Origin of the sequence: Guptibacillus algicola (assembly GCF_020171805.1) — a bacterium.
In the GTDB taxonomy this organism is placed as follows: Bacteria; Bacillota; Bacilli; order Bacillales; family Guptibacillaceae; genus Guptibacillus; species Guptibacillus algicola.
Genome location: NZ_JAIVAF010000003.1, coordinates 1,095,761 through 1,153,431 on the forward strand (window position 1 = coordinate 1,095,761; position 57,671 = coordinate 1,153,431).

The window sequence follows — 57,671 nt, forward strand, 5'->3', positions numbered from 1 at the left end:
GTTTATTGATTGGGTTAGAAGTCGAAGATGCAGGCCCATTTCTTGCAAAGTTCAGAGAGAAAGATGTCCTCATCTTAACAGCTGGGCCAAATGTGCTCAGAATATTGCCGCCGTTAATTGTAAGTCGTGAGGAAGTCAATCAATTTACCACTGTATTAAAAGAATTATTGCAATAGTAAGGGGGAGGATCATCTATGAAGAAAGGGTATCTCATCTTAGAAAACGGAGCGGTTTTTGAAGGGGAACTAATGAATGATGAATGTGAAGCTTTTGGTGAAGTTGTCTTCAATACGAGTATGACGGGTTACCAAGAAATCGTTTCGGACCCTTCCTATGCAGGCCAAATCATCGTTTTTTGCTATCCTCAGATTGGAAATTATGGGATGAATGATCTCGATAATGAATGTGATCAACTTTTCTTGCATGGTGTCGTAACAGGAGAGCAGTGTGAAAGTCCGAATCACTACTTATCAAAAAACTCATTTTCAGAAGGATTACAAGAGAAAAAGATTCCATCGTTGTCAGGTGTCGATACCAGAGCCTTAGTTAAACTTTTAAGAGGCCATGGAACTATGAAAGGTAGAGTAACAGCACACTCACCGTACGAAGTTGTTAGCGACTTTGCATGTGAGAAAGAGTATGTCCCGGTAGTTTCAACAAAAGAAATAACTACCTATCGAGCAAACGGTCCGCGCATCATTTTGATCGACTATGGTTACAAGAAATCTATATTAACTTCCTTACAGAAGCTAGGATGTGAAGTGACGGTGGTTCCATTCGACACAAGTTTTGAAAGTATAGCTGAGCTTAATCCAGCAGGTGTCGTGTTGAGTAATGGACCAGGAGACCCACAACATCTATCCTCTCACTTCCAGACGATTCGAAGAATAAGTGAAACGTATCCTGTATTTGGAATTTGCCTTGGTCATCAGCTTTTAGCCCTTGCTCATGGAGCTACAACACGTAAGCTGCTATTCGGGCATAGAGGATCTAATCATCCTGTGAAACATACCGAGACTGGGAAGGTATATATTACATCGCAGAACCATGGCTATGAAGTCGTTAAGGAGAGTCTTGAACAAACGAATTTCAGTGTCACTTTTACTAATATAAACGACAATACAGTCGAAGGGTTAAAACATAACGAGTACATCATTGAATCCGTTCAATTCCACCCAGAAGCTCACGCAGGTCCTTCAGATACTGGATTTTTGTTTGAGTCTTTTATACAGCAAATCTTACAAACAGGAGAACAGCATTATGCCTTTACGTAAAGAATTGAAAAAAGTCGTTATTCTTGGCTCAGGACCGATCGTGATCGGGCAAGCAGCAGAATTTGATTATGCAGGGACCCAGGCGTGTCTTGCTCTAAAAGAAGAAGGAATCGAAGTAGTTTTGATCAACAGTAACCCAGCTACCATTATGACAGATCGTTCAATTGCTGATCGGGTCTACATGGAGCCGATGACGCTTGAGTACGTGGAAGAAATACTAAGAAAAGAGCAACCAGATGGATTAATAGGAACACTAGGCGGCCAAACTGGCTTGAACCTTACTGTGAACCTTTATGAGAAAGGAATTCTAGAAAAACATAACGTCGAACTACTTGGTACTTCTGTAGAGTCAATACAAAACGGGGAAGACCGAGAGAAATTCAGACAGAAGATGATTGATATCGGTGAGTCAGTTCCAGAATCAAAGATTGCACTTACAATCCAAGAAGCCTTGATGTTTGCAACGGAAATCGGATATCCGATAATGGTTCGACCAGCCTATACTCTCGGAGGAGAAGGCGGCGGATTTGCTGCGAATCATAAGGAACTGATTGATATTGTAGAAAGAGGGTTATCATTAAGTCCGATCAATCAGGTGTTGATTGAAAAAAGTATGCTCGGATGGAAAGAAATCGAATATGAGGTCATGCGTGATAAGAACGATACTTGTATGATCGTGTGTAATATGGAAAACATGGATCCGGTTGGCATTCATACTGGGGATTCGATTGTAGTTGCCCCCTCACAAACCTTAAATGATTACCAATACCAAATGCTTCGAGACGTTTCATTGAAAGTGATAAGAGCACTCGATGTCATCGGTGGGTGTAATATTCAAATCGGACTGAATCCAGAATCAAATGATTATTATATTATCGAGGTGAATCCAAGAGTGAGTCGTTCGTCTGCACTCGCTTCCAAAGCAACCGGTTATCCAATCGCACGCATGGCAGCGAAATGTGCGATCGGCTACACGCTTGATGAATTGCCAAATCCTATTACAGGCACTACCTATGCTGCTTTTGAACCTGCACTCGATTACCTCGTAGTTAAACTACCTAGATTTCCTTTTGATAAGTTTCCAGAAGGAGATCGAGTTTTAGGTACACAAATGAAAGCGACAGGAGAAGTAATGGCGATCGATCGCAGTTTTGAAGGTGCACTGAATAAAGCAGTACGATCACTCGAAATCGGTCGATACGCACTAACTGGTGATTCATACACTGATCTAAACGATAAAGTACTCCTGCAAAAGCTGACGATTCCAACCGATGAACGATTGTTTTTCATTGGTGAAGCGTTTAAACGAGGATATACGATTGAAACTGTCCAAAAGCATACGTCGATTGACACTTGGTTTCTCGTGAAGATAAAAAAAATCATTGATTGTGAACTTGAATTGAAGAATAGAAGTGACCTTTCTTCTGAAATACTCATCAACTCAAAAAAACTAAATATTAGTGACTCATTTATTGCAAATGTAACTGGAATAAGTATCGACGACATTCAAAGACAATGTAAAAAGGTAGGAATAGAGCGAGGAATGAAGCAGGTCGATACGTGTGCTGGAGAGTTTGAAGCGATAACACCATATTTCTACTCAACTTTCCTTGGAAAAGATGAAGCCGAAGATCAGCGAGAACCATCCATTCTCATTCTTGGATCAGGTCCGATAAGAATCGGTCAAGGCGTCGAGTTTGATTATTGTTCCGTACATGCAACACTCGCTGTTAAGAAATTCGGATTCCGTTCCGTTGTAATGAACAATAATCCAGAAACCGTTAGTACTGATTACTCGATCGCTGACCGCTTATACTTCGAACCTCTTGCGATTGAGGATGTTCTAGCGGTTATTGAGAAGGAAAACATTTCAGGTGTTGTTGTTCAATTCGGCGGTCAAACAGCTATTAATCTTGCAGAAGAATTGCATGAAAGAGGCATTCCAGTACTTGGTACGCCTGTTGAAAACATAAATAAAGTAGAAGATCGAGACCAGTTTTATCAACTATTAGATTCTTTGCGAATTCCTTACATCGAAGGCAGAATTGCTTTTAAACCTGAAGAAATGGAGAGGTTAGCAGAGGAATTAACGTTCCCAATCATCGTTAGACCTTCATACGTTATCGGTGGGCAGAATATGTTTATTTTTAGAAACATGGATGAACTGAAACGATATGCAAAAAAGCTAGGTTCAAGTTCAAAGAAGATGTGGCCTTTTCTTTTAGATCGATTTGTTGAAGGAACAGAATGTGAAGTAGATGTGATTTGTAATGGGAACGAAATAGCAATCCCTGGTATTATGGAGCATCTCGAAAGAGCGGGAGTCCATTCTGGAGATAGTACGGCTATCTACCCACCAGTATCACTAACTGATGAACAGAAAAGAACGATTACATCATACTGTGAAAAACTATCCATCGCACTCGATTGTAGAGGGCTGATGAATATTCAATTCGTAATTAGTGAAGGCATTATTTATGTTTTAGAAATTAATCCACGAGCATCGAGAACAGTTCCTTTGATGAGTAAAGTAACGAATGTTCCAATCGTTGAATGGGCGATCGAGGCACAGCTAAATAAACGTAGTTCACTACCACAGAAAGGTCTTTTGAAAGAACAGCCATATTTCACTGTTAAATTTCCAATCTTTTCAAATGGTAAGTTGAAGAACGTAGACCATGTATTAGGTCCTGAAATGAAATCGACAGGTGAAGTACTCGCTATTGCGAATACGATTGATGAAGCATTGAGTAAAGCCATTCTTCCTACAGTAGAATCAAGCCTTCCAAAAGCAATATTATGCTCAGTTAGTAACGAAGCGAAAAAAGCATCTCTTCCATTACTTGATGAGTTAACTAAAAAAGGCATCAAAGTGTTTGCAACACCTGGAACTTATCACTTTTTGGACGATAATAGTATTCCTTCAAACAAGGTTGGAAAGAACACTTCTGAAATAGAAGAGCTATTAAATGGAGAAATCGAAGCGATTATTTCCATACCAACAATTGGACGTGAGAAAGATCGATTCGGCTTCAAGATCAGAGCGCTCGGCACTCGATACAAAATTCCGTGTTTTACACACCTAGACACGTTACAACTAATTAATATGAGTGTTCCAAAGACTACATCTGTAACATCAATACAAGAATGGCATGCGTTTTCACAGGTACACGCACATTAGAAGGGATGATAAGATGATGCAATCATTGCAATTCAAAGAGAAAAACATAAAAGCTAATTTAAAAGGGAAGGATTTTTTAACGATAAATGACTTATCTTCAGATGAGATTATGTATCTATTAACAGTTGCTGAGGAATTAAAACAGTTACAAAAGCAGGGGATACCTCATGAAGAACTAAAGGGGAAAGTCCTAGGTATGATATTTGAAAAATCTTCTACAAGAACTCGTGTCTCTTTTGAAGTGGCGATGTTACAGCTTGGGGGGCATGCACTTTTTCTAAGTTCTAAAGACATTCAGTTAGGGCGTGGAGAGACAGTGGAAGATACTGCAAACGTTCTTTCAGGGTATCTCGATGGTGTTATGATCCGTACATTCGGCCATGACACTATTGAACGTTTCGCAAACGCATCTTCAATACCAGTCATCAACGGACTAACCGACCTTCATCATCCAGCACAAATCCTAGCTGATCTTCTAACGATCTTAGAACATAAAGGCTACTTAAAGGGTCTAAAAGCAGCTTACTTTGGGGATGGGAACAATGTTGCACACTCTTTAATCGAAGGAGCCGCAAAAGTCGGGATGCATTTTTCGATTGCTTGTCCTGAAGGGTATGAACCAGATGAATCAATCTTAACGAAAGCGAAAGAAATCGCTAAAGAAACGGGCTCTATCATCGAAGTGACTACTAATCCAGTGATTGCTGTAAACGAAGCAGATGTCATTATTACAGATGTATGGGCAAGTATGGGGCAAGAAGAAGAACAAGAAGAACGTAAAGGCGTATTTGAACCATACCAAGTCAATGAAGAGCTATGCATAAAAGCGAATGAAAAATACATCTTTATGCATTGCTTGCCAGCTCACCGTGGCGAAGAGGTTACAACAGGCATTATAGACGGTCCACATTCAGTTGTTTACCAGGAAGCAGAAAATCGCCTACACGCACAAAAAGCACTTTTAAAAATTTTGTTAAAAAGTTGATTTTTTTTGATGCAATTTGAATAAATATACGTTAGTATATATATTAATACAAAGATAGGGAGTGGATCACATGAGTAAAGAGAAACTGATTCTTGCTTATTCTGGAGGACTAGATACGTCAATCTCTATAAAATGGCTTCAAGAAAAATATAATTATGAAGTCATCGCACTTGGACTTGATGTTGGAGAAGGGAAAGATCTAGAAACCATTAAAGATAAAGCGCTGAAAGTTGGCGCTTCGAAAGCATATATGATCGAAGGTAAAGAATTACTTGCTGAAGAGTACCTCTTACCCGCATTAAAAGCCAATGCACTTTATGAAGGAAAGTATCCACTTTCATCAGCACTATCACGTCCATTGATTTCTAAGCTTCTTGTAGAAGCAGCAGAAAAAGAAGGCGCAACAGCAGTTGCTCATGGGTGTACAGGAAAAGGAAATGATCAAGTACGATTTGAAGTTTCCATTCAAGCATTAAATCCTGATTTGAAAGTCATTGCTCCCGTCCGTGAATGGGGAATGACTCGTGACGAACAGATTGCGTATGCAGAAGAAAAAGGGATACCGATTCCAGTAAAATTAGATAATCCATTTTCAATCGATGCGAATATATGGGGGCGTGCTTGTGAAGCTGGTGTGCTTGAAGACCCATGGGCGGAAGCACCTGAAGCTGCATTTGATTGGACGGCACCGATTGAAATGACTCCAGACATCCCGGAATATATTGAAGTGGACTTTGAAGAAGGACGTCCAGTAGCTTTAAATGGAGAAGCGTTAGGCCTCGTTGATTTGATTGAGAAGCTTAACGATATCGGAGGAAAACATGGGATTGGTCGTATCGATCACATTGAAAATCGTCTTGTTGGCATTAAATCAAGAGAAGTTTATGAAAACCCAGGAGCTCTAATCTTAATCAACGCTCATAAAGAACTTGAGTTTCTAACTCATACACGTGAAGTATCACAGTTTAAAACTACCATTGACCAACAAATGTCTAAACTCATTTATGATGGTTTATGGTATTCACCACTTCGTCAAGCTCTTGAAGGATTTATTAATGAAACGCAGAAAGTGGTTAACGGGAAGATCCGTATTAAACTTCATAAAGGCACAAGCACAGTAGTTGGACGTCAATCAGAGAATTCCCTCTACAATGAACAACTAGCGACATACCTAAAAGGAGATCTATTCGATCATGAGGCTGCTGTTGGATTCATCAAACTTTGGGGCTTGCCAACAAAAGTAAATGCGGAGGTTCATAAAAAGACAAGTGCGGATAGCATTATAAAGCATAAAGTTCATCAATAAGGAGAGGTTAGTGTGTCTAAGTTATGGGGAGGACGCTTTACAAAACAAACCAATAAGCTCGTTGAAGAATATACAGCATCCATTCAATTTGATAAAGAATTAGCAGAAGAAGATATTGAGGGTAGTCTCGCCCATGTTCAAATGTTGTCTGAGTGTGGTGTGATCACAAAAAATGACAAGGAGGAGATCAAACGAGGTCTGAATGTCGTTTTAGAAAAAATCCAATCTGGTGAGTTTGAATACGATGTATCTCATGAAGATATTCACATGAACATCGAAAAGGCACTTATTGAAGAAATTGGACCTGTAGGTGGTAAGCTTCACACAGGTAGAAGCAGAAATGACCAAGTTGCTACAGACATGCATATGTATCTTGTGAAAAAAGTGAAGCAATTCATCGCTCATATAGAATTAGTCCAAGAGGCAATTCTTACACAAGCTGAAGAACACTTAGAAACTGTTTTACCGGGATACACACACTTACAGAGAGCCCAGCCAGTTTCATTCGCTCATCATATCCTTGCATATTTCTGGATGTTCGAACGTGACAAAGAAAGATTTCAAGATAGTTTAAAACGTTCGAACATGATGCCGCTTGGAGCAGGTGCTCTTGCTGGAACAACATTTCCTATCGACAGACATCGTTCTGCTGAGCTACTAGGGTTTGACAGTGTGTATCCTAACAGTATGGACGCTGTTAGCGATCGTGATTTTATTCTTGAATTCTTATCAAATGCCTCTATGCTGATGATGCACATGTCTCGATTATCTGAAGAGTTAGTGATCTGGAGCAGCCAGGAGTTTCAGTTCATCGAACTAGATGATTCCTTCTGTACAGGATCTAGCATAATGCCACAGAAGAAAAATCCTGATGTACCTGAGTTATTAAGAGCGAAAACGGGGCGAGTGTATGGAAATCTCTTTAGTTTACTTACTGTCTTAAAAGGATTGCCGCTTGCTTATAACAAAGATATGCAAGAAGACAAAGAAGGGATGTTCGACACGGCTAAAACGCTCGATGGAGCGTTGCAGCTTCTTGCTCCGATGATTGCAACGATGACCGTTAAGAAAGAAAACATGAAGCAAGCTGTAAATGAAGACTATTCGAATGCTACAGATATAGCAGACTATCTTGTGAACAAAGGGATGACGTTTAGAGAATCACATGAAATGATAGGGAAAATCGTTCTCCATTGTATCCAACAAAATAAGTATTTACTGGACCTTAGTCTAGATGAATACAAACAATTTAGTACATTATTTGAGGAAGACGTTTTTGAGATTCTAAAACCATATAATGTGATGAATGCAAGAAAAAGTTATGGTGGAACATCACCGGAACAAATTCAAAACCAGCTCGACTTAGCTAAAAAGCATCTTAAGCTTGTGGAAAAGATTACATGAAGAAAGGGCCCTACCCTTATGGATAAGACCCTCTTGAAGAAGGAAGGCTAGCTTTTGCTAATAAAGCGATGGGGTAAAACGGTAATTGTCTTTTGGAGACACCTCTTTCTAATGAAAGTTGTTAGAGCCTTGTTTTCCCAACAGAGTTGTTCAACGCGACCATCTCCCTAGATAACTTATCCGTAATTCCTTTTGCACTTTTAACTTCCCTCTTCAAAATATATGATGCTCACATTTCACAAAGATTATTCAGTTCTTTTCAACTTTTTCAAGGAATTCTTTCAGAATAGCGTTAGTCACCTGAGAGATACTATTCTTGAGAATAGGAAAGGAGGAGATGTCTTTTGGGAAGAGGGAAAGCATTCGACCATAAGAAGAAGGGGATGGAACGAAAACGTCCTCAGCACGCAGATCAAACAGCATTTCCAAACGAGGCCTCAACTGGTCATAAAACAGTTAAAAACGAAGAACGTGAAGAATAAATCCTGCCCTGCGGCAGGATTTTCAGTTTGTAGAGAAACTTGATTAATGTGTTCCCTATGCCGTAGGAGTTTGAATACCACAAGATTCCTGTGGACGAACGCCTGAGCCTTCTCGCGGACAAAATGCCGTCCACTCCGAGTCTAAAACGCCCGTTTTCCAAGGGAGTCGAGTGGTATTCACTCCTACTAGGTTGCAATCAATCAAAGGAAACTTTCCGACTGATTATTATGAAGTAGTCCTCTGCTTTATATCCTTAAAAGTAATTAAATTTGCTTTTCTTGTTTTCAAAACCACATATCCATGTTGATTGGAGCGGAAGGATGCTTAACTCCTGCGGGACGTGCGGGACAGGTGAGACCCCACAGGAGCGTTTTGTAAAGCGACGAGGAGACTCACCGCCCGCGCCGCGGAAAGCGAGCATCCTGGAGCGAAAATCACCTCACTATCCGTGTAGATGGTCTTTAAGACTTTCTCAACAATCTGAAAATCCTGCCGTTATCTTTACGCACCTTGAGGTACAAAGTCTAATCCCTTACACTAAAAGTAAGAAAAAAATGTAAAAAAGGGGGATCATTTGTGCATTCGATCGGACTAGTTTTAGAAGGTGGCGGTATGAGGGGAGTATATACTGCCGGAGTACTTGAATATTTTATGGAACATGACCTTTATTTTCCCTATGTGATTGGAGTTTCTGCAGGAGCATGTAACGCAGCATCTTATCTGTCTAGACAGAAAGGTAGAAATAGAAAAGTAACGATCGATTATGTAAATCATCCTGAATATTTGTCCTACAAAAATCTAATTAGAAAGAAACAGCTTTTTGGCATGGATTTAATCTTTAGTGACATACCGACGAAACATGTGCCCTTTGACTTTGAATCTTTTGCATCCACTACAGAACAGTTTATTGTAGGCACGACAGACACAATTACAGGTGAACCTGTTTATTTTCAAAACGAGAAAACCCCTGAGCAGCTTCTATCGATTCTGAGAGCATCTAGCTCATTACCTTTTATGGCTCCACCAGTGAAAGTGCAGGATAAACTCCTTTTAGATGGAGGAATTGCAGACCCAATTCCAGTTTTTAAATCAGAGCAGGATGGTAATTCTCTAAATGTTGTTGTATTAACGAGAAATGCCGGGTATCGAAAGAAAAGGTCGAAGTTTTCCTGGTTTATCAAACGTTTATATAAGAAGAACCCACCCCTTGCATCAGCAATCAACTCTAGATATGAACGATACAATAGGACACTCGAGCATATTGAATCTAATCCTAAGCAATATTATGTGATTCAACCATCAAAACCTTTAGAAGTCGATCGAATTGAACGGTCGAAAGAAAGGTTATCAGCCCTTTATGATCAAGGGTACGAAGATACGAAGCGCCATCATGAACATCTACAGAAGTGGATTGAGACTAGCCAACTACGGTCAGATGAGATGGTGAAATAAACTTCTCCTAAACAGTTAATATGTTTTGAATTGTTTTTTCCTGGGAATACATCCTTCATCAACACGTAGGAGGTATTCAATTGAAACGTTATCAACTATATATAAACGGTGAATTTACAAATAGTAACAGTGAAGAAACGCTCGATGTGATCAATCCAGCTACTGAACAACCAATTTCACAAATACAATTAGGTGATGAAAAGGATATTGAGCGAGCGATTTCTGCTGCAAAAGCTTCACAATCTGATTGGGAAGCCAAAACATCAATAGAACGTGCAGATTACTTATACAAGATTGCAGATAACATAGAAGAGAAAAAGCAGTCTTTTATTTCTATGCTTACTGAGGAAAATGGGAAAACGGTTGATGCTTCAAAAGCTGAAGTAGAGCTAACAATCGATTATTTTAGATACATGGCAGGATGGGCAAGACGTTATGAGGGCGAAGTTCTTCCTAGCGATCGTCCTAACGAAAACATCATGGTATTCAAAAAACCGATCGGTGTTGTTGGTGGAATTGTACCTTGGAATTTCCCAATGTTTATATTCGCAAGAAAAGTAGCTCCTGCGTTTGTAACAGGATGTCCAATCATTATTAAACCAAGTCAGTATACGCCGAACACGGCATGTGAACTTGCTTCGATCATTCACCAAGCCCGCGTACCTAAAGGTGTATTCAACCTTGTAACTGGTAAAGGTTCTGATATTGGTAATCCATTAGCATCATCCCCTGATGTAGCGATGATTAGCTTGACAGGAAGTCATCCAGCAGGCTCTAAGGTAATGGAAGCTGCAGCCAAAAACATTACTAAAGTTAACCTTGAGCTTGGAGGTAAGGCTCCAGCAATCGTTACGAAACATGCGAATGTAGACCTTGCAGTAGAGAAGATTACAACATCGAGAATAACGAATAACGGGCAAGCTTGTACAAATGCAGAAAGAGTGTATGTCCATGAAGACATCGCAGAGGAATTCATTCAGAAAATCACTCAATCCTTCCAAGATACGAAAGTTGGAGATTCGTTGAATGAAGAAGGATGCGATATTGGACCACTTGTAAATAAAGAACAGCTTGAATCAGTTGAAGAGATGGTAAACAACGCCATTGAAGCTGGCGCTGTAGTTAAAACAGGTGGCAAACGAATCGAACGTGACAAAGGATTTTATTTTGAACCAACTGTCTTAACTGATGTATCTCAAGATATGGAGATTATACAAGAAGAAATCTTTGGTCCAGTTCTTCCAATCGTTACTTACAGTGACTTCGATAAAGTATTGGAAGCAGCGAACGACACTCGTTATGGTCTTTCATCTTCGATCTTCAGTGATAACATTCATGAAGTAATGAGAGCATCAAATGAACTTAAGTACGGTGAAACATATGTGAACCGAGAGAATTTTGAAGCTGTTCAAGGCTTCCATGCAGGCATGGGTCAATCAGGTATTGGTGGCGCTGATGGTAAGCACGGCTTGAACGAATACCTGAAAACACATGTTATTTACATGGAATACGACCAGAATATTAAGTAACTACAAACCGGAGGTCAACTCCGGTTTTCTTCTGTTTTCTTAAATCATTTGAAGGATGGACGAGCCAGAGCTTATAATGAAGAAGTAAAGTCAATTATGAAAAGAGGTAGAATATGATAGATTCTCGAATTAAGAAGTTAGCAGAAAATCTTGTTCACTATTCAACAAGAATTGAAAAAGGTGAACATGTACTGATCGAAGCATTTAATGTTGACAACTCACTCGTTAGAAGTCTGATAAAAGAGGTACATAAAGTAGGGGGTTTCCCACATGTGAACCTTCGTGATAATCAAGTTATCCGAGACTTATTGCTTGAAGCAACTGAAGAGCAAATCGAAGCTTGGACTGAAAATGACCTTCGCCAGATGGAACGTATGGATGCATATATAGGCATACGTGGTGCAGAAAACATCAATGAATTTGCTGATGTACCAGAAGCGAAATTGGCGTTGTTCAATCAGATCTATAAAACGAAAGTCCACAGTAACCAGCGTGTGAAGCATACGAAATGGGTCGTGATGAGGTATCCTAATCCTGCTATGGCACAACTTTCAAGTATGAGTACCGAAGCTTTTGAAGATTATTATTTCGACGTATGCACGATGGATTACGCGAAAATGAATGAAGCGATGGATGCACTTGTAGATAGAATGAACCGTGCAGATGCTGTTAGAATCGTTTCTCCCGACACAAACTTGAGCTTTTCGATCAAGGATATCCCTGCAGTTAAATGTGCAGGTGAATTAAATATTCCTGATGGAGAAGTCTTTACAGCTCCTGTTGTTGATAGCGTGGATGGTGTGATTACTTACAATACACCTTCACCTTATAATGGCTTTGTCTTTGAGAATGTTCAGCTTACATTCGAAAATGGAAAAATCATCGATGCCACTGCGAATGATACAGAGCGCTTGAATAGTGTACTTGATACGGACGAAGGGGCAAGATTTATTGGAGAATTTGCAATTGGCGTTAACCCATATATAAGGGAACCAATGAAAGATATCTTGTTCGATGAAAAAATCGATGGATCGTTCCATTTCACTCCAGGTCAATCTTACGACGAAGCACCTAATGGTAATAATTCAGCTGTTCACTGGGACATGGTATTGATCCAAAGACCAGAGTACGGCGGAGGAGAAATTTGGTTCGATGACGAGTTGATTCGAAAAGATGGAAGGTTTGTACCGGAGTATCTTGAAGGTTTAAATCCTGAGAATTTAAAATAATTAAAAGGGGCGCATCTACGGATGCGCTTTTTTACGTACAAATGACCAATCACATTCCTCGAGGTTTGAATATAAATAAAGAAAACTACTTAAGAGGAAGTGCCTTTCATGGAAATACATTGTGATGGATGTACAAAGGAGATGAGGGACTGGGAAACCATTCATATGGTGAAATTCGACAAGTGGTATGTTGGTCATTTTAATTGCTTGTTGAATTTGAAGAAGAAACTTAATTTAAACAGACCTATTAAATGGGATAAATTAGAAGGTACCAAAGATAATCAAAAAGGAACGGATGGCAAAACGCAATCGTAATCATTGCGTTGATCCTAGAATAAACAAAAATCTAACCAATTTTGTATAAACAATTACGGCATGCGAACAAATTTATTATGAAACCTAATACGTTATGAAGCTGTCGGTGAATTTCGACAGCTTCATTTTGTAGCGGGTACATTAATCACTTTTTTTAGCTAAAAATTCATTTGCTTTCTCTGCATGTATAGCGAATATTAGCGGATTTTTCTTTATGTAACCAGCTTTCTTCAATTCTCCTATCGTAGCACTAACCGTCTCTCTTGTAGAACCGATCATTGTTGCAATGTCATAATGCGTCACCTTTATTTCGATCGTTTGCCATTCGTTCTTTCGTTTCCCAAATTTCTCACTCAGTTTTAATAGTAACGAGAGCACACGATACTTTACACTTCTAAGCGCAATATGTTCACTCATCTCATATACTTCCCTTAAGCGAGCAGATAGAATTTCAATAAACTTAATGGCAAGCTTAGGATTCTCTGACAGTAGTGTTTCAAATTGTTCTTTTCCGATAATACATAAATAAACATCAGACATTGCCTCAACATAAACCGAATCATCACTCAGCGAGAAGCTTGTGGTTTCTCCAAAGATGTTTCCGTCACCAAGAATATCAACAGTTAACTGTTTCCCACTATCATTTGAGCGATATAAGCGCACATTTCCTTGTTTTAAAAGAAATAAAGCTTTCATTGGTTTAGTTGGACCAACTATGATCGTCCCTTTTTTTACGGGCTTCATATCGCTTACTCGATCAATTTGCATTAAATCATTCATTTCCAGCTCATCAAATAAATTTATTTGGGAGAGCATCGTCATTTTGTCCATTCAATCACCTTCTATTCTTTGGAAATCACGTATATCTCCTCCTGTAAGATAGCTTACATTATACTCATAATCAAATCCGTTATACTAAAGATGTTAGGAGGTAACTAGTCTAACATGGAACATATTCGATTATACACGATTACCAGTTGTATGGAATGTGAAAAAGCCAAGCGATTGTTACAGCAGGAAGGTATTGATTTCTACGAAATAAATGTGTTTGTACATCCAGAAAGACAAGAAGATCTCTTTAAATATGCTGGTGAATTTCTCGTCCCACTCCTCGTTTATAACGATAAAGTTTGTCCAAAAGAGAGCATCTTAAATGCCAATTAATTCGGCTATGAACTTTTCTTTCATGCGATGAATATAGTAAATCATCCTTTGGATTGAGGTGATGATTTGTCGCATACTATGCATACTTATTCAGCTATCGGAGATTCTCTTACGTTAGGCACAGGGACGATTCTTTTTTCACCTACATTTCCAGATTATTATCGTACGGGTATTGAGCAAACAGTGGGGAAGAGAGTTAACTTACAGAAATATGCAAGAAACGGTGCCACTACAGGTGACGTTAGAAGTTGGCTAGAACAGTCACTCCCCATAGCATTAGGTGATATTATTACGATTACAGCAGGTGGAAATGATTTAATAGACGCAGCGGAAGAGTTCGCATTAACCAATAATGAAGCTGCCCTACAAGAGGCATTAATGTCATCCTGTAGTAATATGAAGTGGATTGTAGAATATTTAGTAAAAATAGCGAACGAAAAACCTCAGATGATTCGTTTCGTAAACTTGTATAATCCTTATCCGGACCTTCATTTTGCAGAAGAATGGATAAAAAAATTCAACAAAAATCTCATATCTTGTACGAAAAATGAGGACGTTGAAGTAGCGGATGTTTTTAATTTATTTAAGGGGAGAGAAGGGTGTCTATTATCGTTCGATGGGATCCACCCTAACGAATGCGGTCAGTTCTTGATTGCGGAAGCTTTGATTAAAACTGGGGTTTGTTTATAAACAAAATCATAAATCAAGCAATCTCAAATACAGACAATGCTTTTAAAGTAAGATATACTAACTCCATAGTAATAAGTAAAGGGGAAGATTTTTGTGAAACAGATAGAATCAAAACAAACGTACGATTCATTAATTAATGACTCTCAAGTAACAATATTAAAATATGAAGCCAATTGGTGCCCTGATTGTAAACGTCTTGATTTATTCATTGAAGATATTATGAATGAACATAGCGATAAAAATTGGGCGCAAATCGATATCGAACAATTTCCTGAAATTACAGAGGAAAACGAAGTAATGGGAATCCCTAGTTTGCTCGTCTACAAAAACGGCGAAAAAGTGGGTCACCTTCACAGTGCCAACACAAAGAATCCAGATCAAGTGAAAGAATATCTTTCTGACTTTTAAAAGCTTTTAATCGTAACTAGTCTGCCAGGATGAATGATGGCAGACTAGTTTTAGTTTTTCGTTAATATATACTCTATCGTCCCATCAGTTAGTGAATGAACATGGGAAATCTTATAGCCGATACTTAAGTATGTCGATAACGTCTCACTACATAATTGATTTACAGGCTCAGTTGGTGCGTTAAGACTTGAATAAAAACCTACGACTTGGTTAGTGGGGTTACACCTTAACAATATGACATGAGTACCTTGCCAGGCAGAACCGATTTGATTTCTTTCCACGGCTTTTCCTCCTTGATCACACGAGTTCGGGCAAAATTCTACATGATTAGTTTATGATATGAGGAATAAAACGTTAGAGATTCTATAAAATATTTTGAATTTTTACTAAAATATAGTATAATTGGTTAAACTATTAAAATTTCTCATCATTTAGTCCCGGTTACTTATGTTTAGCAGTGTGGTTTTGTATCATTTTGGTATGTGTCTGTTCATACTCTCCAGAAAAAGGCAAACCATTCTAAAGGATGGGACGCAAAGACACAGGTCTAATGTTGACAATGTTCAACGATGACGGCTGGTTCTCCTGGAAATATCCAAAGGAGGAGAGGGTGGCCATGATAAAAACAAGGCCAGAACAAACACTTGATCAAGAGTGGGTAATACTGATCAATATTGCAAGAGAGATGGGGCTGAATAAAGAAGAAATTCGGGCATTTCTCGAACTTAAAAAAACCATTACACCTATGAGTAAACTTAAACGAGGAGCTATCGACTGATAGCTCTTTTATTCTTATTTATTGTTAAATAGTAACCTTTTGAGTAAACGATCAAAAAAAAGGTTATGATAGGAAAGGATGATACTAGAGTTTGTGCTTGACTTTCAGTAAAACTTTTTTGTATCATATGTGATATCAATTACATATATAAGCTAACAACTGTGAAGGACAGATAGTAGCTAGAGTACCCTTTATATAGAGATTCGGGGATGGTGGAAGCCCGAAAAAGGTCTAGTGAAACGGCGGTCTGGAGTTGATACCGTAAAGTGGATGTGCTTTTCTGCATCAACTGGGGTGGAACCGCGGGTGCATACGCTCTCGTCCCCGGACAATTCGTTGTCCGAGGGCGGGGGCTTTTTATGTTGTTAGAGAATTTTAAAAGGAGAGATACAAATGAGTATTTCAATGGATCAAATTGTTGCAATTTCAAAGCACAGAGGTTTTATTTTCGCTGGTTCTGATATTTACGGTGGCCTTGCGAACACGTGGGATTACGGTCCTCTTGGTGTAGAACTGAAGAATAATATCAAAGCAGCATGGTGGAAGAAATTTGTTCAGGAGTCTCCTCATAATAGCGGTCTTGATGCTGCAATTTTGATGAATCCAAAGACATGGGTAGCTTCTGGTCACCTTGGTAACTTCAATGATCCTTTAATCGATTGTAAAAGCTGTAAGACACGTCATCGTGCTGATAAGCTAATTGAAGATGCACTTTCAGAAGAAGGCAACGAAATGATTGCTGATGGTCTCTCATTCGAAGAAATGGAGCGTTTAATCGAAAATCACAATATTAAATGTCCAGAGTGTGATAGTCAGGACTTTACGGAGATCCGTCAATTTGATCTTATGTTTAAAACGCAACAAGGTGTAACAACATCAAGTACAAGTGATATTTACCTTCGTCCTGAAACAGCACAAGGTATTTTCGTTAACTTTAAAAATGTTCAGCGTTCTATGCGTAAAAAAGTACCTTTTGGTATCGCTCAAGTCGGAAAAAGTTTCCGAAATGAAATTACACCAGGTAACTTTACGTTCCGTACACGTGAATTTGAACAGATGGAATTGGAATTCTTCTGTAAACCAGGTGACGAGCTTGAATGGCATCAGTATTGGAAAGACTTCTGTAAGAACTGGCTATTGAACCTCGGGGTTGATCAAGACAGTATCCGTCTTCGTGAGCATGCTGAAGATGAGCTATCTCATTATAGTAATGCTACGACAGATATCGAATACAAATTCCCGTTTGGTTGGGGTGAGCTATGGGGAGTTGCATCTAGAACAGATTATGACCTTAAGAAGCATATGGAACATTCGAATGAAGACTTTACGTACCATGATCAACAAACTGGAGAACGCTACGTGCCTTATTGCATTGAACCTTCTCTTGGAGCGGATCGTGTGACGCTAGCATTCTTAATCGAAGCTTATGAAGAGCAAGAGCTAGAAGACGGTTCATCAAGAAGCGTGATGCACTTCCATCCAGCTCTAGCACCATTTAAAGCAGCAGTACTTCCTCTTTCAAAGAAATTATCTGATGAAGCTAGAGAAGTGCACGCTGAACTTTCGAAATACTTCATGGTTGATTATGATGAAGCAGGTTCAATCGGAAAACGTTACCGCAGAAATGACGAAATCGGAACACCTTTCGCGATTACATTCGATTTTGATTCTCTAGAAGATAAGCAGGTAACTGTTCGAGATCGTGATACGATGGAACAACAAAGAATGCCAATTTCAGAACTTAAGAATTTCTTGGAAGAAAAAACACAGTTTTAAAGAGATAGCCGCTCGAACGAGCGGCTTTTATTTAGGAATAAAGAGGTGGAATAATGAGAATATTATGGGACTTTGACGGGACGCTATTCGATACGTATCCAGCTTTTATCAAAGTTATGAAACATTTTGTTCCGGATCATATAACTGACGAGGAGATCCTTGCAGCATTAAAAGTATCATTTCGACATGCGACAAAGGTATTTGGGTTAACAATGAGCCAAGTTGAAGAGTTTAGGCGACTAGATAATGAACTTTCCCCTGACATGAAGCCCCCTTTTAATGGAGTCAAAGATATTCTCGAGAAATCTGATCTCAATGTGATCATGACACACAAGCCTCGTGAAGAAGTGATGACAATTCTTCGTTATTTTGATATGGAACATTACTTTACTGATCTTGTGGCTGGGGATGACGGATATCCTAGAAAGCCAGATGCGACATCCTACCGATACTTGCATAATAAGCACCATTTAGACCTTGCAGTTGGGGATCGATTACTAGATATTATTCCAGCGAAAGAAGTTGGAATGAAAACGTGTCTCTTTCAAAACAAGTCACATGGAGCAGATCTGTATGTGCAACATTATCCACAGCTCAAGAATTTACTTTGGTCCAATTAGTGTAATATCAAATACGGTTTGAGGGAGTTTTCCATAGTGAGCAAGCAACAGCGTTTTCTCCTTATAACATTCCTACTCGGAGTATTTTTAGGTGCATTAGATTCAGGCGTTATCTCACCTGCTTTAACAACGTTGGTCAAGGAGCTTGATATCGAACTGAAGTTCACTATTTGGGTAGTAACGATCTATACGTTAGTTTATGCAGTCAGCATGCCCATTACGGGGAAACTTGCTGATTTATATGGAAGGAAAAATATTTTTCTTGCGGGGATTTTCCTATTAGCTCTTGGTTCTCTTGTTGCTGGTTTGAGCGGCTCTCTTCCGTCTTTATTAGTAGGAAGGGCAATCCAAGCTGCTGGGGCAGGAGGAATCATTCCGATTGCAAATGCTGTTATTGGAAGTAGTTTTCCTAAAGAGAAAAGAGGGATGGCACTCGGCTTAATTGGGGCTATGTTCGGTATTGCTTCAATCCTAGGACCTGCAGTTGGGGGATTCTTGGTCGCTCAGGTTAGCTGGAGATGGATATTTATCATGAATATCCCAATCGCCTTTATTATCTTTCTGATGGCGTTGAAACTACCAGTTGAAGAGAATAGACCGAAACGTACCATCCTCGATTGGAAAGGTGCACTGTTACTTTCAGTTGCCATTATTTCTTTATTACTAGGATTAACGAATTTAGATACACAGGACCTTATTCGTTCCATTACAACCTTATCGGTTTGGCCTTTACTCTTATTAAGTGTCGGTATACTCGTACCACTTGTGAAGATAGAGGCAAAGAGTGAAGACCCAATCATTAACATCTCATATTTTAGGAATAGAAATATCGTCCTTGCATTGCTTATTTCAACCATCACTGGAATAGGCATCATTAGTATGATTTTCATACCTTCTTTTTCTGAACTCTTATTAGATCTTGCAACAGGAAGAGGAGGATATGTCATGGTTATACTTGCTCTCGCATCTGGGTTTGCTGCACCTATTGGAGGTGTTTTGCTCGATCGATGGGGAGCGAAACCAGTCGTATTAACAGGATTTAGTTTAAGTTTGATAGGTGCACTCATCTTTAGTTTCATAGCTGACGGCTGGGTATTCCTCATTATCGGCATGATCTTCTCTGGGGTCGGCATAGGATTTACAATGGGCACGCCTCTAAACTATCTTATGTTCGAACTGACTCCTCAAAAAGAAGCAGGATCCAGTCAATCTCTCGTTAGTTTATTTCGATCGATTGGCACTTCGCTCGGACCTGTCATATTAGCAGGTTTTATCGTAACGTCAACAGTCGATGAACAAACCATGACTACCTTAGAGAAAAGCTTAATTATAGTAGGATACGAGCGTATGTACCTTGCAAGCTCTGTCATATTTTTGATAGGTATCATCCTAGCATTATTCTTAAGGCTTCCATATAAGAAATAAGGGGGTACATCGCTTTGTAAGGGTATAAAGCGAAAGATGTGAAAATAGTTGAACCAGCAGGGATTGTAAGACGAGGATGAAACATTATTGACGTTTTACTGATCTTTACGGTTACTACTCTGCTTGGGACAATTTTCGGCAGTCAGGATTCTCTAGCTTTTGATCTATTCGAATTTTTGTATTATACCTTAGTACCTGTTCTGTGGGTGGGGTATACAGTAGGCAAGAAGCTAGTAGGGGCACAAATCAATCGGGTGGATGAAAAAAGGTATCTATTTGGACGATGTTAAAACGCCATCTTATCGCTACGATTGCTTTAGCGTCCCCGAACTAATCGGAGCATTACTTCTCATCATGACCACGGATATTCCATTTAGCATGTTGATACAGTCAGGAGCTATAAGTGATGAGGAATTACGTGTATTAAAACACATGAGGCAACGATCATTACTTATGTAACCATATTTGGAATAGCTACAATTCTATTAAGTCTAATCAATATATTCATGGTGGGTTTAAGGAAGGATTATAGAGGGATTTACGATTTTATTGCGGGAACGTATGTAAAAATCACAAAAGCATAACAAAATGGGGATGAGACCTTCAGTCTCATCCCTTTTATATAGAAAGGATTTATGTATCTCTAGTCCTATTTATTGACCAAAGCGGTTAAGAACTTCATAAAAATGGGTAAGAAATTCAAAAAACTTCCTTTCAGATGGTGCAAGATCTCTTCCAACAGGGACAATGACGCCTACAGTTCTTGTTACGTTAGGCTCTGAAAGCTCGATTTTCACTGTTTCAGGCGGTAACTGCTCTGAAAGTGTGATTTCTGGTAATAAACTCACTCCAAGACCAGCGGCAACTAGCCCTTTAATCGTATCGATATCTTCCCCTTCAAATGCGATGCGAGGTTTAAAGCCAACTTGTTGACAAGCTGATGTAACGAGGTGATGCAAAGCATAGCCAGGTCGAAAAAGAACAAAGGGGTCGTTCTTTAATTGACCGAGTCTCACCATCGGATTATCTGCTAACGGATGGTTAAACGGTAGCAGTGCAAGTAGCTTCTCAGTGAAGAATATATGACCTTCTACGTCAGATCGATCTTTAGGAACTGGCGATACGAACGCCAAGTCGATTTCCCCTTTACTAACTGCGTCTGTTAACTCCTGTAATGAGCCCTGACGAAGTTGAAACCCAACACTCGGATGTTCATTACGAAAAGCTGATATAACTGTAGGTAGCGTTTTCGCTGCTAGACTGTTCGGGAAACCGACCCGAATCGTCCCAGTTTCAGGATTTAAGTATTCATGGACAGCCTGTGTCGCACGTTCAATCTCAGCAATGGCTGTTTCTGCATGATCCATAAAGATATGACCTACTTGAGTTAATTTAACATTTCTTCCTTCTCTAAAGAACAATTGCACACCTAATTCAGATTCCAAGTTTGCAATCTGTCTACTCACTGCGGATTGCGCGACATGAAGTGAGGTAGCCGCTTCTGTTACATGTTCTCTTCTAGCAACTTCCATAAAGTAATATAGCTGCCTTAGCTCCATAAAAAAGCAACCCTTTCTTTAATTGATATCAATAATAGATTAATTATATCTAAATTATATATTGAAAGCATGAGTCCGTGCAACGTACAATGAATGTAGAATATTTAAACAATTAAGACGTTATGGCGTTAAAGAGATAAACCATAGCGATTTGTGATAAGAGCGAGGAGTGGGATTATGGTAAGAAGTAACTTTCCGGAAAAGCAAGGATTGTACGATCCAATTCATGAACATGATGCTTGCGGGATTGGACTCATTGCAGACATGGACAATGAACCAGCGCACAGTATCATAGAAAAAGGAATTTATATGCTACGCCAGCTAGATCACCGCGGAGGGCAGGGAAGCGATCCTGACACGGGTGACGGTGCAGGTATCATGCTAGGAATTCCACATGAATTTTTCAAAAATGAAACGGACTTCGAATTGCCGGATAAAGGAGCTTACGGTGTAGGCATGATGTTTATGCCTGTAGATAACCATCTTCGCCAGCGAGCAATTAAGATTCTTGAAAATGCAATTGAAGAAGCAGGCCAAGAACTAATCGGTTGGAGAGAAGTTCCAATCGACGAATCGACGATTGGGGAAGCAGCTCGAATAGCGCAACCAATCATACGCCAGGTCTTCATTAAAAAAGGAAACGTGTCTGAAGAAGAGTTTGAAAGAAAACTCTATGTTATTCGTAAAAAAGCAGAGAAAGAAGTATCGCAGGATGCTCAGCTAGCTAAGACGAAATATTACGCAGCTAGCTTCTCGAAAGATACGATCGTTTACAAAGGAATGTTAACGCCAGAACAGCTTGATAAATTTTATCTTGATCTGAAAAATCCGAATTTTAAGTCTTCATTCTCTATGGTGCATTCTCGTTTTAGTACGAATACGTTCCCAAGCTGGGACCGTGCTCACCCGAATCGCTATTTGATTCATAATGGTGAAATCAATACGTTACGCGGAAATGTAAACTGGATGAGAGCAAGAGAAGGTGCTTTGAAATCTAATGTATTCGGAGACGATATCAAAGAGATCGCGCCTATTATTCGTCAGAACGGCAGTGACTCTTCATCTCTAGATAACTGCTTGGAATTCTTAACGTTATCAGGACGTTCTCTTCCACACGCAGCAATGATGATGATCCCTGAACCATGGGATAAAGATACGACGATGCAAGATCCGAAGAAGGCATTTTACGAGTATCATAGCTGCTTGATGGAACCTTGGGATGGTCCAACAGCGATCGCATTTACAAACGGTAGACAAATCGGTGCGATGCTTGATCGTAATGGATTACGTCCAGCTCGATATGTCGTAACAGATGATAACACGTTTATTCTTTCCTCAGAAGTTGGAGTCATCGAAATAGACGAAGAGAAGATCATCGAAAAAGGACGTCTAAGCCCTGGTAAGATGCTAATGGTGGATTTTGAAGAGAAAAGGCTTATTTATGATGACGAGATTAAAGAACAGGTTGTAACTGAGCACCCTTACCGTTATTGGTTAACCAATCATTTAATGAGTCTTCGTGCTGAAGAAGTCGAAGTGAAATCTAGAAATGGAAAAGACTTAGTCCAAATACAAAGAGCATTCGGTTACACATATGAAGAGTTAACAAAAAACATTGCTCCTATGGTCACTGAAAAGAAAGATCCAATCGGTTCAATGGGTAATGATGTTCCTCTAGCTGTCTTATCAGATCGACCACAGCTGTTATTCAACTACTTCAAACAATTATTTGCTCAAGTAACGAATCCACCGATCGATTCTATTCGAGAAGAATCAGTTACATCAACAATGACGCTACTAGGTCCTGAAGGAAATTTACTTGATACAGATAAAGAGAGCTGTAGAAGAATACGCCTGGAAACACCTATTATGACTAAAGGGAAATTCGAAGCAGTTAAAAACCTACACGACGATAGCATGCAATCTGAAACGCTCAGCTTGTTGTTTGATGTCTCTCGTGGAGAAACCGAAATGGAGCATGCGCTGTTAGCATTGTTTAGAAAAGCTGATCGTGCGATTAAGAATGGGAAAAGCATTCTTGTTCTATCTGATAAAGACCTAAATCATGATCAAACAGCAATACCTTCATTACTGGCGATCAGCGGCCTTCATCATCATTTGATTAAGAGGGAAACAAGAACGAAGGTTAGCCTTGTAATTGAAACAGGCGAAGCAAGAGATGTTCACCAGTTTGCGATGTTAATCGGTTACGGAGCAGATGCAATCTACCCATACCTAGCATACGAATCCATCTCACATATGTTGAGTGACGGTACGATCGAAGGATTCACAATTGACGATGCGATCAAAAACTACATCGATGCTGCAACGTCTGGAATCGTTAAAGTAATGTCTAAGATGGGCATTTCAACCATTCAAAGTTATAGAGGGGCTCAGATCTTTGAAGCCATTGGGATTAGTAATGAAGTCATCGATCGATATTTTGCTGGTACAGCTTCACAAATCGATGGAATTCCAATCGATGTGATCGCTACAGAGACGCTTATGAGACATCACTTTGCATATCATGACTCAGAATATGAGGACGTAACGCTCGAAACTGGAAGTGACATGCAGTGGAGAAGTGGTGGAGAGCACCATTCCTTTAATCCTAAAACGATCCATACGCTCCAACATGCTGCTAGAACCAATAATTATGATCTTTACAAGAAGTTCTCTTCTATGGCACATGAGGAAAACTTAACTTACTTGAGGCAGGCATTTGATTTTGAATCGAATGGACCTGTACCGATCGAGGAAGTTGAAAGTGTAGAATCGATCACTCGTCGCTTTAAAACTGGAGCGATGAGTTACGGAGCTCTCAGTGAAGAAGCCCATGAAGCACTTGCTATCGCGATGAACCGTATAGGTGGTCGAAGCAATAGTGGTGAAGGTGGCGAGCACCCATCCCGTTTTGAGCCTGATGAGAATGGCGATTCTCGAAGAAGTGCGATCAAACAGGTTGCTTCAGGTCGATTTGGTGTTTCTAGTCACTATTTAACGAACGCAGATGAGATTCAAATCAAAATGGCGCAGGGTGCTAAGCCAGGTGAAGGTGGTCAGCTACCAGGAAAGAAAGTTTATCCATGGATTGCTGAAGTTCGAGGTTCGACTCCTGGAGTAGGCTTGATCTCTCCCCCGCCTCACCATGATATCTATTCGATTGAAGACTTAGCACAGCTTATTCATGATTTGAAGAATGCTAACCCTTCAGCACGTATCAGTGTAAAGCTTGTAGCAAAAGCGGGTGTTGGAACAATCGCAGCAGGGGTTGCAAAAGGGCTTGCTGATTGCATCCTTATTAGTGGATATGAAGGTGGTTCTGGTGCATCACCAAGAACAAGTATCAGACATGCAGGGCTACCGTGGGAGCTAGGATTAGCAGAAACCCATCAAACACTTGTCTTGAATGATTTACGTGATCGAATCGTGTTAGAAGCAGATGGAAAAATGATGACGGGTCGAGATGTTGTCATGGCATCTCTACTTGGTGCAGAAGAATTTGGTTTCTCTACAGCACCTCTTGTCGTTCTAGGATGTATTTTGATGAGAGCTTGTCACCTTGACACATGTCCTGTTGGAGTTGCTACCCAAAACCCAGAACTACGCAAGAAATTTATGGGAAGTCCAGACCATGTCGTAAACTATCTAACATTTATTGCAGAAGAAGTACGAGAAATTATGGCTGAACTTGGATTTAGATCGATAGAAGAAATGATAGGAAAGACGAATGTGTTAAAAGTTAGTAGCCGAACGAAACAACATTGGAAAGCAGGTTACTTAAACTTAAAACCATTACTATATCGCCCGCACATGTCTGACGAAGTAGGCACGTTCCATCAGCGAGATCAAGATCATAATCTTGATGCTGCACTTGATCGAACATCTATTATCCCAGCTTGCCTAGGTGCGATCGAAGAGAAGAAAACATTTGAAGGAACGTATGCGATTCACAACACGAACCGTGTTGCCGGAGCAATGCTTGGACACGAGATCACAAAGCGCTACGGTGAAGAGGGATTACCTCATGAAACGATTAAATTGAATTTCAATGGTTCCGCAGGTCAAAGCTTTGGTGCATTCGTTCCAAACGGTGTAACGATGAGACTTGAAGGTGACGCCAACGACTACGTCGGAAAAGGACTTTCTGGTGGAAAGCTTATCATTCATCCTTCAAATCGCTCTACGTTTGAACGTGATCGTAACACCATCATAGGAAACGTTGCGTTCTACGGTGCGACTTCAGGTGAAGCGTATATCAGTGGGCAGGCCGGAGAGCGGTTCTGTGTCCGTAACAGTGGAGTTAAAGCTGTTGTCGAGGGAATTGGTGACAATGGTTGTGAATACATGACAGGCGGTCGTGTCGTTGTTCTAGGGACAACTGGAAAGAACTTCGCGGCAGGAATGTCCGGTGGAGTTGCATATGTACTAAGTGAAGACAGAGAAGAATTTATTCGAAATGTGAATTCAGAATTGGTACACATGGAGACCTTAACGAATTATGAAGAAATTCTTGAAGTGAAACAGTTCGTTCAACAGCATGCTTATCATACTGATAGCCCTAAGGCAATAAAGATTCTACAGAACTGGAATGAATTCGTAGGAGGTTTTGTGAAAGTAATCCCCAAGGAATTTAAGAAAATTACAGCTTCACTTGAAGAACTGAAACAACAAGGATATGAAGATGATGATGCAGCACTTGAAGTGTTCCAGCAGGCTAAGAACGGTAATGTAAAGCCGACAAAAGTAAGCGACCTGGAACCCGTATAAGGAGGTATTCGTTTGGGTAAACCAACAGGATTTATAGACTATCCAAGAGAGAAAATGCGTGAAAGAGATCCATTGACGAGATTAAAAGATTGGGAAGAATACCAACTTCCACAATCAGAAGAAAAATTAAAAGAACAGGGTGCTCGCTGCATGGATTGCGGCACTCCGTTCTGCCATTCCGGCATCGAAATTAACGGCAATGCCTCCGGGTGCCCGCTATATAACCTTATTCCTGAGTGGAATCACCTTGTATATGAAGGGAAATGGAAAGAAGCGTTAGATCGTCTATTAAAAACAAATAATTTTCCAGAATTCACAGGGAGAGTGTGTCCAGCACCGTGTGAAGGTGCATGTGTAGCCGGAATTCCTGACGATGCTGTAGCTATTAAGAGTATCGAAAAAGAGATCATTGACCGAGGGTTCAACGAAGGATGGATGACTCCAAAACCACCTAAGAAAAGAACAGGGAAGAAGATTGCGGTCGTTGGTTCTGGTCCTGCTGGTTTAGCCGCAGCTGATCAGCTAAATAAAGCTGGACACTCCGTAACGATTTACGAACGGGATGATCGAATCGGCGGATTGCTCATGTATGGTATTCCTAATATGAAACTCGACAAAGAGCTAGTGGAACGCCGAGTGAATTTATTAGAAGAAGAAGGCGTCCGTTTCGTTACCAACACAGAAATCGGAGAAGATATCTCACGTGAAGAGTTAAAGAATCAGCATGATGCTGTCATTCTTTGTACAGGAGCTCAAAAACATCGCGATTTACCAATAAAGGGACGCAAATTAGGCGGCATCCATTATGCGATGGATTACTTAAAGAAAAATACCAAAAGTCTACTAGATTCAAAGCTACAAGATAAACAGTATGTATCTGCAGAAAATAAACATGTCATCGTTATCGGTGGCGGTGATACTGGGGCGGATTGTGTTGCTACATCACTAAGGCATGGTTGTAAGAGCGTTCATCAATTCGGAAAGCACCCTCAGTTAACAGCCGACCGCATGATCGATAATCCTTGGCCTGAATTCCCGAAAGTCTTTACACTTGATTATGCATATGAAGAAGCTGCAGCAAATCATGGGGAAGACCCTAGACAGTATTCCATTATGACGAAGAAGTTTGTTGGGGATGAGAATGGCGATGTGAAAGAGCTTCACACGGTTACGATCGAAAAGCATGTGGATAAGCGCGGTAATGTATTTATGAAAGAACTACCAGGTACTGAGAAAGTATGGCCAGTCGACCTCGTTTTAATTGCCATTGGTTTTACAGGACCAGAAGAGGGAGTACTTGAACACTTTGAAGTTGAACAAGATGATAGAAAGCTTGCAAAAGCTGAATTTGACGACTATAGAACGAACATCGACGGCGTCTTCGCCGCTGGTGATGTCAGAAGAGGCCAAAGCTTAATCGTATGGGCGATCAATGAAGGTCGCGGAGCCGCTAGAGAAGTCGATCGTTATTTAATGAACAAAACGGTACTACCATAAACACACTGAAAACCACTCCTCGATTGAGGAGTGGTTTTCGCTTATGAAGAACGATCTTTAGAGTGAACAATGGCGAGTACCAGGCCTGAAAAACTAATCATAATGGTGAGAGCCTCAAATACGCTAAGCATAACATCACTCCTTTAATAGTAGGATGGCGTAAAAGAGGGTTGTCCTATACTCATAAATCTAAAGGTTTGACAGAAAATGCATTCTTTAATACACTTAAATCAAATATCTTGAATTAAAGATAATGGCGATGGAGATTAAACTTTTGTATTTAGGGAATCAGATTTACTACGGAAAATTAATAAAGGAGAATGTCTTACATGAAACATACAACTGGAATTCATCATATAACAGCAATAGTTGGAAACCCACAAGAAAATGTTGATTTTTATAGCGGTGTATTAGGATTACGTTTAGTAAAGAAAACCGTTAATTTCGACGATCCTGGTACGTATCACCTCTATTTTGGTAACGAAGAGGGTGCACCTGGCACAATCATGACATTTTTCCCTTGGTCAAATGCACATCAAGGTAGAATCGGATCAGGACAGGTTGGAGTAACTAGTTTCGTTATTCCAGAAGGCAGCATAGGATTCTGGAGAGAACGATTAGAGAAATTCGACGTTGCAGTTAATGAGCGTACACGATTCGGTGAAGGTGTTTTGGAATTTGACGACCCTCACGGATTGCACTTAGAACTAGTTGAGCGAGAAGAAGGTGAAAGAAACACGTGGCAATTCGGGGGTGTCGATTCATCCAATGCTATCAAAGGATTTGCTGGTGCGACGCTATTATCTGGTCAACCTGAAGCTACAATCAAAGTATTGGAAGATGTACTAGGGTTTACGCGTGTATCAGAAGAAGGAGACTTTATTAGGTTTAAATCAAGTGGTCCTATAGGGAACACGGTAGATGTTAAGAAAACATCTCTCCCATCAGGTTCCCTTGGTTCAGGAACTGTACATCATATTGCATGGCGAGCAAACGACTTTGAAGACCATGAATCTTGGAGGGCTCTGATCGAAGAGAAGGGGTACAAACCGACACCTGTAATCGACCGACAATATTTTAATGCGATTTATTTCAGAGAAGAAGGCGGCATATTGTTCGAAATTGCTACTGATCCTCCTGGATTCGCAAAAGATGAAGATTCAGAAGAGATGGGGATGAACCTTCTTTTACCACCATGGTTGGAGGACAAGAGAACTCAAATCGAAAATATACTAGAACCAGCACAAGCACGAGTTTTGGAAGGTGATAAATAATGAAGCATATCTTTAAGCAGGGAGCATCTGATAAGCCTACATTACTTCTACTTCACGGAACAGGCGGTAATGAAGAAGACCTTGTTCAACTTGCACATCTAATAGCACCTGATAACTCTTTTTTAAGTGTTAGAGGGAACGTATCTGAAAATGGCATGCCACGCTTTTTCAAAAGACATGCAGAAGGCGTATTTGATGAAGAAGATTTGGTTGCACGTACACACGAACTGAATCAGTTCATTACAGATGCATCAGAAAAATATGATTTTGATAGAGATAATGTGATCGCAATTGGTTATTCTAACGGAGCAAATATTGCGGGAAGCTTACTCCTTCACGATGAAAATGCACTTAAGGCGGCTATATTACATCACCCGATGGTACCTATACGTGGTTTAAAAACACCTGATCTGTCTAACATGCCGATCTTTATCGGTGCCGGAGAAAATGATCCAATCTGTTCTTCAGAAGAAACGATTGAATTGGAGAAAATCCTATCAGATGCAGGAGCTTCCGTAACGGTTCATTGGGAACGCATGGGACATCAATTAACAAAACCTGAAGTAGATGCTGCAGCACAGTGGTATAATCAGAAATTCTAAGAGGGGAGCAGTCAAACGACTGCTTTCAAGCTGTCGAGAAAGTCTCGGCAGCTTTTCTTTTTTTCCTTTAAAATCATTATCATCAAATCCAGTAGGAGTGAATACAGCTGACTCGGGCGTTCGTCCGCAGGAAAGCAAGCTGTATTCAAACTTCTACGACGCGAGGAGCAGAGCAGTCAAATGACAATTCTTTTAATTTACAGAGACATTCTCGTTTTAATAGGAAAAGTAAGAATCTGAACCTAATAGCCAAAACTACATTCAATAGCAAAAAGAATTATGAAAACCGCTTATACATAGGTAAACTATTGTATGATAGAAAGATAGAAAAGAGGTAAGAGAATGATATTCACAACTGCTGGCAGACCTACTATCTCCTCTATAAATGAAGCAAAACGCCTTTCAAATTTTTATAGTGGAACATACATAGATCGTAACAAACGCTCCGTAAAAGATATCATGAAGGATTCACAAGAACCCGTCATCGTCTACGGAAATAATCGACTGTACTTATACGTTGATAATAGTATTGAACCTATCTTTTTTCACCCTAACTCTGCAATGTTCCGTTGCAAATCACTTGCCAAAGGAATGGCTGACCCTTTTATTGAAGCATGTGGTCTAGAAGAAGGGATGAGCCTGTTAGATTGTACTGCTGGCCTTGCTTCAGATAGTATTGTAGCTAGCTTCGTAACCGGTGTTAACGGTAGAGTTGAAGCCTTAGAAGGTTCTTTACTTGCTCTCTTACTTCAAGAAGGATTAGCGAAATGGGATAGCGGGAATGAAGAGATAAATCAAGCGATAAGAAGACTATCTATAACGTGGAAGAGGTACGAAGAGGTCTTGCCAACAATTCCAGATAACGCATATGACGTCGTATATTTCGATCCTATGTTTGAGGAGACTATTCTTGAATCTGACGGAGTGCAAGGAATTCGGAGAGTTGCGTTATATGATGGTATATCACCTGAAATGGTAACTGAGGCTAAACGGATCGCAAAGAGACGAGTCGTACTTAAAGACTTTTGGAAAAGTAATCGGTTTGAACAATTACAGTTTCATCAACTAGTTCGCAAAACATCAAAGTTCCATTACGGTATTATCGAATTATAGGAGGGGATTTTATGCTTCCTGACCATTTAGATACAAATTTAAGTATTCTCTTCATTGGATTTAATCCTGGCCTACAATCCGATGAGAGCGGACACCACTATGCCAACCCTACAAATAGGTTCTATACCGTTTTACACAAATCAGGATTAACTGATCGGCAGTTACACCCTAGTGAAGATGCTCAATTGTTGCACTATGGGTATGGTTTGACCAATATCGTTGACAGACCGACGAGAGGTGCAGCTGAATTAACGAAAGAAGATTATCGTAAAGGTAGACAGCGGCTTATCAATAAAATAACGACATATCGACCAAAAGTGAATTGCTTTGTTGGAAAAGGTGTGTATCAGAAGTTTTCAGGTATCACCAGGGTTGACTGGGGCTTTCAAAAAGAAAATCAAGTAGAAGGGGTGAGGGATTTCGTCGCTCCTTCTACAAGTGGACTTGTAAGAATGAACATAGAAGAGCTTGTCGACATCTATAAAGAGTTGAAGAGATCATAAAAAAACGCGTCCATTAAGGGCGCGTTTTTTCGTTAGGCAAATCGGATTAACAACCTCTTCAAGAGCGGAGTGAGGTATGCAGGGATTTCCTGTGCTGATGGAATAACTAGGCTTTGTGTACCGTAGATGTTTTTCATCGTGCTGATTTCTTTATCTTGTGGTTCACCGTTCGAGAGAAACACCCCGATTACTTCTATTCCTTGCTTCCTCGTGTTGTTAACTGCTTCATGAGTATCGATGATTCCATTCTCACTATAATCGTAAGCTGACGGTTCTCCGTCTGTGAAAACGATGAGGATCTTATTCTTTTCATTACGATTTTGCAGTTCTTGTGCAACTTTACGAATAGCATATCCATCGCGATTATCTTCTTCAGGTTCAAGCTGCATGATTCTAGGACCCTCGTTTGGAAGGGTAGAACGGTTGTAATCGATCACATTGAAAAGGGTGTTCGGCTGTTCATCGGCATCTGCTTCAAAAGCATCTTCATAAAAACCAGTAATAGAATGCTTAATATCAAGACCCTTTAACGTTTCATGGAATAATGTAATGCCAAGTCGCGTTTCTTCCATTTTGTCATACATCGATGCCGAACAATCGACTAATAGCGAAAATGTTACGTCAAGTTTTGTACTAGGTGCATTTTTCTTATAGAATAACCTAGGATTTTCATCTGTTATTAGCCTAAGAAGTTTTCGGTTCAAGCGCCCGAAATGCAGATCGCTTCTAGGCGCGATTTGTTTCTGCTCGATTGTTTTTTGAATAGCGCTCCGTAAAGACTTTTCTGCATATTGAATCTCCCCTTTTGCAGTTCGATATTCACTTTTTTCTGTTTCAGTAGGTTTCTCAGCAGATTTTTGTAGTTCTTTAACAAACCTGTTTGCTTCTCCGAGCGGCGCATCTTTTGAAGAAGATGAAGCAGTATCTTTGTTTTTTAGGATTTCTTCCTCATCGAACTGACTTCCTTCAGATTGCTTTGAAGCTCCTTGCACACTTACGAAGGCTTGGTCACCCGATTCTTCTTTTCGCTCACCTTCACCGATTAAGTCTGATTTCGCACCTTCTTCTAAATCAAACTGAAGGAAGTTAGAACCTTCTTGCTCTTGCTCTTCATGCCATGTATTCATTTCTTCATCATATGTTTCTTTTTCTTCATTATCGCTAGTTTCTAATGTATCTTCACTTTTAAGCTCTGGCACTTCCTCGTCTTCACTTACAAGTTGAGCTTTAGAAGATGTTCCATACATCGTCACATACTCAGTGGTCATATCGTTTAAGTTCTCATCTAGCTCATTCGAAAACAGTGTCGCAATCGTTGCAATATCAACTGTGCTGTTTGCTTTCTTCACTTCAGAAATCATATGCCTTATGTTCGGCTTATAGGGCGATAAGCGCTCAATCAACGCTACTGGTTTTCCGATTGCTTGAAGGTAAATCGCACAAAAGAGAGCATCGAGATCTTGTTGCTGACGGACGTGAACTTCCATTCTAGCTCTGAAGCGTTTCTGGAACAGACGCTTTCTCGTTTCAAACGCATAAGCAGTTCCAGGTCTTTTTTGAATACAAATCGATTCTAGACGGATATCTTCTAGAAGTGAAAACAGCTGTTTTCGAAATAATGCATTCGTCGCATTTGTAAGTTTCGAAAGATAGCGGTCAACTTCATCATAATTTGTATGATGGACATTCCCGAGAGAGCGTAAATACACATCACTTTTCATACCATCAAATTGTGAACCGTCAAAAATATCGTTCCAATAATGGCTCACAGTCACTAAGCTTTCTTCGGGTCTATAATAGGAATGAAAAGCGAACTGCACTTCAATTTCGCTGTTACTTAAGGTTTCAGCAAGGTCAGACAGAGAAAGGTGTAAGAAGGGATCCGTCTGATTCTCAGCAAAATTTAGAAACTTCATTTATGCTGTCTCCTGATATCGGCCAAAAATGGTTTCCGCAATATTTTCAACTGCTGCTTTTTCACGCTCATCTTCAAGTTTATCTGTAATTGCTCGTTTGATGGCACGTCTCGGCTCCATATAGGTCGTAAGGTCACACGCATCGAGAAGAGAACGAGTTGAGGCCGCTTCTTCTGATACTTGCCCATCTTTTACTTTAGATTGTAAATCAGTTGATAATGTTACAAATTGATCCAGTAGGTTTGAATCAGAAAGTAAAGACTGGTCATGTAACATTTCTTTTAGAGCATTACCCTCTAAATAAGGAACCTCGATAACGATGAATCGATTTTTTAGCGCCTCATTAAGTGGAGCAGTACCGATGTAACCTTCATTGATGGCAGCGATAACACCAAAATTTTCTTTTGCTCGAACCGTCTCACCAGTAAATGGATTTAACACCATTCGTCTATAATCAAGCACTCCATTCAAAATAGGAAGAGTTTCTGCTTTTGCAGTATTGATTTCATCGATATAGAGAAGCTGGCCTTTCTTCATAGCATTCTCAACTGGACCAGGTACAAACGTAATGTGAGCATTGTTGTTATCATCGTAAGACAACGTTTTATAACCAAGAAGAGCTTCTGCATCAAGATCAACTGAACAGTTGATCGAGTACATTGGTTGGTTAAACATGTAGCTGATAAGCTCAGCAAGTTTTGTTTTACCAGCGCCAGTAGGTCCTTTCAACAGTACATTTTTACCTAAGATTAAGGCAGTCACTGCATCTTTTATAATGGAGGAGTCTGGCGCAGTATATCCTTTTGATCCTATTAAATACTGATCTGCATCATTTAGCTCATTTTGTCTTTTTTCAATACGTTCTTTAATTTCTATTGGGATATTATAATGATCGCTTACTTTCATATTTGTTACCTCCAGGTTACTCATAATCTCTTACATTCAACAGTTAACTATAACGGAACAAAACCTTTCTTGTCTAATCACAACTTCTCAAAGTGACGAGGTTTGTATTGTTTTACCGTACAGGGGAGATAAGCTATACTAGTTTTAGTTAATCTGCCTTAAAAAAGGAGTAAATATCATGAAGGCAATCCAAAAAGAAAACGTTCAAGAATTACTAGAAAGTTTCGAGAATCAAAAAGTGTATCTCCATCTTGAAACGACAAGTGGAGCTTATGCAGCACAAAATAAGGAAAAGCTTTCTGTTGGAGCTTATATACGAAATGGTTCAGTGCGCTTTACTAATGTAAAAATAGCAGGCGCAGGCCCGTTTCGAATCGGGTTTAAATTAGAGGAAGGTTGGATGTATGCCGAGGGGCTTACAGACTATGTGCTCGATGATAAGAGAAGATTACTGATGGCTGGTCATGATGATAGCGGACGCTTAGCCATCGCTGTACAATTAAGTCATACACCATTTGAATAAGGGGGAAGAGTATATGGAAAAACATGTGTTAGTCATATTCCCTCACCCTGATGATGAAGCATTTGGGACAGCGGGAGTCATGACGAAGTTTATTAAAGATGGGGTGCCTGTGACCTATGCATGTGCGACCCTCGGTGAAATGGGAAGAAACATGGGAAATCCATTTTTCGCAACAAGAGAAACGCTTCCAGAAGTAAGAAAAGAGGAGCTTCTAAATGCCTGTAAAGCAATGGGTGTAGAAGATCTTCGCATGCTTGGCTTCCGCGACAAGACGCTCGAGTTCGAAGATTCTGAGCTGCTCGTGTCTACGATAGGAGGATTGATTGATGAACTCAAGCCTTCATTGATCATCACGTTTTATCCAGGGCATGGTATCCACCCTGATCATGATGCATGTGCTCATGCGGTTGTAGAAGCTGTGAAGCGTATCCCTTCTAATAATCGTCCAACTGTATACGGTTTACCAATTACTCCTGACAGAGAGGAAGTATTGGGTAAGCCGGATCGCGTCTATGACGTTACGGATGTAATGGAAACGAAAATTAAAACCATCGAGGCACACCGTTCTCAAACAGAGGCGATGGTACCAAGGTTAAAGGATGGAACCCTCGATTTAAATTCAGATATGTTAAAGTTTATTAAGCAAGAATCTTTCTGGATTTATCCTTTCACACAATAAGTTCAACAGCGTTCATATCTATTCATGACTGAACATGTTATAATACGCTGTATATTAATTATAGATGGAGGAATACGACCTAAATGATTAACGTTACTGATGTTAGCTTACGGTATGGTGATCGTAAGCTTTTTGAAGATGTAAATATTAAATTCACTCCGGGCAACTGCTACGGATTGATCGGAGCAAATGGTGCTGGTAAATCAACTTTCCTTAAAATCCTATCTGGTGAAGTAGAACCTCAGACTGGTGACGTAAGTATGGGGAAAGACGAGCGTCTTGCTGTCTTAAAGCAGAACCACTTTGAGTATGAAGAGTATGAAGTACTTGATGCGGTTATTATGGGACATGCTCGTTTGTATGAAGTAATGAAAGAAAAGAACGAAATTTATATGAAAGAAGACTTTTCTGATGAAGACGGCATGAAAGCTGCAGAGCTTGAAGGTGAATTTGCTGACCTTAACGGTTGGGAAGCGGAATCTGATGCAGCAGTATTGCTTACAGGACTTGGAATCACAGAAGAGCTTCACCAAAAGAAACTAGCTGACCTGCCTGGTTCTGAAAAGGTAAAAGTCTTGCTTGCACAAGCATTGTTTGGTTCACCTGACATACTTTTACTAGATGAGCCTACAAACAACCTTGATCTTAAAGCAATTCAATGGCTAGAAGAATTCTTGATCAATTTCGAAAATACAGTAATCGTAGTATCCCATGACCGTCACTTCCTAAACAAAGTTTGTACGCACATGGCAGATCTTGACTTTGGTAAGATCCAAATCTACGTAGGTAACTATGATTTCTGGTATGAATCAAGTCAGCTTGCTCGTAAGATGAAAGAAGATCAGAACAAGAAGAAAGAAGAGAAGATTAAAGAACTTCAAGCCTTCGTAGCCAGATTTAGTGCGAACGCATCTAAATCGAAACAGGCGACATCACGTAAAAAGTCTTTGGAAAAAATCACATTAGATGATATTAGACCATCTTCTCGTAAATATCCTTACGTATCCTTTACTCCTAACCGTGAAATCGGAAACGACCTTCTTGTTGTCGATGGACTAACAAAAACGATCGATGGTGTAAAAGTACTAAACAACGTAAGTTTCAGACTTAACAAAGACGACAAAGTTGCATTAGTCGGTAGAGATGAAATTGCGAATACCGTCTTGATGAAAATTTTGATGGGTGAGATGGAAGCAGATAGCGGAACGTACAAATGGGGTATTACAACATCTCAAGCATACTTCCCGAAAGATAACTCTGACTACTTTGAAGGACAGGACTTGAATCTAGTTGAATGGCTCAGACAATATTCTCCTGAAGATCAGACCGAAAGCTTCCTACGTGGATTCCTTGGTAGAATGCTATTCTCTGGTGAAGAAGTGCATAAGAAAGCTAGCGTCCTTTCAGGGGGAGAAAAAGTTCGTTGTATGCTTTCAAAAATGATGCTGAGCGGATCTAACGTTCTTCTACTTGACGATCCAACAAACCACCTTGATCTTGAATCGATCACGGCACTGAACAACGGTCTTATCAACTTTAAAGGATCTATACTCTTTACAAGTCATGACCATCAGTTTGTTCAAACGATTGCGAATAGAGTGATCGAAATTACTCCAAATGGTGTTATCGACAAAGAATCAACTTACGATGAATACCTTGAAGATGAAGCTCTACAAGCAAAAGCACAAGAAATGTATAACTAAACAACAATGGGTCCCGTATCATACGGGGCCCATTTTCTTTGTAAAAGCTTTTTTATTTTGTAAATGACGTAATCGTAAGAACAGGGTGATGGCAGCAACTAGAAGTCCAGTACTCAATCCGATCCAATACCCATAAGGACCAAAGGAAGTGTATTGAGCAAGTAAATAACCAGAAGGAAGTCCAATAATCCAATAGGAGATGAGGCTCATTAAAAGGGTTATATTCACATCTTTGTATCCTCTTAAAGCTCCTTGAATTGGTGCTGCAATCGCATCAGATAGTTGGAAGAAAACAGCGTAGATCAGGAAGATTTTAATTAGATCGAAAACTGTTTCGTCGCTGGTATACCAGCCTGCGATATCATCGTTAAAGAAGAATAATATGAATGCTGAAAGTAATGCCATTCCTACTGCAAAGCCAATACCGATATAACTATATTGCTTTGCATCAAGGTACCTTTTTCCTCCTACTTCGAAGCCAACCGCAATCGTTAATGCCATCGAAATACTTAAAGGAATCATGTAAAGCAGTGATGCAAAGTTAATAGCAGCCTGGTGTGCTGCAATCGTTTCAGTCGAAAAAGCACTCATCAAAAGAGTGACAGCTGCAAAGATACTAACTTCAAAAAAGATAGAAAACCCGATTGGAACACCGATGTGTAATTGCTCAACCCATGTTTTGATCGAAATGCCATACCAATGCTTGAATAATGCAAATGTACGAAATGGCCTCACTTTTAGGATGAAAAATAACGTAATCACCAGAATAAACCAGTAGGTGATCGCAGAGGCGTAACCGGCTCCAATTCCCCCGAGTTCCGGAAAACCGAACTTACCAAAGATAAGTACGTAGTTGAAAAAGATATTGATGGGAAGTGACATAAGGGTAATAAACATGGTCGTGCGTGTCTGCCCGAGTGCATCGATAAAGCTTCGAAATACTGAATAAATAAAAAGAGGGAGAATACCAAATGATAGTCCGATTAAGTAACCTTTCGCAACCTCACGAACATGATCATTTAGTTCCATCATCGAAAGGATCGGATTTAGTAGAAGACTTCCACCTATTAGAATAAGGACGGAAAGTGCAACAGATAAATATATCCCTTGTAATACTGAAAAGGAGACACGTTCTTCTTGTTTTGCTCCAATATATTGCGAGACGATAGGTGTGATTGCAAGAAGTATTCCACTTAACCCTGTAAAAACAGGTACCCACAGACTCGAGCCGATCGCTACACCAGCAAGATCGCCCGCTCCTGCTCTACCACTCATTATCGTGTCGAAGAAATTCATAGAATATAAGCCAAGTTGTGTAATTAAGATAGGATACAAAACAGTGATCAATAGTTTTAATTTCTCACTGAGTGTTTGTGTAGGGTACATGTGAAAACATCCTAACTGTCTGTATTAGTTAACAGAAAAAATTATAGCATATCCATAGAAAGAATCAGTGTAGAAATGGTATAATATAAATGTGAAATAGTGAACATGATGGGTGGGAGTAAAATGGAGCGTAGATCTAATATCATATTATTTGATGGCGTATGCAACCTTTGCAACGGGTTCGTTCAGTTCATGTTAAAACACGATAAAAATCATGTTTTTCATTTCGCATCACTTCAGTCCAATGCAGCCAACAAGCTGTTAAATGAGTTACAAGTACACGACCTTTCAGACAGTATCGTCGTAATCGAGGATGGCCAAGTATTGGTGAAATCACAAGCTGTACTATACATATGTAAAAAGCTTGGTGGTAGATTTAATTTACTAAGGATAGGCTTGATCTTGCCTCATTTCATTCGAGATTTCATATATGATCTTATTGCGAAGAGAAGGTATTTACTGTTCGGAAAGAAGGAATCTTGTATGCTGCCAAATCCTAAGTACAAGAAAAGATTTTTAGAGTGAGAGGACTAACATTGTGTTAGTCTCAGTTTGTAGAGAAACTTGATTAATATGTTCCCTATGCCGTAGGAGTTTGAATACCACAAGACTCCTGTGGACGAACGCCCGAGCCTCATCGTGGACAAAAAGCGTCCACTCCGAGTCTCGAACGCCCGTTTTTCACGGGAGTCAAGTGGTATTCACTCCTACTAGGTAGCAATCAATCAAAACAAACTTTCCGACTGATTATGATTAAGTAGTCCTCTGTTTTATATCCCTAAAAGTAATTTAATGGCTTTTCTTGTTTTCAAAACTAAATATTAATGCTGATTGGAGCGGAAGGAAGCTTGACTCCTGCGGGACGTGCGGGACAGGTGAGACCCCACAGGAGCGTTTTGAAAGCGACGAGGAGACTCACCGCCCGCCCCGCGGAAAGCGAGCATCCTGAAGCGGAAATCACCTCACTATCCTGTCTTTAAGACTTTCTCAACAATCTGGGACTAACATTGTGTTAGTCTTTTTTTATTTCATGACACTTTGAATGTTTTTAGCCAAAATAATTTGACATTATGTATAGTGCTAAGCGTCTCGCAATCTTCTACACTTTTTATAGAAAGAAAATTCAGTCAATTATCCAGATTAGGAGGTCTCTACATATGGCGGATCAAGTAAAGATTGGGCTCATTCAAGCTAAGAACGATGTAGACGGTAGTGAAGCGGTTGAAAAACATAAAGAGGTAGCTATTGAAAAACACATACGTCTCGTTAAGGAAGCAAGCGATCGTGGAGCACAAATCGTATGTTTGCAAGAAATCTTTTATGGTCCTTATTTCTGTGCTGAACAAAATAAAAAGTGGTACGATGCAGCAGAAGAAATTCCGGACGGACCAACTACCAAAAGATTTCAAGCTCTCGCGAGAGAACTAGGAATCGTTATCGTCCTTCCAATTTATGAGCGTGAGGGAATCTCCACTTATTACAACACAGCTGCAGTGATCGATGCAGATGGTTCATACCTAGGAAAATATCGTAAGCAACACATACCTCAAGTGGCTGTTGGGGATAATGGCCATGGTTTCTGGGAGAAATACTATTTCAAACCTGGTAATCTAGGATACCCAGTGTTCGATACCGCATTCGGTAAAGTAGGCGTCTATATTTGTTATGACAGACATTTTCCTGAGGGAGCTCGTTTATTAGGATTGAACGGTGCTGAGATTGTGTTCAATCCATCCGCTACTGTTGCAGGACTTTCTGAATATTTATGGAAGCTTGAGCAGCCAGCACATGCTGTTGCAAATGGCTATTATCTTGGGGCTATCAATCGGGTAGGAATGGAAGGGCCATGGAACATGGGGGAATTTTATGGTCAATCCTATCTTGTTGATCCACGAGGAAATTTTGTTGCGACAGGTTCAAGGGATCAGGACGAGGTTATTATCGGAGTAGTAGATAAGAAGCTAATCCGTGAAGTTCGAGACTTATGGCAATTTTATAGAGATCGACGCCCGGAAACGTATGATGAAATGACGTCGTTGTTACCGTAATAAAAGGCAGCAGGTGTAGGCATGAAAATACACCTGCTTTTTATTTTAACTAAGGGGGACACGTTCATGAGTACTCTTGAATCATCATTACCTGACAAGTTCAAAGCCAACTTCAAAGAAGTCGAACTGCCACTTTCTGACCAGGAAGCCTCACAAGAAGCTAATCGATGTTTATATTGTTACGATGCTCCGTGTATTACAGCTTGTCCAACTGGAATCGATATACCGTCATTTATAAAGAAGATTGCTTCAGGAAATATGAAAGGTTCAGCCACTACGATTATGTCCGCAAATCCGGTAGGAGCAAGTTGTGCTAGAGTTTGCCCCACTGAAGAACTATGTGAAGGAGCATGTGTATTAAACCATTCCACAAAGCCTATTTTAATCGGTAACTTACAACGGTACGCGACGGATTGGGCTATGAGGAACGATCAGGTTTTATTTAAAAAGGGAGAGCCAAACGGTAAAAAGATCGCAATCGTTGGTGGAGGACCAGGTGGGCTTTCTGCTGCTAGAGAGCTTGCATTACTCGGTTATGAAGTGACGATTTATGAAGCTGAGAAAGAAGCAGGCGGATTGGATACGTTTGGTATTGTTTCATTCAGACTCCCTAAGAAAATCTCTCTTTGGGAAGTAGATCAGGTTAAAAAACTTGGTGTGACGATAAAGACGAGTGTGAAAGTAGGTAAGGACATTGGTTTTGATGAACTGCTTGAAACAAACGAAAGAGTCATCCTAGCGATCGGAATGGCAAACGTCCCCAATTTAAACATAGCTGGGGAAAATCTTAAAGGTGTTCACGATGCGATCGATCTTGTAAGAAGTACAAAATCACCTCCGATGCCTACACATATGGAAGGAAAAAGAGTCATTGTAATCGGAGCAGGTAACACCGCGATCGACGGTGCAACATGCTCAGTCAGACTCGGTGCTGAAAATGTGAAGATTGTTTACCGACGCACCGAGAAAGAAATGACAGCGTATGATTTCGAATACGAATTTGCAAAACAAGATGGCGTTGAATTTCGCTGGTTAACGCAACCCATCGAAATAATGGGTGATACAGAAGGTAACGTTACTGGTTTAAAGTGTGTAAAAATGCAGCTCGGTGGGCCGTCGAGTGACGGAAGAAGAAAACCAGAACCTGTACCAGACTCCGATTTCATCATCGAATGTGATGCTGTTGTAAAAGCAATTGGTCAAAAACGTCACCTAGAACTGATTGAGAAACTTGGGTTAGCTCATAATGATGGTGTCGTAATGATCAACAAGGATTCGATGCAAACATCAAACTCAAGGGTCTATGCATGTGGAGATGTTATTTTTGGCAAGGGACAAGGTGAAGCGATGGTCGTTTCGGCAGCACAACAGGGGAAAACAGCCGCTTACCATGTACATGAAAGCTTGAAGGAAATGTATTCAGCTCAATAAGAAAGGGGAATGACAATGGCAGATTTAAGGACTAACCTTGCAGGAATAACGTCACCAAATCCATTTTGGCTGGCTTCAGCTCCACCAACAAATTCTGGCTACCAAGTGCAGCGCGCATTTGAAGCAGGTTGGGGAGGCGCGGTTTGGAAGACTCTCGGAGATCCTATTTTAAATGTGTCTTCACGGTACGCAGCCGTTAATTTTAATGGTCAAAGAGTAGCTGGTTTTAACAATATCGAATTGATTACAGATCGACCATTAGAAGTAAATCTAAAAGAAATCTATGAAACAAAGAAACGTTTCCCAGGACACGCTGTCATTGCATCTCTCATGGTAGAACCAAAGCAGGAAGCGTGGCACGAAATCGTTAAGAAAGCTGAAGCTGCAGGTGTAGACGGACTGGAATTAAACTTCGGCTGTCCCCATGGAATGGCAGAAAGAGGGATGGGCTCTGCATCTGGTCAAGTTCCTGAATTAGTAGAAAAACAGACCACTTGGGCAAAAGAAGCTGCAGAAACGCCAGTAATCGTGAAATTAACACCGAACATAACTGATATTACGGCTACAGCTGAAGCAGCTGTTAGGGGTGGCGCTGATGCTGTAAGCATGATCAACACGATCAATAGCCTTGCTGGTGTTGACATCGACTCGTGGTTACCCATTCCAAATGTAAGCGGAAAAGGAGCTCACGGTGGATACTGTGGTCCAGCAGTAAAGCCAATCGCATTAAACATGGTAAGTGAATGTGCGAGAAACAGTCGCATAAACGTTCCGATATCTGGGATGGGCGGGGTTTCTAACTGGCAGAATGCAGTTGAATTCATGCTGATGGGCGCTAGTAACGTTCAAATATGTACAGCTGCGATGCACCATGGCTTTCGAATTGTGGACGATCTAATCGAAGGCCTATCAAACTACCTTGATGAAAGAGGTATCCTATCTATACAAGACATCATAGGGAAATCGGTCCCAACATATTCCGATTGGGGAAACCTCGATTTAAACTATAATGTTGTCGCGAGAATTAACAATGACGTTTGTATCAATTGTAATAAGTGTCATATTGCATGTGAAGATACCTCTCATCAATGTATCGATATGTTGAATGATGGGAATGGCAATCCTATTCTACGTGTAAGAGAAGAAGATTGCGTAGGTTGTAACTTATGTTCAATCGTTTGTCCAGTGGATGGAGCAATCGATATGATCGAAGTTCCTCAAGAACTGCCTTCAATGACTTGGAATGAACGTCAGTCACTATTAGGTTCACTAAAAGACTGTAAAATCACAAAGTAATTAGAGGGGGAGTATCATGAACAAGATTATCCGTAATGGTACGATTGTTACTGCAAGCGAGACCTATCAGGCAGACATCCTTATTAAGAAGGGCAAGATCGATACGATTGGAACGGCATTGAAAGATGAAGGTGCAGAGGAAATCGATGCGAAAGGGTGCTACGTATTTCCAGGTGGTGTTGATCCACACACACATCTTGAAATGCCATTCGGTGGGACCGTATCAAAGGATGATTTTGAAACAGGCACGATTGCAGCGGCCTTTGGTGGAACAACTTCTGTTATCGATTTCTGCTTAACAGAAAAAGGGAAACCATTATCTGATGCAGTAAAAACTTGGCATGCGAAATCAAAAGATAAATCAGTCATCGACTATAGCTTCCACTTAATGATCAGTGAAATGAACGATAAAGTATTGAATGAATTACCAGAAATCATAAAGAATGAAGGAATTACGTCATTCAAAGTATTTATGGCATATAAAAATGTTTTTCAATCAGATGATGAGACGCTTTATCGAACGCTTCTTGCTGCTAAAGATCTCGGGGCACTCGTGATGGTACATGCTGAGAATGGCGACGTCATTGAATATTTAACAAAAGAAGCACTATCGAAAGGACAAACAGAACCAATTTATCACGCACTAACAAGGCCACCAGAGGTTGAAGGAGAAGCGACTGGACGTGCTGCTCAACTAACAGGACTAGCAAACTCACAGCTTTATGTCGTTCATGTAAGCTGTAAAGAAGCAGCAGACAAAATCGCTGAAGCAAGGAAGAAAGGATACGATGTTCACGGAGAAACGTGTCCGCAATACTTAGTTCTCGACCAAACGTATTTAGAAAAGCCGGATTTTGAAGGTGCAAAGTATGTTTGGAGTCCACCACTTAGAGAAAAGTGGAATCAAGATGCATTATGGAATGCACTTAGGACTGGTGAACTTCAAACCATCGGCTCTGATCAATGCTCTTTCGACTTTAGAGGACAAAAAGATTTAGGACGAGATGATTTCACTAAAATACCGAATGGTGGACCGATGATTGAAGATCGCTTTAGTATCTTATTTTCGGAAGGTGTTTTAAAAGGAAGAATTTCTTTAAATCAGTTTGTTGATATTACATCAACTCGATCAGCTAAGCTTTTTGGTATTTTCCCAAAGAAGGGTACGATTGCGGTTGGCGCTGACGCCGACGTTGTCATTTTCAATCCAGAAGTTAAGAGAAAGATATCAGCAGCAACGCACCATATGGCTGTCGATTATAACGCGTTTGAAGGGATGGAAGTCACAGGAGAACCAGTGTCAGTGCTCGTAAGAGGAGAATATATCATTCGCAACAAGCAGTTCGTTGGAACCCCAGGGTCTGGCCAGTATATGAAGAGGGCTAAGTACGGACAGCTCAGTAAAGCGGCAGACAACACCATAACCATACAATAAGCAGTGTATAAAGGAGATAGCTGAATGAAAAAAGAGGAAAGCTATTTAAAATCACCTGACTTATTGCCAATTGCTCATAAAGACAAGAAAATTGGCACGACTGGTTTTGCGATGATGTGGGTCGGCATGGCTGTTGTGCTTGCAGCGTTTGCTATCGGGGGAGCAGGTGTACAATCACTCTCACTAACATGGGTAGTTCTCGCAACGTTGATCGGCACAATTGCAATCGGTCTCTTTATCACCATCATTGGTGATATAGGGATTGAGCATGGTCTATCATTTCCCGTGTATATGAGAGCTCCCTTTGGAACTCTAGGTACGCATATTCCTTCCATTGTGAGGGGGTTAGCTGCATCGTTCTGGTTTGGAATCAATACATATTTTGGTTCCACGGCTATGAATGCGATTTTAAATGTATTGTTTGGATTTGATAACTGGTTTGTTTGTTTCTTGATTTTCGCAACGGTTCAATTAGTCAATACGTCGCTCGGGATCAAAGCTGTCGAAAGGTTTGCTGATCTAGCAGCACCCGTTATTATTCTAATTTCGGTATGGATGTATATCTCTCTTTCCGATCAAGCTCTTGCACAAGGTAGAGAAGTATGGAGCTGGATTGAAAACCCCGTAACGGGAGGAGTGGCACTATCAGCCTTTCTGGTAGTTATCTTTAGTAACATGGGTTTCTGGGCAACGATTTCAGCAGATATCCCTTCTATTTCACGTTTTATTAAAGCTCCGCAGTTTGAAAGAAGCTGGCTTAAGCGAAACAAAGGAACGTTGATCGGAAGTGTAATTGCCTTGCCACTTACACAAACGTTCATGGTCATCATTGGAGGAGTATCTTATATTGCAGTATCGAATTATGATCCCGTTGTTGCGTTGCAAGAAGCTGCGACAGGTTTAGTACTTGGAATTTTACTACTGATGATCGTCTTAGCACAGTGGTCTACGAACGTATCTGCTAACCTCGTTCCTGCGGCTACAATCTTTTCAAACGTGGGAGGACCAAAAGTTCCTTTTTGGGCTGGCGTATTTATTGCAGGAATTGTAGGTTCTGTTGTTCAACCATGGAGCTTATTCAATATACTCATACCAATTTTACTCGTTGTCGGTGGCATCTTATCGTCAATCATCGGTATATTGTACTGTGATTATTATGTCCTACGAAAACGAAGAGTGAATGTACCAGATTTATATGAAGCTAACGGACAGTTCCGTTACGCTAGCGGTGTAAACCTTGCAGGATTAATCGCCTGGGTAATAGGAGGTGTAGCTGCTTATTATCTTTCTACTTATTCTTTCTTAGTAGGTTTCGTTGTCGGTGCTATTGCTTACTACTTTTTAGCGAAGTTCTGGTGGTTTAAAAAATACACACAAGCAGAAATAATCGATCCAAGTGACGAGAAATATTTAGGTCTTACTGTAGGAAGAGATTGGGTGATTGAGACAGACACAGAAAAGGTTTCAGTGAAAGAAGTAGGAAGCGCAATCGAGAAAGGGAGGTAATGGGATGGGTGAGCACGAACAATATGTTATAGAACGAGAGAAAATAGACTATTTTATTGATAGAGGATATAAAATTAATGGTGTTCTAGAAAATTTAGAAGGTGCATTTATCGAATTTAAAATGAACACTGATGAGAAGGAGGAAGAGTCAATAGAAACCCTCCACATTAAGACAGCTAATGGAAGGAAATACTTTTCTGCACTTCTTTTAAAGCAGATTCAATCTGTATCCTAGAGGAGGATGTGTATGGAATACAACTTGTATTCTAAGGACAGCGCTTATCCTTGTGAAGTGACGATTGACGATGAAAACGGTCGATATATGATTCGCAAAGCTGATACGAGTGGAGAAGTATTTAATTCAGTCGAAGACTTGACAGTTTGGATCAGAGCGAACTGGAAAGAGGATGACTTCAGAAGTAGAAAGCAATACAATTACTTATTAGAAATTCTAGAGGAAATGGAAGGTAGAGAAGATACTGGGCAGTAGCCCGGTATTTTTTTTTGACTATAATTAATTTCAATTACCGTACTATTTTGAATATTTTGAAGGATTTATGAACAAGTAAGTGTAACTATAACACATAGAACAAAAAATGTATCTCCTAAAAGTAACCTTTCAAATAGAGCAGATGACTGAGTGATAGGGGGAGAAAAGATGCTTCGAATGACGAGCTTGACTGTACAAGAAGTATTGGAGAGAGAACAATTTCGAAACGCGACTGTTGTTGCAGGCCATAAAGGATTAAACCGAAGGATCAAATGGGTTCATGTTATGGAAGTAACGACCGTAAAGCAATTATTAAACGGAGATGAACTTATTTTATCAACAGGGTTTGTATGGAAAGATAATCTTGATGTCTTCATGTCGATCGTTAAGCAATTCATTCAGAGTAACGCTGCTGGGCTATGTATTGAAATCGGTACATATATGGATACAATACCTGAAGAAATCATCCAACTTGCAAATGAGCACCAATTCCCAATCATCATTTTCAAAAAGGAGGTCCGGTTTGTTAATATCACCCAGGATTTACATTCCCTTCTAATCGCCCATCATTATCAGTTGATTTCTGACTTAGAACAATTTTCACAGGAATTAAACAACCTATTGCTAAAGCCTGATTGCCTTCAAAACATCCTAACGCATCTCTCTAAAAAGACGGGCATGCAAGTAATCTACCAACCAAAAGAATCTGCTGCACAGTTTGTACCCGAAGTATCAAATGAAAAGAAAAAAACCTTCCTACATTTCTTAACGCTACAGCCAGCCGGAAAAGGACTTGTATTACAGAATGTGCAGGCTATGGATTATTTATTTGCGAAGTTAATTCTCGTTCCGACACCTCATACATCCGTTTCAGATTATGACATGCTTCTATTAGATCGAAGCGCAACAGCCATCGCTCAGTTTTTACTACGAGAGTTATATATAGAAGAAAAGAAACGAGTACAAGAAACAGAGTGGCTCTATGACTGGCTAGATGGGAAACATTCTGAAGAAAGAATCTTATCGTACTTAGTCGACCTCGATGCTTCTTTAATCCCGAAAGGTTTACAAGTGTGTACTTGTCGTTTCGTCAAACACCAGGAAAACTATTCGTCTTCTCAAATCACTTACTTTATGTTGCTCGTCAGGTCTCTTTTTGAGCAAGAAGGTTTTTTTGTATTATCGCTGACCACTAGGAATAAACTTGTGATCATCTTATTAAACCGACGTGATGAGTCCGATGTACTAGCTAGGCTAAGAGAGGCGTTCGATCGATTGATGGCGAGTGATATATTAAAGAATGGAACAGTACCCGAAATAGATCGAATCAGTATCGGTAAACATGTTCGATTGCTTAAAGAAATGCATAAAAGTTACGAATCTTCATTAGAAGCTCTCACGATCAATGATAAACTTTGTAACCAACATTCAAAAGTTGTCTATCACCACGACTTTCATATTTACCGCATGATCTTTCAATTAACAAAAAGCAAAGAATTACCTGAGTTTATGTTCGATTATTTATCACCAGTTATTGAATATGATGAGACAAACAATAGTAGTCTTTTACAAACACTCAAAGTTTATATGTGCTGTAATGGTTCAAAAAAGGAAACAGCCGAACAACTTTTTGTAGTAAGACAAACATTATACCATCGGCTTGAAAAGCTTGAAGAATTACTCGGAAAGGATTTTATGAGCTCCCCTAAGCGCCAGGCGATCGAGTTCTCGCTTTACGCTTATGAATATCTACAGAATTAAGCGAATTGCTGATTCACCACCATGTAAAACCACGGCTGTAACTATGTTACGTTTTGTCTAATGACCCTTGGTTTCCTCATCACCTACAATGATTGTAGGAGTTAACTAAAAGGAGGGCATTTTATGGCAGTTGTAAAAAACGATACAGTCGTTTTAAAGAATTTTGTTGGTGGTGAGTGGATTAGCGCTAAAAGCAACGAAACACTAGATGTACCGAATCCTGCAACCGATGATAATTTAGCTTATGTACCTTTATCTTCGAAAGAAGATGTCAGACTTGCTGTAAATGCTGCGAAAGACGCTTTTAAAACTTGGAGAAATGTACCTGTTCCTAAACGAGCTAGAGTTCTCTTCACATTTCATTCTCTGCTCGTTCAAAACCATGAAGAGTTAGCAGAACTTGTGGTTAAAGAAAACGGCAAGAGTTTTAAAGAAGCATATGGAGAAGTTCAGCGAGGAATCGAATGCGTTGAATTCGCAGCAGGAGCTCCTACTCTTATGATGGGAGATAACCTCTCAACGATCGCAGAGAACATCGACTCTGAAATGTACCGATACCCTATCGGAGTTGTTGGAGGCATAACGCCGTTTAATTTCCCTATGATGGTTCCTCTATGGATGTTCCCACTTGCGATCGCATGTGGAAATACTTTCGTGCTGAAGCCCTCTGAACGGACACCGATCCTTGCTAATCGGATTGCTGAACTACTAGCTGAAGCTGGACTTCCAAAAGGTGTTTTTAATATCGTCCACGGTGCTCACGATGTTGTGAACGGTTTAATCGAAAACAGAGGTGTGAAAGCGATTTCTTTTGTTGGTTCTCAGCCAGTTGCAAAGTATGTTTATGAGCAATCAGCATCGAATGGAAAGCGAGTCCAAGCTTTGTCTGGCGCTAAAAATCATCATATCGTTATGCCTGACGCGGATATTGAAAAAGCTGTTCAGCAAGTCATTAGTTCTACATTCGGAAGTGCAGGACAGAGATGTATGGCTTGTAGTGCAGTTGTAATTGTTGGTAATGGTGAGAGGTTCATCGCTTCATTAAAGCAAAAAGCAGATGAATTAAAATTAGGAAATGGGTTAGATGAAGAGGTCTTGCTAACTCCTGTTATCCGTAAATCTCATCGAGAAAAAGTATTAGAATACATCGATAAAGGATTGCAAGAAGGTGCAAACTTAATTCGCGACGGTAGAAAAGAAATGGATGAACACCAAAACGGAAACTTTCTAGGACCAACCATTTTCGATGAAGTAACACCTGAGATGACGATTGCAAAAGAAGAAATTTTCGCTCCAGTACTAAGCCTATTACATGCTGAAACGTTAACAGATGCTCTCGAAATCATCGAAAAGTCTAGATATGGTAATGGCGCTACGATCTATACGAAAGACGCAGCTGCTGTGCGCCAATTCCGTGAAGAAGCTGATGCAGGAATGCTCGGTGTAAATGTTGGAGTACCAGCTCCGATGGCATTCTTTCCGTTTTCCGGTTGGAAGGACTCTTTCTATGGGGACTTACATGCAAATGGTAAAGATGGCGTAAACTTTTATACACGACGTAAGATGATCACAACCCGCTTTGACTATTAGTGAGGGAGTGTAGTACATGCATACAGCACATGAAAATCTTGCAGGGAAAGACGAGAAGTACGTTTGGCATGCGATGAGACCGTATGATCCAAAGTCGACCATGGTAATCGAGAAGGCAAGTGGTGCCTGGGTAACTGATTATGATGGAAATAGGTTTCTAGATGGAATGGCTGGTTTGTGGTGTGTGAACGTTGGTTATGGGAGAACTGAACTTGCGGAAGCTGCATATAGCCAGCTTAAGGACCTTTCATACTATCCTCTAACACATACACATTCACCAGCAATACAACTCGCTGAAAAGTTAAATAACATGTTAGGTGGCGGTTATGTCATCTTCTTCTCTAACAGTGGATCAGAAGCGAATGAGACCGCATTTAAGATAGCTAGACAATATCATGAGCAAAAAGGTGATGTTCACCGTCATAAGTTTGTTTCAAGATACAGAGCGTATCACGGCAATACGATGGGGGCGTTAGCAGCTACTGGCCAGGCTCAGAGAAAATATAAGTATGAACCTTTAGGCCAAGGCTTTATCCATGTCCAACCTCCTGATTCGTATAGAGACGTATTATCTGATGGGCAAACGCTTCCTTCAGTTAAAGCAGTTGACGACATCATGACCTGGGAGTTAAGTGAAACGGTTGCTGGGATGATTATGGAACCTATAATTACGGGTGGCGGCATTTTGATGCCACAAGATCAATACATGAAAGAAGTGAAAGATGTATGTGATAAGCATGGCGCACTTCTTATATGTGACGAAGTTATTTGTGGATTTGGTAGAACAGGAACACCGTTTGGATTCATGAATTACGGAGTAAAGCCTGACATCGTTACCATGGCGAAAGGCTTAACTAGCGGCTATCTCCCATTATCTGCAACAGCGGTGAAAGAAGAGATTTATGATGCGTTTAAGACAAATAACCAATACGATCACTTCCGGCATATCAATACCTTTGGAGGCAATCCCGCTTCTTGTGCAGTCGCCTTAAAGAATCTCGAGATAATGGAGAAAGAAAAGCTGTTCGATCGCTCGAGAGAACTTGGAGATCAGCTAAAGAACGAGTTACAAAACCGCTTATCGACTCATCCCTATGTTGGTGATGTAAGAGGAAAAGGGTTACTCGTAGGAATTGAGCTCGTTGAAGATCGCCACACCAAAAAACCACTTGATGTAGCTTCATTGAATAAAGTAATTGGATACTGTAAATCTCGACACGTGTTGATTGGTAAAAACGGAGATACTGTAGCAGGCTTCAATAATGTCCTTACCATGTCCCCGCCATTATCGATTGAGGAAGAGGACCTTACCTTGTTAATCGAAACGATTGTAGAAGGGATAAATCAACTTTAAAGTGCGCCAACATGGCGCACTTTTCCTTTTGAAAAACAATCCTTGCGATAAAATCAATATATGTATTCACTATGGGAATACTTTATGGTAATTTAGTATTGCACTGTGTAAATATTCGAAAAATATTTCCTCTCATCCCAACATTTTTGGAATTTTTTTCGAAAAGTTGGTTAAGTGCTTTGTGACTACATATACACTGTGCTAAACTGTCCATGTAAGCGTTTTTTTACAAAAGAGGTTTTTAAACTGGTAAAAGAGTGAAAAGGACTTATAATGAAACCGCAGATATTTGAATCAGCGGTAATATGGGAACTAAAATACGTTGAGAACATTAGGTTAACCGTATTTTAGATTGTGCCCAGCAGGGAGGTAGCGAGTTTTGAATACCAAACAGTCCAGAATGGAACATCCTTGGCAGGAATTCTATGGACCAAACCTTGGCTATGCCATTGAACTATATGAAAAGTATCAAGAAGATCCAGATTCAGTAGATCCTGATCTACGTGAAAAATTTGAACAGTGGGGGCCGCCACCAAGTTCTAATGACGCTGTTGAATCAAACGTTCAACCAGGAAATCTAAAGAAAGTCATTGCAGCGGTTAAACTAGCAGATGACATTCGTACATATGGTCATTTGGCTGCAGCTATCAACCCACTTAAAGAAGAAAAATCAAATCATGATTTTATGAACCCTTCGAAATACGGTCTTTCTAATGAAGACTTGAAAGCGATTCCTGCAGAAGTGATATGGGATAACGCGCCTTCAGATATCAATGATGGCTTCGAAGCTATCCAGCGATTGCAGGATCTCTATACAAGATCACTTTCTTATGAATTTAGTCATGTTCATAATGATGAAGAACGCAAATGGCTCGATCAAATGGTGGAAGGCGGCTCTGTGACTGATTCTTTAGATAAAGAAGATCAAGAGGCTCTTCTACGCAGATTGACAGAAGTGGAAGGATTTGAGAAGTTCCTCCACAAAACGTTTGTAGGTCAGAAACGTTTTTCCATTGAAGGTGTAGATTCAATGGTACCGATGCTTGATGAAGTGATTAAGGATGGAGCAAGCGACGGTGCTCGTAATGTCATGATCGGTATGGCACATAGAGGAAGATTGAATGTCCTCGCTCATGTGTTGAACAAACCTTACGAAAAAATCTTCGCTGAGTTCCATCATGCACCAAACAAGGAACTCGTTCCTTCTGAAGGATCAATGGGAATTAACTATGGTTGGACAGGTGATGTGAAATACCATATGGGTGCAGATCGTAAGTTTGAAGGTTCTGAAACAGCAGAAGCTACGATTACGCTTGCAAATAACCCAAGTCACCTAGAGTTCGTTGATCCAGTTGTTGAAGGCTATGCAAGAGCTGCCCAGGAAACTAGAGATCAAAAAGGTGAACCTACCCAAGATATTAGAAAAGCCTTTGCAATTCTCATCCATGGTGATGCTGCGTTCCCTGGTGAAGGTGTCGTAGCTGAAACCCTTAACCTCAGTCAGTTGAGAGGGTACCATACAGGCGGAACGATTCATATTATTGCAAATAACCAGCTCGGCTTTACAACTGAGAGTACTGATTCAAGGTCTACACGATATGCGAGTGACCTTGCAAAAGGATTCGAAATCCCAATCGTTCACGTAAATGCAGATGACCCTGAAGCTTGTTTAGCGGCTATGCATCTTGCGTATCAGTATAGAATGAAGTTCAATAAAGACTTCCTTATCGACCTTATTGGTTACAGAAGATTTGGTCATAACGAGATGGATGATCCAGCTGTTACACAACCCCATCTTTATGAAAATATCAAGAATCATCCTACAGTAAGAGCGCGTTATGCTAAGTATCTGGAGGAGAAAGGCATTCTTGATTCTGGTTATGGCGAGAAACTAGATGAAGAAATTCTTCAAGAGCTTCAAGAAGAATATAGCAAAGTGGCGAAAGACAAAGAAGAAGGTGGAGAAGTTCAAGAACTAGAACCACCAAAGGAAATCGTTAAAGGGATTCCTTCAATCGATACGTCTGTACCACTTGAAACGTTAAAGGAAATTAACAACAATCTACTAACGAGACCTGATAACTTTAATGTATACCCTAAGCTTGAAAGAATTCTTAAACGTAGACTCGATATGCTAGAAGAAGGTGGTAAAGTTGATTGGGCACTTGGAGAAACACTTTCATTCGCTACTATTTTGAGTGAAGGCACGCCGATCCGAATCACTGGACAAGATTCTCAACGCGGTACATTTGCACAAAGACATCTTGTTTTGCATGATAAGGAAACGGGTGAAACGTTCTGCCCACTACACGACTTACAAGAATCCAAAGCATCATTTGCGATTCATAACAGTCCTTTATCCGAGGCTTCTGTCGTTGGTTTCGAGTATGGTTATAATGTTTTTGCTCCAGAATCCCTCGTGATTTGGGAAGCTCAATACGGTGATTTTGCTAATGCTGCACAAGTTATTTTTGATCAATTCATTTCTGCAGGAAGAGCGAAATGGGGTCAAAAATCAGGAATGGTAATGCTTTTACCACATGGTTATGAAGGCCAGGGTCCTGAACATTCAAGCGGTCGAGTTGAGCGTTTCTTAACGCTAGCAGCAGAAAATAACTGGACAGTTGCAAATCTTACGAGCGCTGCTCAATACTTCCATATCTTACGTAGACAGGCTGCTATTCTTGGAGAGCAAGAAGTTAGACCACTTGTGATCATGACTCCAAAAAGCTTGTTGCGTAATCAACGTACTTCATCACCAGGCTTTGAGTTTAGTCAGGGACAATTCCTAAGTGTGATCGAGCAAGAAGGACTTGGTGAAAAGAAGGATAAAGTTGAGCGAATCGTGCTATCTACAGGTAAAGTCGCAGTGGATCTAGCAGCAGAAATTGAGTCTTCTGAAGAAAACCTGGATTGGTTGCATGTTCTACGAGTGGAACAGCTCTATCCATTCCCAGAAGAAGAGATCAAGAAGATTTTTGAACGTTATTCTAACGTTAAAGAAATCGTCTGGTTACAAGAAGAACCTAAGAACATGGGATCTTGGAATTATATTTCTCAACGAATTCGTGAAATAGCTCCTGAGGGAGTTAATATCAACTATATTGGTCGTCCTGACCGATCTAGTCCTGCAGGCGGAGAACCAAATATTCATAAAAAAGACCAAGAACGCATTATACAGGAAGTTTTAGAGCCATCTAAAACAGTATCCCACCAAGGAGGTAAATCGTCGTGATCGAAGTTAAAGTACCTGAACTAGCAGAATCTATTACAGAAGGCACAATCTCCGAATGGTTAATTAAAGTAGGCGATAAAGTTGAAAAAGGTGATAACCTTGTTGAACTAGAAACAGACAAGGTAAATATTGAAGTAAGCGCTGAAAACAACGGAGTTATCAAAGAATTATTGAAAGAGCCTGGTGACAACGTAGAAGTTGGAGAAATCATTGCTTACCTTGGTGACGCAAGTGAGGAAGGCTCTTCATCTGAACAGCCATCTGGTGAAAGTGAAGAGAAAGCTGAAGCAAAGAGTCAAGAAAAAGAAACACCAGAAGAAGCTAAGTCTGAGCAAGAATCTTCTTCACATGCAGCTCCTGATGCAGCAGAAGAAAAGTCAGGAACTGGACGTACCGTTGCATCTCCTTCTGCAAGAAAACTTGCACGCGAACTAGGTGTAGATTTAGACAAAGTACAAACGCAAGACCCATACGGAAGAGTTCGTCCAGATGATGTGAAAGCTCATGCTGAATCCAGTAAGAAAGAAAAAGAAGCTCCAAAACAAGAGAAAAAGCAGGAAAAGCAACCTGAAAAGCAAGCTCCTGCAAAAGATGAATTTAACGGTAAGCCTGTGGAACGAGTAAAAATGTCTCGTCGCCGTCAAACGATCGCGAAACGTCTTGTAGAAGTACAGCACACTGCAGCAATGTTAACAACATTTAATGAAGTTGATATGACAGCAGTTATGGACTTGCGTAAGCGTCGTAAAGACAAATTCCTAGAAGACAATGATGTGAAGCTTGGATTTATGTCATTCTTCACAAAAGCAGTTGTTGGAGCACTTAAGAAGTATCCTCGTCTCAATGCTGAAATTCAGGATAAAGAAATGGTTCTTAAGAAGTTCTACGACATCGGTATTGCTGTTGGCTCTGAAGAAGGTCTTGTCGTTCCTGTGGTACGTGACGCAGACAAGCTATCATTTGCTGGCATCGAAAGTGAAATTAGCGAACTTGCTAAGAAAGCTCGCGATAACAAGCTTTCTCTTGATCAGCTGCAGGGTGGCTCATTTACAATTACGAATGGTGGAATTTTCGGTTCTATGCTTTCCACGCCAATCCTGAACGCTCCACAAGTTGGTATTTTGGGTATGCATAAGATTCAATGGCGCCCAATGGCAATCGATCAGGATAGAATGGAAAATCGTCCTATGATGTACATTGCTCTTTCTTACGATCATCGAATTGTTGATGGTAGTGAAGCAGTTAGCTTCCTTGCTAAGATTAAAGATCTACTTGAAGATCCAGAACAATTACTTCTTGAAGGATAAGACTAACAGAGAACCTGAATCAATATGATTCAGGTTCTTTTTTATAACCAATCATTTGTTAATTGGGGGAATTCAAATGAAATTGCGTACATTTACTAATCCAAAAGAGTATTTATCACATGTTCAATCTTTCTTAGAAGAGAATGAAGCTCTACATAGCCTGCCGTTGGGGCTTTTGTTCAGGTTAGTCAAACAGCAACAGAATGGAGAAGAGATTGGAAAAGTAATCCTCGGAACAATAGAAGAAGAAGATAGAATTAATCTTTGTTTTATTCAAACACCTCCTCATAATCTCGTCCTTGCTAGTGAGCAAAATTCAAGCGAAGAAACGTTGAATTTTGCAGCTGAGGAACTAAACAAAGACTACATGTTTCCAGGTGTACTAGGTGAGAAAACAATCGTAGAACACTTTTCAAAGAAATACTGCGAGCTTTCAAATTGCAGTCGAAAATTAAAAATGAATCAACGAATCTATCGATTAGATCGTGTCACTCCTAAAGAACGGGTAGAAGGAAAGTTGAGGAAAGCTGAAAAGCGGGACGGTGCATTGTTAAAAGAATGGATACAACTTTTTTCTTATGCAATGGGAGAACCGCTTACTAATGAAGAAAGTAACGAAAGAGCGAATCAGTTCATAGACGAAAAAACAGCTGTATTGTGGGAAAAGAATGGAGAAGTAGTCTCGATGGCAAATGAATCTAGACCAACAAGGAGAGGGACAACGATCAACTTTGTTTATACACCACCAATCCATGAACGAAAAGGCTATGCTTCAGCAAATGTAGCTGCATTTAGTCAGTATTTATTGGATAAAGGCTATCAATACTGCGCACTATACACGGATCTTTCAAACCCCACGTCAAATTCAATCTATGTGAAAATCGGATATCGTGCAGTCGGAGACTCGATCGTATATACGTTTGAGGATTGAAACGATAATGTAGTAAAATGAATGAGTGGAAAGGAGTGAACGTTATGATTCACGAGACTTGGAAAGAAAAACCAACGCTGCGAGAAGTGAAATGTGTCCATACTGACGCGAAAAAGTACATGGTAAACCGTGTACTGACTGAAGGAAAAAACTACGAAGTCAAAAATGAAACGGAAGAGTTTCTGTTTGTAGTTGATAACACAGGTAAAATTGGCGGATTCTATAAAGAATACTTCGAGGAAGTATAATAAGTGACCCTTAATCTGTCCAGGCCATAGCGGTCTGGACTTTTTGTGCTCGTACAAACGCACGACCCAATTATTATTGGTTCAAAGAACATTATGGTATGATACAAATGGACGTTAGTAAAGCTTATCAATAGGCGATAGAACCGTCTCTAGCTGCAGGAGGGACATCAAAGTGACTAATAAAACGCTAATAGAAGAAGCTTTCTCTTTTTTAGAAGAAGCCTATTCTGAATTGAATATAACACCAGAAAGACTAAATGACCGTAAACATGAAGTACAGATTGAAATTGAAAGAACTGGTACATATGAACACACGTTTGAAGAGTTACAGCACGGCGCTAGAATGGCTTGGCGTAATAGCAATAAATGTATTGGGAGACTGTTTTGGAATACGTTAACCGTCATTGATAAACGGTCTGTTACAACTGAAGAGGAGGTTGCGACTTCCTTACTTAATCACATTCAAATGGCTACAAACAATGGAAGAATTCGTCCAACGATTACTGTATTCCAACCAGGAAAAGTTAGGATTTGGAATCACCAACTCATAAGGTATGCAGGTTACGAGACAGATGATGGAATCATTGGA

General features: G+C 40.2%; 51 protein-coding genes and 1 riboswitch (2 of these 52 running past the window's edge). Of the genes, 44 read left to right on the plus strand and 7 right to left on the minus strand.

Annotated features, from left to right (window positions below; translation table 11 throughout):
- From argD to LCM09_RS13325, 11 genes are all read left to right on the plus strand, one after another.
- Window positions 1-176, plus strand: partial view of an acetylornithine transaminase gene (argD, locus tag LCM09_RS13275; RefSeq protein ID WP_224882534.1) — the end only. It extends 973 nt beyond the left edge of the window; 176 of the gene's 1,149 nt are visible here — the last part of the coding sequence; its start codon lies off the left edge, out of view; its stop codon occupies window positions 174-176.
- An 18-nt stretch (window positions 177-194) separates the two neighbouring features.
- Window positions 195-1,274 carry a carbamoyl phosphate synthase small subunit gene (locus LCM09_RS13280; protein ID WP_224882536.1) on the plus strand — a complete coding sequence of 360 codons (1,080 nt, stop codon included), beginning with the start codon at window positions 195-197 and terminating at the stop codon, window positions 1,272-1,274.
- Window positions 1,261-4,455, plus strand: coding sequence for a carbamoyl-phosphate synthase (glutamine-hydrolyzing) large subunit (carB, locus tag LCM09_RS13285; protein WP_224882538.1), 3,195 nt, complete (start codon window positions 1,261-1,263; stop codon window positions 4,453-4,455). The genes LCM09_RS13280 and carB overlap by 14 nt, the downstream gene beginning before the upstream one ends.
- Window positions 4,456-4,468: 13 nt before the next feature.
- Window positions 4,469-5,440 (plus strand): ornithine carbamoyltransferase, encoded by a 972-nt coding sequence (gene argF / locus LCM09_RS13290; protein WP_224882547.1) that lies wholly within the window; start codon window positions 4,469-4,471, stop codon window positions 5,438-5,440.
- A gap of 70 nt (window positions 5,441-5,510) precedes the next feature.
- Complete coding sequence (locus tag LCM09_RS13295; protein ID WP_224882549.1) at window positions 5,511-6,746, plus strand: argininosuccinate synthase; 1,236 nt, start codon at window positions 5,511-5,513, stop codon at window positions 6,744-6,746.
- Window positions 6,747-6,758: 12 nt separating this feature from the next.
- Window positions 6,759-8,150, plus strand: coding sequence for an argininosuccinate lyase (argH, locus tag LCM09_RS13300; protein WP_224882551.1), 1,392 nt, complete (start codon window positions 6,759-6,761; stop codon window positions 8,148-8,150).
- Between the two features lie 344 nt (window positions 8,151-8,494).
- On the plus strand, window positions 8,495-8,632 hold the full coding sequence (locus LCM09_RS13305; RefSeq protein ID WP_224882553.1) for a hypothetical protein: 138 nt from the start codon (window positions 8,495-8,497) through the stop codon (window positions 8,630-8,632).
- A 577-nt stretch (window positions 8,633-9,209) separates the two neighbouring features.
- Window positions 9,210-10,085 (plus strand): patatin-like phospholipase family protein, encoded by an 876-nt coding sequence (locus LCM09_RS13310; protein ID WP_224882554.1) that lies wholly within the window; start codon window positions 9,210-9,212, stop codon window positions 10,083-10,085.
- A gap of 80 nt (window positions 10,086-10,165) precedes the next feature.
- A complete protein-coding gene (gene aldA / locus LCM09_RS13315) occupies window positions 10,166-11,614 on the plus strand; it encodes an aldehyde dehydrogenase (RefSeq protein ID WP_224882556.1) in 1,449 nt (482 codons plus the stop codon).
- Between the two features lie 113 nt (window positions 11,615-11,727).
- A complete protein-coding gene (locus LCM09_RS13320; protein ID WP_224882557.1) occupies window positions 11,728-12,843 on the plus strand; it encodes an aminopeptidase in 1,116 nt (371 codons plus the stop codon).
- 108 nt (window positions 12,844-12,951) lie between these two features.
- On the plus strand, window positions 12,952-13,158 hold the full coding sequence (locus LCM09_RS13325; RefSeq protein ID WP_224882559.1) for a hypothetical protein: 207 nt from the start codon (window positions 12,952-12,954) through the stop codon (window positions 13,156-13,158).
- Between the two features lie 141 nt (window positions 13,159-13,299).
- Here the strand turns inward: LCM09_RS13325 and LCM09_RS13330 are convergent, their stop codons facing one another.
- Complete coding sequence (locus LCM09_RS13330) at window positions 13,300-13,989, minus strand: Crp/Fnr family transcriptional regulator (protein WP_224882561.1); 690 nt, start codon at window positions 13,987-13,989, stop codon at window positions 13,300-13,302.
- 114 nt (window positions 13,990-14,103) lie between these two features.
- Here LCM09_RS13330 and LCM09_RS13335 point away from each other — a divergent pair, with 114 nt between their 5' ends.
- The 3 genes from LCM09_RS13335 (at window position 14,104) to LCM09_RS13345 (ending at window position 15,420) form a co-directional block, all read left to right on the plus strand.
- Complete coding sequence (locus LCM09_RS13335) at window positions 14,104-14,322, plus strand: glutaredoxin family protein (protein WP_224882563.1); 219 nt, start codon at window positions 14,104-14,106, stop codon at window positions 14,320-14,322.
- Window positions 14,323-14,400: 78 nt separating this feature from the next.
- Window positions 14,401-15,012 carry a GDSL-type esterase/lipase family protein gene (locus LCM09_RS13340; protein ID WP_224882574.1) on the plus strand — a complete coding sequence of 204 codons (612 nt, stop codon included), beginning with the start codon at window positions 14,401-14,403 and terminating at the stop codon, window positions 15,010-15,012.
- A gap of 93 nt (window positions 15,013-15,105) precedes the next feature.
- Window positions 15,106-15,420, plus strand: coding sequence for a thioredoxin family protein (locus LCM09_RS13345; RefSeq protein WP_224882576.1), 315 nt, complete (start codon window positions 15,106-15,108; stop codon window positions 15,418-15,420).
- Between the two features lie 50 nt (window positions 15,421-15,470).
- Here the strand turns inward: LCM09_RS13345 and LCM09_RS13350 are convergent, their stop codons facing one another.
- Window positions 15,471-15,701, minus strand: a complete 231-nt coding sequence (locus LCM09_RS13350; RefSeq protein ID WP_224882578.1) for a hypothetical protein — start codon at window positions 15,699-15,701, stop codon at window positions 15,471-15,473.
- 217 nt (window positions 15,702-15,918) lie between these two features.
- Window positions 15,919-16,009, plus strand: a riboswitch (cyclic di-GMP riboswitch).
- Between the two features lie 27 nt (window positions 16,010-16,036).
- Between LCM09_RS13350 and LCM09_RS13355 the strand changes: the two genes are divergently transcribed.
- The 5 genes from LCM09_RS13355 (at window position 16,037) to LCM09_RS13375 (ending at window position 20,478) form a co-directional block, all read left to right on the plus strand.
- Window positions 16,037-16,198 (plus strand): anti-repressor SinI family protein, encoded by a 162-nt coding sequence (locus tag LCM09_RS13355; protein ID WP_224882580.1) that lies wholly within the window; start codon window positions 16,037-16,039, stop codon window positions 16,196-16,198.
- A 393-nt stretch (window positions 16,199-16,591) separates the two neighbouring features.
- Window positions 16,592-17,974 carry a glycine--tRNA ligase gene (locus tag LCM09_RS13360; protein WP_224882582.1) on the plus strand — a complete coding sequence of 461 codons (1,383 nt, stop codon included), beginning with the start codon at window positions 16,592-16,594 and terminating at the stop codon, window positions 17,972-17,974.
- Window positions 17,975-18,027: 53 nt separating this feature from the next.
- A complete protein-coding gene (locus LCM09_RS13365) occupies window positions 18,028-18,594 on the plus strand; it encodes an HAD-IA family hydrolase (RefSeq protein WP_224882583.1) in 567 nt (188 codons plus the stop codon).
- A 36-nt stretch (window positions 18,595-18,630) separates the two neighbouring features.
- On the plus strand, window positions 18,631-20,019 hold the full coding sequence (locus LCM09_RS13370; RefSeq protein ID WP_224882585.1) for an MFS transporter: 1,389 nt from the start codon (window positions 18,631-18,633) through the stop codon (window positions 20,017-20,019).
- Between the two features lie 258 nt (window positions 20,020-20,277).
- On the plus strand, window positions 20,278-20,478 hold the full coding sequence (locus LCM09_RS13375) for a hypothetical protein (RefSeq protein ID WP_224882587.1): 201 nt from the start codon (window positions 20,278-20,280) through the stop codon (window positions 20,476-20,478).
- A gap of 194 nt (window positions 20,479-20,672) precedes the next feature.
- On the opposite strand, the gene gltC is transcribed toward LCM09_RS13375, so the two are convergent.
- Window positions 20,673-21,578: a glutamate biosynthesis transcriptional regulator GltC gene (gene gltC / locus LCM09_RS13380; RefSeq protein WP_224882589.1), complete on the minus strand. Its 906-nt coding sequence runs from the start codon at window positions 21,576-21,578 to the stop codon at window positions 20,673-20,675.
- Between the two features lie 177 nt (window positions 21,579-21,755).
- Between gltC and gltB the strand changes: the two genes are divergently transcribed.
- Both gltB and LCM09_RS13390 read left to right on the plus strand, forming a co-directional pair.
- Complete coding sequence (gene gltB / locus LCM09_RS13385; RefSeq protein ID WP_224882590.1) at window positions 21,756-26,348, plus strand: glutamate synthase large subunit; 4,593 nt, start codon at window positions 21,756-21,758, stop codon at window positions 26,346-26,348.
- Window positions 26,349-26,360: 12 nt separating this feature from the next.
- Window positions 26,361-27,845, plus strand: coding sequence for a glutamate synthase subunit beta (locus LCM09_RS13390; protein ID WP_224882591.1), 1,485 nt, complete (start codon window positions 26,361-26,363; stop codon window positions 27,843-27,845).
- A gap of 41 nt (window positions 27,846-27,886) precedes the next feature.
- Here the strand turns inward: LCM09_RS13390 and LCM09_RS20990 are convergent, their stop codons facing one another.
- Complete coding sequence (locus LCM09_RS20990) at window positions 27,887-27,976, minus strand: putative holin-like toxin (RefSeq protein ID WP_224882593.1); 90 nt, start codon at window positions 27,974-27,976, stop codon at window positions 27,887-27,889.
- A 198-nt stretch (window positions 27,977-28,174) separates the two neighbouring features.
- Between LCM09_RS20990 and LCM09_RS13400 the strand changes: the two genes are divergently transcribed.
- From LCM09_RS13400 to mug, 4 genes are all read left to right on the plus strand, one after another.
- Window positions 28,175-29,119, plus strand: a complete 945-nt coding sequence (locus tag LCM09_RS13400) for a ring-cleaving dioxygenase (RefSeq protein ID WP_224882594.1) — start codon at window positions 28,175-28,177, stop codon at window positions 29,117-29,119.
- Window positions 29,119-29,721, plus strand: coding sequence for an alpha/beta hydrolase (locus tag LCM09_RS13405; RefSeq protein ID WP_224882595.1), 603 nt, complete (start codon window positions 29,119-29,121; stop codon window positions 29,719-29,721). The genes LCM09_RS13400 and LCM09_RS13405 overlap by 1 nt, the downstream gene beginning before the upstream one ends.
- 342 nt (window positions 29,722-30,063) lie before the next feature.
- On the plus strand, window positions 30,064-30,834 hold the full coding sequence (locus tag LCM09_RS13410) for a class I SAM-dependent methyltransferase (RefSeq protein ID WP_224882597.1): 771 nt from the start codon (window positions 30,064-30,066) through the stop codon (window positions 30,832-30,834).
- 11 nt (window positions 30,835-30,845) lie between these two features.
- Window positions 30,846-31,337 (plus strand): G/U mismatch-specific DNA glycosylase, encoded by a 492-nt coding sequence (gene mug, locus LCM09_RS13415; protein WP_224882598.1) that lies wholly within the window; start codon window positions 30,846-30,848, stop codon window positions 31,335-31,337.
- Between the two features lie 32 nt (window positions 31,338-31,369).
- On the opposite strand, the gene LCM09_RS13420 is transcribed toward mug, so the two are convergent.
- Together LCM09_RS13420 and LCM09_RS13425 are read right to left on the minus strand one after the other, a co-directional pair.
- A complete protein-coding gene (locus LCM09_RS13420; RefSeq protein WP_224882599.1) occupies window positions 31,370-33,253 on the minus strand; it encodes a nitric oxide reductase activation protein NorD in 1,884 nt (627 codons plus the stop codon).
- Window positions 33,254-34,159, minus strand: coding sequence for an ATP-binding protein (locus LCM09_RS13425; RefSeq protein ID WP_224882600.1), 906 nt, complete (start codon window positions 34,157-34,159; stop codon window positions 33,254-33,256). It abuts the gene before it with no gap.
- Between the two features lie 178 nt (window positions 34,160-34,337).
- Here LCM09_RS13425 and LCM09_RS13430 point away from each other — a divergent pair, with 178 nt between their 5' ends.
- The 3 genes from LCM09_RS13430 (at window position 34,338) to LCM09_RS13440 (ending at window position 37,064) form a co-directional block, all read left to right on the plus strand.
- Window positions 34,338-34,682, plus strand: a complete 345-nt coding sequence (locus LCM09_RS13430; RefSeq protein WP_224882602.1) for a YojF family protein — start codon at window positions 34,338-34,340, stop codon at window positions 34,680-34,682.
- Window positions 34,683-34,695: 13 nt separating this feature from the next.
- Window positions 34,696-35,361: a bacillithiol biosynthesis deacetylase BshB2 gene (gene bshB2 / locus LCM09_RS13435; protein ID WP_224882603.1), complete on the plus strand. Its 666-nt coding sequence runs from the start codon at window positions 34,696-34,698 to the stop codon at window positions 35,359-35,361.
- Window positions 35,362-35,444: 83 nt separating this feature from the next.
- Window positions 35,445-37,064 (plus strand): ABC-F family ATP-binding cassette domain-containing protein, encoded by a 1,620-nt coding sequence (locus LCM09_RS13440; protein WP_224882610.1) that lies wholly within the window; start codon window positions 35,445-35,447, stop codon window positions 37,062-37,064.
- Between the two features lie 18 nt (window positions 37,065-37,082).
- Here LCM09_RS13440 and LCM09_RS13445 read toward each other — a convergent pair whose 3' ends face one another.
- Window positions 37,083-38,450, minus strand: a complete 1,368-nt coding sequence (locus tag LCM09_RS13445) for an MATE family efflux transporter (protein WP_224882612.1) — start codon at window positions 38,448-38,450, stop codon at window positions 37,083-37,085.
- A 123-nt stretch (window positions 38,451-38,573) separates the two neighbouring features.
- Between LCM09_RS13445 and LCM09_RS13450 the strand changes: the two genes are divergently transcribed.
- The 16 genes from LCM09_RS13450 to LCM09_RS13525 form a co-directional block, all read left to right on the plus strand.
- Complete coding sequence (locus tag LCM09_RS13450) at window positions 38,574-38,975, plus strand: thiol-disulfide oxidoreductase DCC family protein (RefSeq protein ID WP_224882620.1); 402 nt, start codon at window positions 38,574-38,576, stop codon at window positions 38,973-38,975.
- A 632-nt stretch (window positions 38,976-39,607) separates the two neighbouring features.
- Window positions 39,608-40,498 carry a nitrilase-related carbon-nitrogen hydrolase gene (locus LCM09_RS13455; RefSeq protein WP_224882621.1) on the plus strand — a complete coding sequence of 297 codons (891 nt, stop codon included), beginning with the start codon at window positions 39,608-39,610 and terminating at the stop codon, window positions 40,496-40,498.
- Between the two features lie 66 nt (window positions 40,499-40,564).
- A complete protein-coding gene (locus LCM09_RS13460) occupies window positions 40,565-41,929 on the plus strand; it encodes an NAD(P)-dependent oxidoreductase (protein WP_224882623.1) in 1,365 nt (454 codons plus the stop codon).
- 15 nt (window positions 41,930-41,944) lie between these two features.
- Window positions 41,945-43,225 carry an NAD-dependent dihydropyrimidine dehydrogenase subunit PreA gene (gene preA, locus LCM09_RS13465; RefSeq protein ID WP_224882625.1) on the plus strand — a complete coding sequence of 427 codons (1,281 nt, stop codon included), beginning with the start codon at window positions 41,945-41,947 and terminating at the stop codon, window positions 43,223-43,225.
- Window positions 43,226-43,241: 16 nt separating this feature from the next.
- On the plus strand, window positions 43,242-44,660 hold the full coding sequence (gene hydA, locus LCM09_RS13470) for a dihydropyrimidinase (RefSeq protein ID WP_224882627.1): 1,419 nt from the start codon (window positions 43,242-43,244) through the stop codon (window positions 44,658-44,660).
- 24 nt (window positions 44,661-44,684) lie between these two features.
- Window positions 44,685-46,166, plus strand: a complete 1,482-nt coding sequence (locus LCM09_RS13475) for an NCS1 family transporter (RefSeq protein WP_224882629.1) — start codon at window positions 44,685-44,687, stop codon at window positions 46,164-46,166.
- Window positions 46,167-46,170: 4 nt separating this feature from the next.
- Complete coding sequence (locus LCM09_RS13480) at window positions 46,171-46,401, plus strand: hypothetical protein (protein WP_224882630.1); 231 nt, start codon at window positions 46,171-46,173, stop codon at window positions 46,399-46,401.
- Between the two features lie 12 nt (window positions 46,402-46,413).
- Window positions 46,414-46,656 (plus strand): hypothetical protein, encoded by a 243-nt coding sequence (locus LCM09_RS13485; RefSeq protein ID WP_224882631.1) that lies wholly within the window; start codon window positions 46,414-46,416, stop codon window positions 46,654-46,656.
- A 168-nt stretch (window positions 46,657-46,824) separates the two neighbouring features.
- On the plus strand, window positions 46,825-48,417 hold the full coding sequence (locus LCM09_RS13490; RefSeq protein WP_224882633.1) for a PucR family transcriptional regulator: 1,593 nt from the start codon (window positions 46,825-46,827) through the stop codon (window positions 48,415-48,417).
- A 123-nt stretch (window positions 48,418-48,540) separates the two neighbouring features.
- Window positions 48,541-50,007, plus strand: coding sequence for a CoA-acylating methylmalonate-semialdehyde dehydrogenase (locus LCM09_RS13495; RefSeq protein ID WP_224882635.1), 1,467 nt, complete (start codon window positions 48,541-48,543; stop codon window positions 50,005-50,007).
- A 16-nt stretch (window positions 50,008-50,023) separates the two neighbouring features.
- Complete coding sequence (locus LCM09_RS13500) at window positions 50,024-51,361, plus strand: aspartate aminotransferase family protein (RefSeq protein ID WP_224882637.1); 1,338 nt, start codon at window positions 50,024-50,026, stop codon at window positions 51,359-51,361.
- 400 nt (window positions 51,362-51,761) lie between these two features.
- On the plus strand, window positions 51,762-54,596 hold the full coding sequence (locus tag LCM09_RS13505; protein WP_224882638.1) for a 2-oxoglutarate dehydrogenase E1 component: 2,835 nt from the start codon (window positions 51,762-51,764) through the stop codon (window positions 54,594-54,596).
- Window positions 54,593-55,903 (plus strand): 2-oxoglutarate dehydrogenase complex dihydrolipoyllysine-residue succinyltransferase, encoded by a 1,311-nt coding sequence (gene odhB, locus LCM09_RS13510; protein WP_224882640.1) that lies wholly within the window; start codon window positions 54,593-54,595, stop codon window positions 55,901-55,903. The genes LCM09_RS13505 and odhB overlap by 4 nt, the downstream gene beginning before the upstream one ends.
- Window positions 55,904-55,979: 76 nt before the next feature.
- Window positions 55,980-56,834: a GNAT family N-acetyltransferase gene (locus LCM09_RS13515; protein ID WP_224882642.1), complete on the plus strand. Its 855-nt coding sequence runs from the start codon at window positions 55,980-55,982 to the stop codon at window positions 56,832-56,834.
- Between the two features lie 44 nt (window positions 56,835-56,878).
- Window positions 56,879-57,082 (plus strand): DUF6501 family protein, encoded by a 204-nt coding sequence (locus LCM09_RS13520; RefSeq protein ID WP_224882644.1) that lies wholly within the window; start codon window positions 56,879-56,881, stop codon window positions 57,080-57,082.
- A gap of 172 nt (window positions 57,083-57,254) precedes the next feature.
- A protein-coding gene (locus tag LCM09_RS13525; RefSeq protein ID WP_318246517.1) for a nitric oxide synthase oxygenase crosses the window boundary here: on the plus strand, window positions 57,255-57,671 show its start. It continues 651 nt past the right edge of the window; only the first 417 of its 1,068 coding nucleotides appear in the window; it begins with the start codon at window positions 57,255-57,257; its stop codon lies off the right edge, out of view.

What these genes read in the sequence shown, in the direction of transcription:
- hydA (WP_224882627.1), top strand. Translation starts at nt 43,242, where the DNA reads ATGAACAAGATTATCCGTAATGGTACGATTGTTACTGCAAGCGAGACC.
- LCM09_RS13455 (WP_224882621.1), top strand. Translation starts at nt 39,608, where the DNA reads ATGGCGGATCAAGTAAAGATTGGGCTCATTCAAGCTAAGAACGATGTA.
- LCM09_RS13490 (WP_224882633.1), top strand. Translation starts at nt 46,825, where the DNA reads ATGCTTCGAATGACGAGCTTGACTGTACAAGAAGTATTGGAGAGAGAA.
- preA (WP_224882625.1), top strand. Translation starts at nt 41,945, where the DNA reads ATGGCAGATTTAAGGACTAACCTTGCAGGAATAACGTCACCAAATCCA.
- LCM09_RS13450 (WP_224882620.1), top strand. Translation starts at nt 38,574, where the DNA reads ATGGAGCGTAGATCTAATATCATATTATTTGATGGCGTATGCAACCTT.
- LCM09_RS13515 (WP_224882642.1), top strand. Translation starts at nt 55,980, where the DNA reads ATGAAATTGCGTACATTTACTAATCCAAAAGAGTATTTATCACATGTT.
- gltB (WP_224882590.1), top strand. Translation starts at nt 21,756, where the DNA reads ATGGTAAGAAGTAACTTTCCGGAAAAGCAAGGATTGTACGATCCAATT.
- LCM09_RS13325 (WP_224882559.1), top strand. Translation starts at nt 12,952, where the DNA reads ATGGAAATACATTGTGATGGATGTACAAAGGAGATGAGGGACTGGGAA.
- LCM09_RS13440 (WP_224882610.1), top strand. Translation starts at nt 35,445, where the DNA reads ATGATTAACGTTACTGATGTTAGCTTACGGTATGGTGATCGTAAGCTT.
- LCM09_RS13445 (WP_224882612.1), bottom strand. Translation starts at nt 38,450, where the DNA reads ATGTACCCTACACAAACACTCAGTGAGAAATTAAAACTATTGATCACT.
- LCM09_RS13340 (WP_224882574.1), top strand. Translation starts at nt 14,401, where the DNA reads ATGCATACTTATTCAGCTATCGGAGATTCTCTTACGTTAGGCACAGGG.
- LCM09_RS13410 (WP_224882597.1), top strand. Translation starts at nt 30,064, where the DNA reads ATGATATTCACAACTGCTGGCAGACCTACTATCTCCTCTATAAATGAA.
- LCM09_RS13500 (WP_224882637.1), top strand. Translation starts at nt 50,024, where the DNA reads ATGCATACAGCACATGAAAATCTTGCAGGGAAAGACGAGAAGTACGTT.
- LCM09_RS13360 (WP_224882582.1), top strand. Translation starts at nt 16,592, where the DNA reads ATGAGTATTTCAATGGATCAAATTGTTGCAATTTCAAAGCACAGAGGT.
- LCM09_RS13335 (WP_224882563.1), top strand. Translation starts at nt 14,104, where the DNA reads ATGGAACATATTCGATTATACACGATTACCAGTTGTATGGAATGTGAA.
- LCM09_RS13475 (WP_224882629.1), top strand. Translation starts at nt 44,685, where the DNA reads ATGAAAAAAGAGGAAAGCTATTTAAAATCACCTGACTTATTGCCAATT.
- LCM09_RS13430 (WP_224882602.1), top strand. Translation starts at nt 34,338, where the DNA reads ATGAAGGCAATCCAAAAAGAAAACGTTCAAGAATTACTAGAAAGTTTC.
- carB (WP_224882538.1), top strand. Translation starts at nt 1,261, where the DNA reads ATGCCTTTACGTAAAGAATTGAAAAAAGTCGTTATTCTTGGCTCAGGA.
- LCM09_RS20990 (WP_224882593.1), bottom strand. Translation starts at nt 27,976, where the DNA reads ATGCTTAGCGTATTTGAGGCTCTCACCATTATGATTAGTTTTTCAGGC.
- LCM09_RS13425 (WP_224882600.1), bottom strand. Translation starts at nt 34,159, where the DNA reads ATGAAAGTAAGCGATCATTATAATATCCCAATAGAAATTAAAGAACGT.
- LCM09_RS13365 (WP_224882583.1), top strand. Translation starts at nt 18,028, where the DNA reads ATGAGAATATTATGGGACTTTGACGGGACGCTATTCGATACGTATCCA.
- LCM09_RS13320 (WP_224882557.1), top strand. Translation starts at nt 11,728, where the DNA reads ATGATAGATTCTCGAATTAAGAAGTTAGCAGAAAATCTTGTTCACTAT.
- LCM09_RS13495 (WP_224882635.1), top strand. Translation starts at nt 48,541, where the DNA reads ATGGCAGTTGTAAAAAACGATACAGTCGTTTTAAAGAATTTTGTTGGT.
- LCM09_RS13505 (WP_224882638.1), top strand. Translation starts at nt 51,762, where the DNA reads ATGGAACATCCTTGGCAGGAATTCTATGGACCAAACCTTGGCTATGCC.
- LCM09_RS13405 (WP_224882595.1), top strand. Translation starts at nt 29,119, where the DNA reads ATGAAGCATATCTTTAAGCAGGGAGCATCTGATAAGCCTACATTACTT.
- LCM09_RS13420 (WP_224882599.1), bottom strand. Translation starts at nt 33,253, where the DNA reads ATGAAGTTTCTAAATTTTGCTGAGAATCAGACGGATCCCTTCTTACAC.
- LCM09_RS13400 (WP_224882594.1), top strand. Translation starts at nt 28,175, where the DNA reads ATGAAACATACAACTGGAATTCATCATATAACAGCAATAGTTGGAAAC.
- LCM09_RS13485 (WP_224882631.1), top strand. Translation starts at nt 46,414, where the DNA reads ATGGAATACAACTTGTATTCTAAGGACAGCGCTTATCCTTGTGAAGTG.
- LCM09_RS13355 (WP_224882580.1), top strand. Translation starts at nt 16,037, where the DNA reads ATGATAAAAACAAGGCCAGAACAAACACTTGATCAAGAGTGGGTAATA.
- LCM09_RS13480 (WP_224882630.1), top strand. Translation starts at nt 46,171, where the DNA reads ATGGGTGAGCACGAACAATATGTTATAGAACGAGAGAAAATAGACTAT.
- LCM09_RS13375 (WP_224882587.1), top strand. Translation starts at nt 20,278, where the DNA reads ATGAAAAAAGGTATCTATTTGGACGATGTTAAAACGCCATCTTATCGC.
- LCM09_RS13330 (WP_224882561.1), bottom strand. Translation starts at nt 13,989, where the DNA reads ATGGACAAAATGACGATGCTCTCCCAAATAAATTTATTTGATGAGCTG.
- LCM09_RS13520 (WP_224882644.1), top strand. Translation starts at nt 56,879, where the DNA reads ATGATTCACGAGACTTGGAAAGAAAAACCAACGCTGCGAGAAGTGAAA.
- LCM09_RS13295 (WP_224882549.1), top strand. Translation starts at nt 5,511, where the DNA reads ATGAGTAAAGAGAAACTGATTCTTGCTTATTCTGGAGGACTAGATACG.
- LCM09_RS13280 (WP_224882536.1), top strand. Translation starts at nt 195, where the DNA reads ATGAAGAAAGGGTATCTCATCTTAGAAAACGGAGCGGTTTTTGAAGGG.
- gltC (WP_224882589.1), bottom strand. Translation starts at nt 21,578, where the DNA reads ATGGAGCTAAGGCAGCTATATTACTTTATGGAAGTTGCTAGAAGAGAA.
- mug (WP_224882598.1), top strand. Translation starts at nt 30,846, where the DNA reads ATGCTTCCTGACCATTTAGATACAAATTTAAGTATTCTCTTCATTGGA.
- argF (WP_224882547.1), top strand. Translation starts at nt 4,469, where the DNA reads ATGATGCAATCATTGCAATTCAAAGAGAAAAACATAAAAGCTAATTTA.
- LCM09_RS13460 (WP_224882623.1), top strand. Translation starts at nt 40,565, where the DNA reads ATGAGTACTCTTGAATCATCATTACCTGACAAGTTCAAAGCCAACTTC.
- bshB2 (WP_224882603.1), top strand. Translation starts at nt 34,696, where the DNA reads ATGGAAAAACATGTGTTAGTCATATTCCCTCACCCTGATGATGAAGCA.